The organism is Amycolatopsis sp. (assembly GCF_035546795.1).
Classification (GTDB): domain Bacteria; phylum Actinomycetota; class Actinomycetes; order Mycobacteriales; family Pseudonocardiaceae; genus Amycolatopsis_E.
In genome coordinates this window covers 1-57,154 of sequence record NZ_DASZWC010000020.1, presented here as the reverse complement: position 1 = coordinate 57,154, position 57,154 = coordinate 1, and the positions used below count along the sequence as shown (strand labels likewise).

Here is a 57,154-nt window from a genome sequence, read left to right as displayed (position 1 = left end):
CGGCCCCGGTTGTTCGCGGCGAGAATGCTCTGCGCTGCGGTGAAGGACATCGACTCTCCTCGTACTCCCATTCGCGGTGCGGGGACCTCAACGGTCACGGCGGGCGACCAATCGCGCGAGCGCGGTGAGCTCGGTTTCGGCCTGGGGCCGGGGAACCGCGGCGCGCAACCGGGACAGGGCGTGCTCCAGCAGGTTGTCGGCCTGTGCCTGGGCCCACTCGCGGCCGCCGGCGCCAGCCACGAGCTCGGCCGCGCGCACCAGCTCGGGCCCGGTCAGGTCCTCGGGTTTGCGGTACAGCTCGGCCAGCTGCCTGCCCTCCCTGGTGCGCGAGCCCAGCGCCGCAACCACGGGCAGGGACTTCTTGCGGCTGCGCAGATCCGAGTACACCGGCTTCCCGGTGACCGCGGGCTCGCCCCAGATGCCGAGCAGGTCGTCGACGAACTGGAACGCCAGGCCGATCTCCTCACCGAAGGCACGCAGCTGCCGGACCTGTTCCCCGCCGCCGCCGCCCGCCACGGCACCCATCGCGCAGGACGCGCCGAGCAGCGCCCCGGTCTTGCCGGCCGCCATCGCGCGGCACTCCGCGACACTCACCTCTTCCCGTTCCTCGAAGGCGAGATCGGCGCACTGGCCTTCGATGAGGTCGGCCACCGCGGCCATCAGGATCCGCAGCTGCCCGGGCTGTTCGGCCAGCAGTTCCGCGGCCAGCGCGAGAATCGCGTCCCCGGCGAGGATCGCGGTGCCGACCCCGAACACCTTCCACACCGTGGCCCGGTGCCGCCTCGTCACGTCGCCGTCCACCACGTCGTCGTGCAGCAGCGAGAAGTTGTGCACCAGCTCCACGGCGACCGCGGCGGGCAGCGCGGGCTCCGGTGCGGAGCCCACGGCCTGTGCCGACAGCAGCGTCAGCGCCGGGCGCATCACCTTCCCGCTGCCACCGTCATCGGTCCAGCCGAAGTGGTGGTAGGTGGGCGGGCGCATCGACGCGGACAGCCGCCCGGCGGTCGCGCGCAGTTCGGGTTCGACCAGATTCCGGGCCCAGGCCAGGATTTCCGGCGCCGTCCGCGCCTTCGTCACGACATCCACGCTTCACCGTCCCAGTTCCACGTTCTCCAGGATGCCCAGCGCATCCGGGACCAGTACCGCCACCGAGTAGTAGGAACTGACCAGATAGGACAGCATCGCCTTTTCGCCGATCCCCATGAACCGCGCGTTGAGGCTCGGCTCGATCTCGTCGGGGATCCCGCTCTGGCGCAGTCCGATCACGCCCTGGCGCTGCTCGCCGACGCGCATCGCGAGTATCGACGTGCTGTTGCCGGCCGAGACCGGGATCTTGTCGCACGGCAGCACCGGCACGCCGCGCCAGCCGAGCACCTGTTTCCCTTCCACCTCAACGGTTCGCTGCTCGATCCCGCGGCTGGTGCACTCCCGGCCGAACGCCGCTATCGCGCGCGGATGGGCCAGGAAGAACGCCGTGCTCTTGCGCCGGCACAGCAGTTCGTCCATGTCGTCCGGGGTCGGTGGCCCGCCCCTGGTCTGGATGCGCTGCTTGAGATCGGCGTTGTGCAGCAGCCCGAACTCCGGATTGGTCAGCAGGTCCGCTTCCTGGCGCTCACGGAGCGCCTCCACGGTCAGCCGGAGCTGCTGCTCCAGCTGGCTCATCGGGTCGTTGTACAGATCCGCGACCCGGGTGTGCACCCGCAGCACCGTCTGGGCCACCCCGAGTTCGTACTCGCGCGGGGCGAGCTCGTAGTCCACGAACGTCGTCGGCAGGTCCGGCTCGCCGCCGTGTCCGGAGGCCAGCTCGATGTTCGCCTCGCCGTGCTTGTTCTGTGCCGGCACCGAACCCCGCCGCAGCTTCGCCACGTGCGCCCGCAGAGCGTCCGAAGTGGACAGAAGCTGGGCGAGGTCCGCCCGGCGCAGCACCAGCACCGTGACCGGGGTGAGCGCCCGGACCGTGCAGGACCAGTCCTGCGGGGAGTCGGCCAGCACCTGCTGACCGAAGTAGTCCCCGTCGGCGAGGATGCCGAGCGAGGTGACCTCCCCGTAATCCCCCCGGCCCTGTTTGGCGGCTTTCCCGTGTGCCAGCAGGAAAATCTCCTCGGCCGGACTGCCCTCCTCGGCGAGTGCCTCGCCGGGGGAGTACTCGCGCTGGGTGAGCCGCCCGGCGAGCGCGCCCAGGACCGCCTCGTCCGCGAACCCCCGCAGCAGTGGCAGCTCGGCCAGGCTTTCCGGAACCACCCGGAGCTCGCCACCGTCGCGGTAGAACGCCGCGCGCCCCGCGCCGGTGGCGTGGTTGAGCCTGCGGTTCACGCGGTAGCTGCCCGCGGTGGTGTCCACCCAGGGCAGCTGCCGCAGCAGCCAGCGTGGGCTGAGCCCGCGCATCTGTGGAACCGATTTGGCGGTGGTGGCCAGGTTCCGCGCCGCCGCGGTGCTCAGGCTAAGCCTGGTCCGGGTCTCCAGTGTCACGGTCACGATGTGCCCAACCCCGTTTCTTACCGGCCGACTTCGACGTTCTCCAGTACTGCCAGTGCATCCGGCACCAGGACGGCCGCGGAGTAGTACACGGAGACGAGGTAGGAGATGATGGCCTTGTCGTTGATCCCCATGAACCGCACCGAAAGGCCCGGCTCGAACTCGTCCGGGATACCGGTCTGGTGCAGGCCGATCACGCCCTGGTTCTGTTCCCCCGTGCGCATCAGGATGATCGAGCTGGTGCTCGTGTCGCTCACACCGATCTTGCTGCAGGGCAGGATCGGCACCCCGCGCCACGACGGCACCTGGTGGCCGAGGTACTCGATCCCGGCCGGGTACACGCCGCGCGCGTTGCATTCCCGGCCGAAGGCGGCGATCGTGCGCGGGTGCGCGAGGAACACGTCCGGGTCCTTCCACACCGTGGACAGCAGCTCGTCCAGGTCGTCCGGGGTGGGCGGGCCGGAGCGGGTGTGGATGCGCTGGGAGTGGTCCGCGTTGTGCAGCAGGCCGAAATCCTTGTTGTTGACCAGTTCGGACTCCTGGCGTTCCCGCAGCGCCTCCACGGTGAGCCGCAGCTGCTGCTCGACCTGGTTCATCGGCTGGTTGTACAGATCGGCGACGCGGGAGTGCACCCGCAGCACGGTCTGCGCGACGCTCAGCTCGTACTCGCGCGGGGAGAGCTCGTAGTCGACGAAGGTGCTCGGCAGGTCCGGCTCACCGTCGTGCCCGGAGGACATGCCGATCTCCGCCTCGCCGTGTTCGTTCCGCGGCGCGAGCAGCCCTTCCTGGAACTTGCGGACCTGCTCCCGCAGGGCCTCGGACTGGCCGTACACCTCGTCGAAACCGTTCTGCTGCAGGACGAGCACGGTGCACGGGGTCAGCGCCTTGACCGTGTACTCCCAGAGGTCCTCCGGGTCGGCCAGCGTCTTGTCGCCGAAGTGGTCCCCGTTGGCGAGCACCCCGAGCGTGGTCTGCCGCCCGTACTGACCGGGCCCGATCTTGGCCACCTTGCCGTTGGCGATGAGGAAGGCCTGGTCGGATTCGTGGCCGAACTCCACGAGCACGTCCCCGGCCTCGTAGCTGCGCTGTTCGAACCGGCCGGCGAGCGCGGTGAGCACCTCGGTGTCGTCGAATCCGCGCAGCAGCGGCAGCTCGGTCAGTTCGGCCGGGATCACGCGGACGTCGTCCCCGGTGCTGACGAACGTGACCCTGCCGTCGCCGACGGTGTAGGACAGCCGCCGGTTGACCCGGTACGCGCCACCGGAGGCCTGCACCCAGGGCAGCGCGCGGATCAGCCAGCGGGACGTGATCGCCTGCATCTGTGGCACGGACTTGGTCGTGGTGGCCAGGTTCCGCGCCGCCGCGGTGCTCAGGCTCAGCTGTGAGGCACCATCGGCCACACCCGACTCAGCGGATTCGGTCACAGTCACGGCAAATACCACCAATCCTTGCATAAAGGGATTCCGCAAATTCGTGAAGGCCCGATTTCCTGGGGCGAATTCGACGTTAGCACCGGCTATCCGGGCAGTACAGTCACTCGACCGTGGCTCCGGAAATTGTCGTCCGCCGTGCGGCCGACATTCGAGTGATGCGCACCGCGGCCGGGAAACGGTCGGTAGAGCGCTTTCCGGCAAGTCACCCGGCTCGCCCAGTGCGCACTGCCCGACGGGGTGACATCCGGGACCTGCCGGGCACGCAGGCCGCCCGGACTGCTCCGAACGGCTCCATCCATTCCCGGACTGTGGGAAATACTGTGGCCCGATGTGGCTAATGGGTCGTCTTTTCGTTGTCCGCCATGGCTTTTCGGAAATATCGGCTTTTGGTGGTGACTCCCGGTGAACGGGACGGCCCCGGATGGCCCAAACCCGCTACCGTTCCGGGACGCCGGGCAGGTAATCGTGTTCGCCAATTCGTGCCGGTATTGCTCCGCGTCGGTGAAGGGGGCCGAATTCCGCACCTGCCGTGGCATGAAAGCGCTTACCCGATCTTGTGACGTCATCACCGCCGCGATTAGCTTTCTTGGCACTCGCCGGAATTGCCCGCGCCCTCTCGGAAGGACCTCGATGAGCGTGTACCTGGTCGGCCTGTTCTGGGTGATCGGCGCGGTGGTGGCCGGGGCGATCATCGCCTACCTGGTGCGTAAGTACGGGCTCGACGAGGGCCGGATGGACAACAACGACGCCGCCGGACAGGCGTTCACCATCGTCGGTGGCCTGCACGCGGTGGTGGTCGCGTTCGTGCTGATCTCCCTGTTCGACGCGGCCGACACCGCCCGCGACAACGCGTACGAGGAGGCGCAGGCGGTGGTCGCGGTGGCCTGGGACGCCTCGTCGCTGCCCGAGCCGGCGAAGACGCAGGTGCCCGCGCTGGCGAAGGAGTACACCGAAACCGTGGTACGGCAGGAATGGCCGCGGCTGCGCGACGGCGGGCCGATGCCGGGCACCGGCTGGTCGCTGGTGGAGCAGATGCGGCAGTCGCTCGACGCCACCGACCTGCCCGACGACGACTGGCTGGTCAACCGCAAGACCGACGCCGGCGAACAGCTCGTGAACATCTACGAGAAACGCCAGGCCCGGCTGAATTCGGTGCGGGACAACAACATCGGCACCGTGGTCTGGTTCGTGCTGATCGCCGGCAGCGTGATCTTCGTGGCGCTGCCGAACCTGTTCGGCGGGACGAAGCAGATCACCCATGTCATCATCGTGTCCACTCTGGCCGCCACGACCACGCTGCTGCTGTTCGCGATCTTCCAGCTGCAGAACCCGTTCGCCGGCGGGTCGAAACTCGGCACGGACGCGTTCGACCAGGCCATCGCCCGGCTGAGCTGATGCGGGGGACACGGCTGTGCGTGGTGCTGCTGCTCCTGGTGTTGACCACGCTCGCGCCGGACGCCGCCGCGGCCGGGGCGACCTGTGTCGCCCTGCAAGTACGGAGTTTCTCGGTCAGGAGCTCCATTGTGGACAGAACGGAGTACCCGGCGGTCGCCACGACCGGGCTCGGCCGGGTGCCCTACCAGCTCAACGCGCTCGGCTACGCGCGCGGACAGGATCTCGCGTACGGCATGGCGTCGAACGGAGACGTCGTGACCCTCGACCGGCGGGGCAGGGCAACGGATCTCGGGCCCTTGCACGCCTCGGCACGGCACGACTTCTCGTCCGTGACGGCTGGTGCCGTGTCGGGAAATCTCTGGTACGTCAAGTCCGGCGATTCTCTGTACACAGTGGACATCCAGCCCGGCGATGACTTCCTCGGCGTCCGGCGTGTCACCGTGCTGACGTCCCTCGCGCTGCTGGTGGACGATTTCGATTCCGATCCCGCGAGCGGGCTGCTCTACGGCGTCGCGAGCGTGCCGCTCGTGGGCGGGGTGGTGGTCACCATCGACGCGCGCACCGGCGTGGTGCGGCGGTTGCCGTGGCCGCAGCTTCCGTTCAGTACCGCCTACGGCGCCGTGGTCCGGGCTCCGGACGGCACGCTTTACGTGACGGCGAACCAGAATCGCGGCCGGAGCCGGGTTTACCGGGTGACCAGCGGGCAGGTGAGCGAACTCGCGACCGGGCTCCCCGCCTCGAACGCCGACGCGGCAGGCTGCCTGCCGCCCCTTCCGGTCCCCGCGCCCCCGCCGCCTCCCGCGCCACCGGCACCCCCGCCACCGACTATCGCGCCGCCACCCCCGACGACCGTCGCGCCGCCGCCAGCGCCACCGACCGCCACGCCACCACCCCCGACGGCCGTCCCGCCCCCGCCACCGACCGCCACGCCACCACCGCCGACGACCGTCGTGCCGCCCCCGCCGCCCGCACCTGCCGTCGCGCCCGCCCCGACCCCGACTCCGAAACCGACGCCACCACCGAAGCCTTCGCCCACTTCCTCTCCACGAGCGGTCACCACGCCGCCACCACCGGTGAGCCCGGCCACGAAGCGGACCGTGCCATCCACAAAGGCTTCCGCGGCACCGGTCGCCCGGACCGAACAGACGAAGGAGAAACGCCGCTGGGCCGTGACGGCACTGGTGCTGATCCTCGGCGCCGGGATCGTCGCCCGCCGGATCGGCAGGTGACTCACGCCTTTCTGGTTGCGGTAGTCGATCACGAGCGTGTGCGCGCCCACCTGGCTGCCGACGATCTCGAAGCGCGGATCCGGGATCCGCCGGCAGGTGAGGTGAACACCACGTCCTCGGCGAAATGGCCGGGCAGCGCTCCGAGGTCGTGCGCGTTCCACGCCCGCACCCAGTCGCCGACGAATTCCCGTGCCTCCAACTGATCCCTACCTTGGGCTTCCATTCAGTCGCGCAGGCCGACGCAGTCGAGGTCCCAGAACGCCGCCGCGTACACCAGTGTGCCGGTCATCCACGGCTCCCAGCAGGACAGTCGCCGGACCTGGAACGCGGGCGGTGGAATACGCAGCGAAGGCGACCGGAAACCGAGCGTGTCGGCCCGCTCGAACCCGCGTTTTCCGTAGTACACCGGCGATCCCTCGAGGAAGACCAGTGGCGCGGCGGTGCCTTCGGCCTCCGCCAGCGCACGTTCGATGAGCCGGGTGCCGATGCCGGTGCGCTGGTGCGCGGGCGACACGGCCAGCGGCGAAAGCACGTACACGTCGACAAGGCGTCGCGGCGCGTCGAGCAGGCTGTGACTCAACAGGACATGCCCGGTCACGCCCTGTTCTCCCTCCGCCACCAGGGAAATCGGCGCGAGCGCCCGTTCGGTCGCGCGTACTGTGCCGGTCGTTACCAATCCGACCACAGCCACGGCCGCATGGCTTGCGCGGCAACGGTTACCTGCCGCCCCGGGGTTCGGCCTACTTTTGGTCGGATTAGTAACCTGTCGACCAGCACGGGAATCCGCTCGTCGGCGAACGCACTGGCGTGCACCTCGCGGACTTTGCCGTGGTCGAGGCCGGTCTCGTGTCTGATCAGCATGCCGCTGAAAATAGAAGCCCACCCCGTGCGCGCGCGAGCCGTTTACCCATCAGGCACACTGAAGGCATGATCTTGCATCCGATCGGCTACGTCCGGTCCCCGAGGTCTGAGCCGGTCGACGACGACTGGGATTCGGTCACGTCGCTGATCGAACTCGACGGCGCGCTCTTCGGGCCAGACGCACTGTGGGGGCTCGAAGAGTTCTCGCACGTCGAGATCGTGTACGTGTTCGACCGGGTCAGCGCGGACAAGATGCAGCGCGGCGCGCGGCATCCCCGCAACAACCCGGACTGGCCGCAGGTGGGCATCTTCGCTCAGCGCGCCAAGAACCGGCCGAACCGGCTCGGCGTCACCTGCTGCAGGCTGCTCTCGGTGAACGGGCTGACGATCAAGGTCCGCGGCCTCGACGCGATCGACAGCAGCCCGGTGCTCGACATCAAGCCCTACCTGGCCGAGTTCGGCCCGCGCGAGCAGGTCACCCAGCCGGTCTGGTCCCGCGAGCTGATGGCGGGCTACTGGGAAAAGCCGCTGCCCGCGCAAGCCTGACGCGCGAAACCCGGGCCCCGCGAAGCGGAGCCCGGGTCCCGGAGAACTCAGCTGGTGCCGAGCGCGAAGACCGTGGTGGTCCGGTAGGTCTGGCCGGGCCGCAGCACGGTGCTGGGGAAGCTGGGCTGGTTGGGGGAGTCCGGGAAGTGCTGGGTCTCCAGCGCGAACCCGTAGCTCTGCCGGTAGGCGTGCCCGCTGGTGCCGTACAGCGTGCCGTCCAGGAAGTTGCCGGAGTAGAACTGGATTCCCGGCTGGTCGGTGAGGATCGTCAGCGTCCGCCCGCTCGCCGGGTCGCTGGCCTTGGCCGCCAGTGCCAGTGACTTCCCGTTGCCGCCGTTGAGCACCCAGTTGTGGTCGTAGCCCTGGCCGATCGCCAGCTGCGGGTCGTTGTCGGCGATCCGCGCGCCGATCGCGGTCGGTTTGCGGAAGTCGAACGGCGTGCCCGCCACCGGCGCCTGCTGCCCGGTCGGGATCTGCGTTGCGTCGGTCGGGGAGTACCGGTCGGCGTTGAGCTGCAGCTTCTGGTCGTAGATGTCGCCGGAGGCCTCACCCGCGAGGTTCCAGTAGGTGTGGTTGGTCAGGTTCACCACGGTCGGCTTGTCGGTGGTGGCCTCATACCCCAGGACGAGCCGGTTCTGCTCATCGAGGGTGTAGGTGACGGTGGCCTTCAGCGTGCCGGGGTAGCCCTGGTCGCCGTCCGGGCTGGTGACGCTCAGCCGCAGCCCCGCGGTGCCCTTGCCCGGCACCTCGGTGACGGTCCAGACCTTCTTGTCGAAGCCCTGCAGCCCGCCGTGCAGGCTGTTGCCGTTGTTGTTGACCGGAACGTCGTAGGTCTTACCGTCCAAAGTGAACTGACCCTTGGCGATCCGGTTGGCGTAGCGGCCGATCAGCGCGCCGAAGTACACGCCGCCGCCCGCTTCGGGGCTGTTCTTGGCGACGTAGTCGGCCAGTGTCGGGAAGCCGAGGACGACGTTGGCACTGTGCCCGTGGGCGTCCGGCACCTCCAGGGTCTGGATGATCCCGCCGTAGGAGAGGATCCGCACCTTCATGCCGTGCGAGTTGGTCAGGGTGTAGCGATAGACGGCCGTGCCGTCGGCCTGGCCGAAGTATTCCTTGCTGATCGTCGGGGAATGCCCGGCCGCCTGTGGCGCGGCGGCCGACACCCCGCTCAACCCCAGAGCCGCGATGCTCATTGCGCTCACCGCGAGCGCGATTCTTCCGCGCATGACAAATACACCCTCCCTTTGTTGGGTCAGGCGAACAGCGGCGCTATTCGCCGGTGGTGTTCAAGCGGTATTCGGCGTGCACGAGTTCGAGCAGTTCGGCGACCGACGTCTCCTTCGAGGACTTGTCGAAGGTGATTTCCCCGTGCTGCAACAGGTTCACCCGGTCGCAGACGTCGACCACCTGGCTGTAGTTGTGGGCGATGAGGATGATCGCGATGTCCCCGCGTGCCTTGAGCTGGGCCAGCAGCCGCAGGATCAGGCCGCCCTCCTTCGCGCCCATCGCGGCCAGCGGTTCGTCGAGCAGGAGCAGTTTCGTGTCCTGCGAGTACACCGAGCGGGCTACGGCGATCGCCTGCCGCTGCCCGCCCGAGAGCTGCCCTACTTCCGCGGTCACCGTCGGGATGTTGATCCCGATGGCGTCCAGCGCCTCCCGCGCCCGGCGCTTCATTTCCTTGCGCCGCAAGAAAGGCAGTGGCTTGTGCACCAGTTCCTTGTTCAGGTGCAGGTTCAGGTACACCGGCAGGTCGTTGACCATCGCGAGGTCCTGGAACACCGTCTCGATGCCCAGCGACCGCGCGTGCGTCACCGATTTCAGCTGCACCGGCCGGCCTTCGAACGACAGGGTGCCGCCGTCGGGCTGGTGGAACCCGGTCAGGATCTTGATCAGCGTGGACTTCCCGGCGCCGTTGTCGCCGATCAGCCCGAGGATCTCCCCGCGCCGCACCGAAAGGTTGATGTCGTCGAGCGCGTGCACCGGCCCGAACCGCTTGCTGACGTGCTCGGCCCGCATCACCTCGGGCACCCCGTTGGTCTCACTCATGACAACCTCCGGGAACCCAGTTTCTTGCGTAGTGAAGCCAAATAGACGTTGAGCAGGGCGGCGACCAGGATGGCGATGCCCAGCAGTACGTAGAACCCGTTGGCGCTGATGCCGGTCAGGTTGAACCCGTCGTAGACCAGGCCCAGCAACAGCGCACCGAGGAACGCGCCGATCACGGTGCCCGAGCCGCCCAGCAACGCGGTGCCACCGATGACGGCGGCGGCCACCGCGTAGAACATCGTGTTGAACCCGCCGTTGGTCGGGTCGTAGGAGCCGACCCTGGTGCCCTGCAGGATGCCGGCGAACCCGGCGAGCCCGCCGGTGATCGAGAAGCAGATCACCTTGATCCGGTTGGTGCGGATGCCCGACTCCGCCGCGCCCAGCGGGTTGCCGCCGGTGGCCTGGGTGGCGATGCCGAACCGGGTGGTGGACAGCAGCACCTGCATCACCGCGACGATCAGCAGCGCCCAGAGGAACTCCGACCAGCCCCACTGCCCGAACACCGAGGCCACCCAGTTGTCCGCCGGCGCGCTCACCGGCGAACCCCCGGAGATGATCAGCGACAGGCCCCACAGCAGGAAGGCCATCCCCAGCGTGGTGATGAACGCCGACAGCCCGAAGATCGTGTGGATCAGCCCGTTCACCATCCCGATCGCCGCGCTCACCGCGACCGAGGCCACCAGTGCCAGGAACAACGGGAACCCGTTGTTGTAGAACAACATCAGCACGAACGGTGACAGGGTGAACACGAACCCGGCGGACAGGTCGATCTGCCCGCAGATCAGCACCATCACCTCACCGGCGCCGACGATCGCCCACGGGGCCACGTACTGCGCGATGGTGTGGTAGTTCTGCGAGGTGACGAACCCGGGCCCGCTGGTGGCCACGAAGTAGATCGCGGCCGCGATCGTGACCAGCAGGATGCTCAGTTCCTTGATCCGGATCAGTCCCAGCAGGAACCCGCGGCGCGGCGGCGGCCCGCCCTCGGTGCCGCCGGTGCGGCCGGTCTGTTTGCCGGTGAGCGCGTCTGTCATGTCTTACGGCACCTCGTGTCAGCGGGTCAGGGTGGTCGCCGCGGGCAGGGGAATGGAACTGGGCATCGGCACCAGATCGGTCTTCGGCCCGCCCTCGAACTTGCTGTTGGCCGAGACGTACGGGCCTACGTTCTCCTTGGTGACGAAGGTGAGGCCGGTGTCGGTGACCGGCGGCGAGAGGAGCGTGCCCGAGAGCCGGAACAGGTACATGTACAGCACCGGCAGGAAACCCTGCAGATACGCGGACTGGTCGATGGTGAAGTCCAGCGCACCGGACTGCACGCCCTTGAGCGTGTCGGACAGCGTGTCGTACCCACCGGCGTGGATCTTGCCCTGCAGACCGCGGGTGGACAGCAGCTGCGCGATCGAAGCGGTGCTGCCGGCGTCCACGGCGTACAGGCCCTTGGCGTCGGTGTGCCCGTCGTAGGCGGCGGTGATCGCGTTCAGTTCGTTGGCCTGCTCGGCGCCGGTGTTGACGGACTGTACGGTCACTCCGGGCGCGGCCTGTTTGAGCGCGTCGGTGATGCCGTCGAGCCGTGGCTGCACGTTGTTGCCGCCCGGCTGGGAGATGCCGACCAGGATCAGCCCGGACGTGACGTCCTTGGCGATCCGTTGTCCCATCAGGAAACCGGACTGGTACAGGTCCTGGCCGACGTAGGTCAGCGGGTAGTTCCCCGGCGCGGTGGCGTTGTAGGCGATCACCGGGATACCCTTGGCCAGCGCGGCCTTCGTCGGCTCGACGAAGGCGTTGTTGTCGGTCAGCGCGATGGCGATGCCGTCGACGCCTCCGTTTACCGCGGTGGAGAAGGCGTTGGCCATCTCCGAGACGTTGCCTTCGGTGGAGCCGGTCCACTGCGGGTCGGGCAGGCCGAGCAGCTTGGCCGCGTCGGTCATCCCGGACTTCGTGGGCACGAAGAAGGAGTTCGTGGTGACGTGGTTGATGAAGGTGAACCGGTAGCCCGGGGTGCTCGGGAACGCGCCAACGCCGCCGGAACTCTGGTTGCCCTGCACGCCGTTGCATGCGGCGAGCAACGCGCTGGCGGCGACCGCCCCGCCACCTGCTCCCATGAATTTCAGTGCGGCCCTTCGAGAGGTCGCGGCCTTGTCGTCGCTCATGTAAACCACCCATCCACTTCGGCGGGGAACTCGGGCACGGGGTCAAGCGTGCCTGAATCATTGGATGATTCGTCGATACAGTCAAGGCTCGGCTCGCGGTGAACCAGCGGGCCGGGTAACGATTGGGACAAGACGGCCTGATTTGACTTTATCTTTGAATGATTCAATGATTACTCCGTGAGTATGACCAGGGAGGGGCCGCTCGGCAGGCACCGCACGATCCACGGCCGCGTGGTCGAGTGGATCGGCCGCCGGATCGTGTCCGGTGAGCTCCCCGACGGCAGCAGGCTGCCCAATGAGGCCGAGCTGGCCGCGCAGCTCAACGTGAGCCGCGGTGGCGTGCGCGAAGCGGTGAAAGCCTTGGCCGCCAAGGGTTTGGTGGAGCCGCGGCCGCGGCTGGGCACCCGGGTGCTGCCGCGTGAGCAATGGAACCTGATGGACCGCGAGGTCATCAACTGGCACGGTCAGCTGGCCAAGGCCGACTTCCTGAAGGACCTGCTGGAGCTGCGCCTGATGGTGGAGCCCGGCGCCGCGCAGCTGGCAGCCGAGCGCGCCACGGACGAACAGCTGGCCACGCTGGAGGACGCGTACGCGCGGATGGAACAGCACGCGCCGAACCTGCCCGAACAGGAGGAGGCGTTCGTGGACGCCGACCTCGCCTTCCATCTGACCCTGTTGCGGGCCAGCGGGAACCAGCTCATCGAGCAGCTCGGCCGGTTGCTGGAAACGAGTCTGTACCACGGTTTGGAGGCCAGTTCGCACGCGCCGGGCGGGGTTGCCGCCACGTTGCCGCTGCACCAGGCCGTGCTCGTCGCCGCGCGAGGCCGTCGTCCGGTCGCGGCCGGGCGGGCCATGAAGCGCCTTATCGACACCACCGCGGAAGCGGTCCGGCAGATGGTCAGCTGAATGTCCACTGTGGATCAGGTGACCGAACCCGTTGCGGCGCATGGTGAAGGTCCGGTTTTCCATCCCGGTTGGCCTGGCTTGCGCTGGGTCGACATGCTCGCCGGGGACGTGCTGGAGCTCGCGGATTCCGGGCAGGTGCGGCGGAAGCACGTCGGCAAGGTCGCGGCGGCGCTGCGGCCCACCGCCGACGGGGGAGCGGTGCTGGCGCTGGAGCGCGGGTTCGCCCTCGCCGACGCGTCGCTGGAGGACGTCCGCCCGCTCGGCGAGCTGTGGTCCGACCCGGCGATCCGGATGAACGACGGCGGCTGCGACCCCGACGGCCGGTTCTACTGCGGCACGATGTCGTACGCGGAGAGGCCGGGCGCGGGCGCCCTCTACCGGCTCGACCCGGGCGGAGAGGTGACGACAGTGCTGTCGGACGTCACCATCTCCAACGGCCTGGCGTGGAGCCCGGCCGGGGAAAGCGCTTACTACATCGACACCCCGACCCACCGTGTCGACGTGTTCGACTACTCCACGGAGGCAGGCCTGCACAACCGGCGCCCGCTGCTCACCATCCCCGAGCAGGACGGCTCGCCCGACGGCATGACGGTCGACGCCGAGGGCAGGCTGTGGGTCGCGCTCTGGGGTGGCTCCGCCGTGCGCTGCTACCGCCCGGACGGTGTACTGGAGGAGCACGTGGAGTTGCCCGTCAGTCAGGTCACGGCCTGTACGTTCGGTGGCAGGCAGTTGGACGAGCTGTACATCACCACGTCACGCCAGGGTGTATCCGAAGGCGAGCAGCCCGAGGCCGGCGCCCTGTTCCGGTACCGGCCGGGCGTGCGGGGCCGCGCCGCCGCGGTCTACGGGGTTCAGTAACCTCCTACGTAGTTTCCCGGTCCCCGGAGCGGGGACCCGGCTGCGATTCTCTCCGCGAAACAGCTGTTCCGGTTTTCAGCAGGGAGAATCGTGAAGTTCGCTCCGCCTCTGGGCGCCTCGCTGGTGCGGGCCGCCACCTGGGGTCTTGTCGGTGGCCGTGGCCGTGTCACGCCGCTCGTCCCCGCCGCCGGTCCGTCCCGGTCGTGCCTGGTCCTTGCCGACGACGGTACAGAGCTGTATGCCGAGATTTCCGGGGATCCGGCCGCGCCGGTCACCTACGTGCTCTGCCACGGCTACGCGCTCACCAGCGCCTGCTGGTGTTATCAGCGCGCCGCGCTGGCCGCGAACGCCCGGGTCGTCACCTGGGATCAGCGCGGGCACGGCCGCTCCCGGCGCGGGCCTGCCGCGCACGCCACCATCGACCAGCTCGGCCGCGATCTGCTCGCCGTTCTCGAGCAGACGCGCACGGCCGGCCCGGTGGTGCTGGTGGGGCATTCCATGGGCGGTATGGGAATCATGGCGCTCGCAGGCCGGCGGCCGGACCTGTTCGGCGATCCGGTCACCGCCGTCGCGCTGCTCGGCACCAGCGCCGGTCCGGTCGCCAGTGATCCGTGGCTGGCGCTGGCGCACCGGCTCGGCCCGCCGGCGCTGGCCGGGTTGCGCAGGATCCCGGGCGTGCTCCGCGCGGCGCCGGTCCGGGAACTGGCGCATTCGCTCATTTCCCGGTATGCGTTCTCCGCGCAGGCACGTCCTGGGCTCGCCGATTTCGTGGTGGAAATGATCGAATCCGTCCCGCTGGAGGTGCTCGCCGATTTCCTGCCGAGTTTTCGTGAACACGACAAAAGGGCCGCGCTGGGTGCGCTCGGAAACGTCGGCTGCCTCGTGATGGCGGGTGCGGACGATACCGTGACTCCTTGGCGTGAAAGCGAAACAATCGCCGAAACGGTACCGTCCGCGCGGCTGGTGGTGCTGCCGTCCGCCGGTCATGCGTTTCCACTGGAACACCCGGGGAAAGTCAATGCCCAACTACGTGCGCTCGGTGGTGATTTCGCGCGATTGCGTTCGGCCTGAGCCGCCGCCCGGGAGCGCCCATTCCGGCCTACACTTTTGCCGTGCCCGAACCATTCGGCCAGGGTGGCAGGCTGCCGGCCGAGTTGACCAGTTTCGTCGGCCGCCGCCGCGAACTGGCCGAGACCAAACGCCTGCTCGGCGTGTCCCGGCTGGTCACCCTCACCGGAATGGGCGGGGTCGGCAAAACGCGGCTGGCGCTGCGCGCGGCTTCCGGGCTGCGGCGCGCCTTCCCCGACGGGGTGTGGTTCGTGCGGCTGGCCGAGCTGACGGACCCGGAGTTGCTGCCGCACACCATCGCCACCGAACTGGGCTTGCCGGACGGGCTGAGCGGGCACGTCGCGGAGCTCGCGGAGTACCTGGCGGACAAGCGGTTGCTGCTGCTGCTCGACAACTGCGAGCACGTCGTGGCCGCCACCGCGACGCTGGCGGCGAAACTTCTCTCGGCCACCCACGGGGTGCGGATCCTGGCCACCGGCAGGCAGCTCCTGCGCGCGGACGGCGAGCAGGTGCTGACGGTGCCGCCGCTTTCGGTGCCCGGTGGTGAGCGGCGTGCGCACAGCGAGTCGGTGGCGCTGTTCTCCGACCGGGCCGCCGCGGTGCTGCCCGGTTTCAGCCTGGACGACGAGAACCGGGAGACGGTGGCGCGGATCTGCCGTGGGCTGGACGGGATCCCGCTGGCCATCGAGCTGGCCGCGGCGCGGCTGCGGGTGTTGTCCCCGGAGCAGATCCTGCAGCGGCTCGACGATCGTTTTCACTTGCTCACCAACGGAAACCGCACCGCCGCGCCGAGGCAGCAGACCCTGCGGGCCACGTTCGACTGGAGCTTCGAGCTGTGCACCCCGGCCGAGCGGACGGTGTGGGCGGAGGTTTCGGTGCTGGCGGGCGGGTTCGGCCTGGACGCGGCGGAGGCGGTGTGCGCGGGCGGCGGGATAACCGTCACCGACGTGCTGGATCTGGTCGCCGGCATGGTGGACAAGTCGATTCTGCTGCGCCGCAACGGACCCTACGGCCGGATGGCGGGTTACCGGATGCTGGAGACCGTTCGCGAGTACGGGCAGCTGAAGCTCGCCGAATCGGGACGGGAGCACGAAGTCCGCGCGCGCCACGTCGCGTACTGGGTCGCGCTGGCGCGGCGGTTCCGCGCCGAATCCTTCGGCCCGCACCAGCTCGAGTGGGTCGAACGGCTCCGTCGCGAGCACGCGAGCGTCCGTGAGGCGCTGGAGTACTGCGTCACCGTCCCCGCGCACGTCGTTGACGCGACAGAGATCGCCGCCTCGTTGTGGAACTTCTGGTACGCGGGCGGTTTCGTGCTGGAGGGCAGGCATTGGCTGACTTCCGCGCTGGCGCTGGACACGGCGCGCACCCCGGCCCGTGGCAGGGCGCTGGCGGCGGGCGCGTTCATGGCGTTGCAGACCGGGGAACCGGAAGCGGCGGGCGACATGCTCTGTGAATTGCGCACGCTGGCCGAGGAGTTCGACGACGACCAGTTGCGGGCCGGCTGCGCACAGGATTCGGGGATGGCGTCGTTCTTCGCCGGGGATCTGGTGACGGGACGGGTGTTGCTGGAGGAAGCGCTCGGGGGTTTCCGCGCGGCCGGTGACCTGCAACAGGTGGTGAACACGCTGGTACTGCTCGCGGCCGTGACGTTCCTGCAGGAGGACGACGCGGGACTGGCCATGGCCGAGGACGCGCTCGGGCTGTGCGAGACACATCGGGCGGGCTGGTCGAAAACGTACGCACTGTGGGCGGTCGCGATCCACGAGTGGCGGCGCGGCGCGCATCGCCGGGCCGCCGTCCTGTTGCAGGACGCGATCGCGAGCCGCCCCGCCGACCGGAGTCAGCTGGCGTTCACGATCGGCGCGCTGGCGTGGTGCGCCGGATCGGCCGGGAAACATCAGCGTGCGGCCGGACTGCTCGGCGCGGCGCACGCGGTCTGGCGGGTCAGCGGACCGCGGGTCGCCGAAACCAGTCCGTACCAGGCGTTCGACGAGCTGTGCGCGGCGCAGGCCAGGCAGGCGCTGGGTACCCGCGCGTTCGCCAGGGCATTCGACGCGACCGCCGGGATCACCGCGGAAGAGGCGATTTCCGTTGCGCTGGCGCAGAAACCGGGCAAACCGCGGCCCGCGGCCGGTGGGCAGCACGGCCGTCCCGGCGGGCTGACCCGGCGTGAACGGGAGATCGCGGAGCTGGTCGCCGACGGCCTGAGCAACCGGGCGATCGCGGCCAGGCTGGTCATCGCCCAGCGCACCGCGGAGACCCATGTGGAGAACATCCTGGCGAAGCTGGGATTCACGTCGCGGGCGCAGATAGCCGCTTGGCTGGCGGAGCACCGCGCCGCCGGGGTGTGAGCGTTCCGGTCGGTGAAAATTACGCTCTGGCAAGTGAAGTACGTACCGGGATCGGTAGCTCTCCCGTCCCGCGACGGCTACGGGCGGCGCACCCTTGTCGCATACCCGAAGTCAGCCGGCCGGCTACCGTCCTCCCCCTCGGGAGCCGTCCGGTCGAGCGCGGCGGGCGTGCGCCCAGCCTGCCCGTGACGGCGTGCCCGCCGCGCTCATTCCACCCCGTGACACGAAGTTCACATCCGGGCGCCGCGGAATTCACAGGAAACTGTCAGAAAAGAGCGGGATGATGGCGTAGCAAGATCGGGTGAAAAATCGGGGGAGGCCTGCGTGCGCTTGAAGCCGCTCGCATACGGCGTGCTGGGCCTGGCCTCACTTCTGGTACTCGGAATCACCGGCTACGCGTGGAGCCAGGTGAGCCGGCTGCAGGGTCTGGCCAGCGCCGACGTCATCGAGCCCGCGGCACAGTTGCCCAGCACGGCCGGCTCCACCTATGTCCCGGAACAGAACATCCTCCTCGTCGGCCTCGACTCCCGGACCGACGCGCAGGGCAATCCGTTGCCACAGAACGTGCTCGACCAGTTGCACGCCGGTGACTCCAGTGACGGCGGCGACACCACCGACACGATGATCGTGCTGCACATCCCCGAGGGCGGCGGCGAGGCCACGGCCATCTCCATCCCGCGTGACTCCTACGTTCAGCTCGCCGGCGGCTACGGAAAGCACAAGATCAACGCGGCGTACTCCTACGGCCGCCAGGAGGCGTACAACAAACTCAGCGCGCAGGGCGTCACCGGCGCGGCACTGGAAAAGCAGGCCGCACAGGCCGGGGCGCGCACGGCGATCCAGACCGTCGAACAGTTCACCGGCCTGACCATCAACCACTACGCGGCGGTCAACCTGGTCGGGTTCTACTCGTTGAGCCTCGCCGTCGGCGGGGTGCCGGTCTGCCTCAAGAACCCGGTGCACGACAGCTATTCCGGCGCCGACTTCCCGGCGGGCGAGCAGACCGTTTCCGGCACGCAGGCGCTGGAGTTCGTCCGGCAGCGGCACGGCCTGCCCAACGGGGACCTCGACCGCATCGCCCGGCAGCAGGCGTTCCTCGCCAGCGCGGCGAAGGTCGTGCTCGGCGCGGGCACACTGGCGAACCCGGTGAAACTGGAGAAGCTGATCGAGGCCGTGCAGCAGTCGGTGACGCTGGACCAGGGCTGGGACGTGCTCGGGTTCGCGCAGCAGATGCGCGGGCTCAGCTCCGACGGGCTGACGTTCGCCACGATCCCGGTCCAGTCGCTGAGCCTGCCGACCCCGTACGACGGGGACGCGGTGAAGGTCGACCCGGGGCAGGTCCGCACGTTCATCCAGGGCCTGCTCGGCGAAGCCCCGGCGAGCACGAGTTCGGCGGCGCCGTCGGTCGCGGCCGCGGCGGCGACGAGCGGTGCGCCGCCGGCCACGTCGGCCTCGATCGTGCCCAGTGCCGCGAGCACGGACCTCAGCGGCTGCGTCAACTGACGGCGGATATTCACCAACCTACTTTTGCCGGGTTTCGGTACCGGGCTCCCGCGAGTGACACTCGGACCGTGGTCGCGCGACCTGGTCCCTGCACTCGAACGAAGTGAGCGATCGAATGAAGCGAACGAACCTGGTGAAGTCCATCGGGGTGGCCGGACTGGCCGCCGGTGCCGCGATGGCGGTCTGCTTGACGCCCTCTGCCGCCGCGGCGCCGCTGGCGTCCCAGCCGGTACTGAACGCGATGCAGCGAGACTTCGGGCTCACCGCCCAGCAGGTGCGGACCCGGCTGGCGCAGGAGAGCGCCGCGACCTCGGTGGCACCCGCCGCCCAATCCGCGGCCGGTGCCGGTTTCGGTGGCGCCTGGTACGACGCCGCGACGGGCAAGCTGGTCGTCGCGGTCACCGACGCCGCGCGCACCGCGGCCGTGCAGGCCACCGGCGCCGACGTCGTCAACGTGGCGCACACGCAGGCCGCGCTCGACGCGGCGAAGTCGGCCATCGACAACTACGCCGGGCAGGCCGCGCCCGAGGACGTCACCGGCTGGTATGTCGACGAGAAGGCCAACTCCGTCGTCGTCACCGTCAAGCAGGGTGCCGCGGACGCGAACGTGCAGAAGTTCCTCGACTTCGCCAAGGCGGCGGGCCCGGTGCGGGTCGACTCGGTCACCACCGCGCCGCGCCTCTACGCCGGGAACATCATCGGCGGTGACGCCTACTACATCAACGACGCCGCCCGCTGTTCGGTCGGATTCTCGGTCAGCGGCGGGTTCGTCTCGGCCGGGCACTGCGGCAGCGCCGGCGACACGGTCACCGGTGCGGACGACTCGGCGATGGGCACGTTCCAGGCGTCTTCCTTCCCGGGCAACGACTATTCCTACGTCAAGACCAACTCCAGCTGGACCCCGACGTCCACTGTGGACGGTTACGGCAACGGTGACGTGACGGTCACCGGCTCCACCGCGGCGGGCGTCGGCGCGTCGGTCTGCCGCTCCGGGTCCACCTCGGGCTGGCACTGCGGCACCATCGAGGCGACCAACCAGACCGTCAACTACTCGGAGGGCACCGTCTCCGGGCTGACCCAGACGAACGCCTGCGCGGAGCCGGGCGACTCGGGCGGCTCGTGGGTCAGCGGCAGCCAGGCACAGGGCGTCACCTCGGGTGGCTCCGGTGACTGCACCAGCGGCGGGGAGACCTTCTTCCAGCCGGTCAACGAGATCCTCTCGGCCTACGGCCTGTCGCTGGTCACCGGCTGACCGGACGCACGCTGAACAGGGCACTCCGGCGCGGGAGTGCCCTGTTTCATGCTTTTCACGCTGTCGCGGGCACCCACACGCGCTCGAGCGCGGCCGCGCGGGCGCGGCGGCGGAGGCCGGCGAAGCTGTGTTTCGCGGGCACGAGCAGCGCGGTCAGCCAGGTGCGCCGGTACTCCTCCAGCGCGAGTGCCACCGGGCGATGCAGGACGCAATGCACCAGCCCCGGTGTGCCGAGACGGTGCCTCCCGGGCTTGCTCGCTGACATCGTTCCTCCGTGTGGGCGACTTTCCGCCGCGCACGCTACGCAATGGGGGACGCGATACGAAGCAACGGGCCCGGCGTGTCACCCGTATTACCGATCCGACCAAAAGCAGGCGGATACGGTCCGCAGCCGACATGCTGGTAGCAACCCGTTTCCGCCGTGACTGTGGTCGGGTTGGTAACGAACGGCACAGTGGTTCGATCACGACCAGCGAAGACCCCGTTCCGTGTCCGGCAGTCACGGGCACCTGATTGAATGCGGGCATGCTGCGCGTGGGGCTCACCGGAGGTATCGGGGCGGGTAAGTCGACGGTCGCCAGGCGGCTGGCCGAGCACGGGGCCGTGGTGGTCGATTCGGACCGGCTGGCCCGCGAGGTCGTGGAGCCGGGCACCGAGGGCCTGGCCGCGCTGGTCGAGGCGTTCGGCGGGGAAATCCTCGCCGAGGACGGTTCGCTGGACCGGCCCGCGCTCGCCGCGAAGGCCTTCCGCGACGAGGAGTCCCGGCAGTTGCTCAACAGCATCACCCACCCGCGGATCGGCGCGCGCACGGCCGAACTCGTCGCGCAGGTGCCCGCCGACGGGATCCTCGTGCACGACGTCCCGCTGCTGGTCGAGGCCGGCTACACGGCCAACTACCACGTGGTCGTCGTGGTGCACGCGCCCGAGGAAACGCGGGTGAAGCGGCTGATCGAACTGCGCGGAATGACCGAACAGGACGCCCGCGCCCGCATCGCCACCCAGGCCACCGAGGAACAGCGCCGCGCCGCCGCCGACATCTGGCTCGACAACGGCGGTACCGAGGACATCGTGCTGGCCGAAGTGGACCGTCTGTGGGCCGACCGGCTGGTGCCCTTCGAGGCCAACATCCGGTTGCGCCGCCCGCGTCCGCCGGCAGGCCCGGTGATCTCGCCGTACGACGAAACCTGGCCGGCGCAGGCCGAACGCGCGCTCGCCCGGATCCGCCAGGTGGTGGAAGAGCGCGCCGAGCGGGCCGACCACATCGGCTCCACCGCCGTCGTGGGGTTGCCGGCCAAGGACATTCTCGACCTGCAGGTGACAGTGTCCACTTTGGAGGATGCGGACGCGTTCGCCGGGGAACTGTCCGACGCCGGGTTCGTCCGCGCTTCGGGCGATTGGTGGGATTTCCCGCAGGACGGCGGGGAAAACTGGCCCAAACGCTTCCACTACGGCGCCGACCCGGGCCGCCCGGTGAACCTGCACGTGCGCTCGCGGGAGACCCCGGCCTGGCGGCTCGCACTGTTGTTCCGGGACTGGCTGCGGCAGAACCCCGCGGAGCTGGCGGCCTACGCGGAGGTCAAGCGCGCACTGGCGAAGGAGCTCGACGGAGACCCCACCATCGACGCGTACGCGACCAGGAAACAAGCCTGGGTCGACGCCGCGTTCGCACGTGCGGAAGCCTGGGCCGCCGCGACTTCCTGGACCCCGTAGGCGCGTTGGCCGGAAGCGGTCGCCGGGTTCCCGCCGGGCGTGGTGAGGTGGCATGCTCGCGGGCATGTCGTCCCGGCGTGGTTGGGTGTTGCTCGGTGTCGCGGTGGTGGCCGTGTTCTTCGTGGTGGCGGGCGTGGGAAACCTGTTCACCCGGACCGTTTCGGGGCGAGCGTGCCGTGGTGACGCCGTGATCACCGTGCGAGGGGTACCCCCGGTGGGCTTGGACGGCGTGCGCCGGCTCGAGGGGGTGCTCACGATCACGGTCCCGACTTCGGATCCCCAGGAAATCCGGGTCACCGTCGTGGACACCGCCGCGGCGCAGCGGGTGCTCGCCACCCTGCCCCCGGCGCTCGCGAACAGCGCCAAGGTCGAGGCCTTCCCCTGTTGAAACCCAGCTACAGGCGGCAGAGGATCTCGCCGTGCAGGACAGTGAACCAGCCGTCCCGGGCCGAGGCCCATTCCCGCCAGCCGGCCGAGATCCGCTCCAGGTCCGCGCGTGTCGCGTAGCCGTACGAAACCGCCTGTCCGGCGATCGCCGAGTCCAGGATGCGGTCGGCCCACATCCCGCCCCACCATTCGCGCTCGGCGGGCGTCGCGTAGCACCACACCGAGGCGTTCGGGACGACCTCGCTGAACCCCGCCTGCCGGGCCCACGACAACAGGCGCCGCCCGGCGTCCGGTTCGCCGCCGTTGTGCCGGGCGATACGCCGGTACAACGCGAGCCACTCGTCGAGCGCGGGAACCTCGGGGTACCAGGTCATCGCCGCGTAGTCGGCGTCGCGGGCGGCGACCACACCGTCTGGTTTGCCCACCCGCCGCATCTCGCGCAGCGCCTGCACCGGGTCGTGCACATGCTGCAGCACCTGGTGCGCGTGGACCACGTCGAAGCGGTCGGCGGGGAACTCCAGCGCGTGCACATCGGCCGTCTCGAACCGGATGTTCCGGATGTTCCGCTCGTTCGCGGTGCGATCGGCCAGCGCCAGTGCCGATGCCTCCGGCTCGACCGCCGTCACCTCGCCGGGCGCCACCAGCTCCGCCAGGTCCGCGGTGATCGTGCCCGGGCCGCACCCCACGTCCAGCAGCGACTGGCCCGTTTTCAGCTGCGGCACCAGGTATGCGGCGGAGTTCTCCGCGGTCCGGACACTGTGCGAGCGAAGCACCGCCTCGTGGTGCCCGTGCGTGTAGATCGGCATGTCCCGACGTTAGAGCAAACCCCGGACGGCCGGTGTCAGTGCCGCCGCCAGGACAGCTCGATGTCCATTGTGGACAGCCAGTCGTGCACCTTGTGCCCGTGCGCGGCCAGTCCGTCCACGGTGCGGTAGGTGATTTCCAGCGCCCGGCGGGCGTCGGCGGGGCTGAGCAGCCCGGCCGACTGTGCGGCCAGCAGCTCGTCGGTGTCGAGCACCTCCACCCCGCGGCCCTCCCGGACCACGAGGTCGAGGTAGAGATCGGTGGAGCGCCAGCGGTCGCCGTCCACCTCGACGTCCACCACGTCGAGGTAGAAGTCCTGGTCGCGCTCGTTGCCCGGGGTGAACCAGAAGTCGCTCAGCCGCAGGCCGAGCCCGGGCAGCAGCCAGGATTCGAGGTAGTGGAAGTTCGGCCTGCCGGGGGTGGGACGCGCGAGGTAGAGGCCGAACGGTTCGACCCGGTACTCTTCGACCTCGCGGACGACACCCTTGGGATCGACGTTCGTCCGGTTCGCCACGTCGAAAATCTCGATTTTCGGCGGGTGGATCCTCTCCGCGTGATCTGCCATACACGCCATCTTCGCGGGTTTACAGGACCAATACGAGTGTCACGGCGATATGGTGATCAGGTGCTGGAGGAAGCGGTCGTCGGTGAGCAGGTCGCCCGCCTTGCCACGGGGCTCAGCGGGCAGATCGACGAACTGACCGCTGATCTCGTCGCCCTCTACGCGCGCGAGCTGCCGCACCTGGTGCACGACGACGAGAGCGTCGTGAGCCTGCTTTCGGCCAGCCTGTACCAGAACATCGACACCGCGCTGCGGATTTTCCAGCACGGCATCGATCCGGCGCGTGTCGAGGCGCCCGCGGCCGCGATGGAGTACGCGCGGCGGCTGGCGCAGCGCGGCACCCCGGTCATCGACCTCATCCGTGCCTACTACCTCGGCCAGACCGCGATCCTCAACCACGCGCTGCACGAGGCCACCCTGCAGGCCTACGACCGCGAACTGCTCGGCGCGATGATGAGCCGCGCGCTGACCGTCACGTTCGAATTCATCGACCGGGTCACCCAGCAGGTCGTGTCCGCCTACCAGGAGGAGCGCGACCGCTGGCTGCTGAACCGCAGCGCGGTGCGCGCCGCGAGGGTGCGCGCGCTGCTGTCCGGCGGTAGCACCGAGGTCGACGCCTCCGAACAGGCGCTGGGCCACCGGCTGCGCGGCAGCCAGCTCGCCGCGATCGTGTGGTTCTCCGCCGAACCCGAGCAGGGCAACACGCTGGGCGCACTGGAAACGGTGGCGACGGAGATCGGCGAGACCCTGCCCACCACGGGTCCGCCGCTCGTCGTGCCCTACGACGCGCTGTGCGCCTGGGTCTGGTTCCCGCTGGAGCGGCCCGTGCTGCCGGAAGAGGACCACCTGCGCAAGGTGCTCGGCCACACCGACCCCAAGGTCCGGCTGGTCGTGGGTGATCCGGGGGAGGGCATCGAAGGGTTCCGCCGCAGCCACCGGCAGGCCGTGCGGGTACACGGGCTGGCCACGGCGGCGGGGGAGGACTGCGACCGCGTGCTGACCTTCCGCGACGTGGGCGCGCTGTCGCTGATGACCTCCGACATGGCCGCCGCCCGCAGCTGGGTCGTGGACACGCTCGGCGCCCTGGCCGCCGACGACGAGCAGCACCAGCGCATGCGCGAGACGCTGCGGGTGTTCCTGGAGACCGGCGGCAGCTACACAGCAGCCGCCGCGCGCCTGGTGATGCACAAGAATTCGGTGCAGTATCGGGTGCGTAGGGCGGAGGAGGCGTTGGGGCGGCCGGTGGGTGAGCATCGGTTGGATGTGGAGTTGGCGTTGAAGTTGTGTCGGCGTTTGGGTTCGGCGGTGTTGGTGGGGGAGTGACCGCATCAGCCGGGGTCGCGCTGCGCCGCGATTAGTCGCGGCGCATTAACCCGTTCGGTGGATCCGGGGTTTCCCGATTTTCGCGCTGTGCTGGATTTAGGGGGCCAGAGACCCCGGTCAGGAGCGTTTTTCGGTCTTTCGCACCAGTCGGTCGAGTGATCATTGGGCCATTGGCACGAAGCGTTCGCGATTATTCCGGTTTAGGCTTCCGGGCATGGGGAACGTCATCCACGCCGAGCCGACCGAAGTGGTCGCGGTCGTCCGCCTGCGTCGCGGTGTGGCGGGCGAGTGCAAACGGGTCTCGCACCTCGTGCCGATCCCGGACAGCGGCCCCATCCCCGAGTACCTGACCGCGTTCTGCGGCGAACTCATCATCCCCGGTGACGCCGAGGTGCTGGACCGGATCTGCGGGATGCCCTGCGAGGCCTGCCTCACCCGCTCGGCGCGTCGCGCGCACCGCCGGCTGCACTGAACTCCCGCGAACCGAGCAGCGCCGCATCAAAAATTGTCGGTGGGTACTCGTACCCTGGAGTCGTGGCTTTCGCAACCGAACACCCCGTGCTCGCCCAGTCCGAGTTCCGCCCGGTCTCCGACATCCCTCGCAGCGGCGGCCGGTTCGAGGTCGTCAGCGAGTACAAACCCGCCGGTGACCAGCCCGCGGCCATCGACGAGCTGGAGCGCCGGATCAACGCCGGCGAGAAGGACGTCGTACTGCTGGGCGCCACCGGCACCGGTAAATCGGCCACCACGGCCTGGCTGATCGAGCGGGTCCAGCGGCCGACGCTGGTGATGGCGCCGAACAAGACCCTGGCCGCCCAGCTGGCCAACGAGCTGCGCGAACTGTTCCCGCACAACGCGGTCGAGTACTTCGTCAGCTATTACGATTATTACCAGCCCGAGGCGTACATCGCGCAGACCGACACCTACATCGAGAAGGACTCGTCGATCAACGACGACGTCGAGCGGCTGCGGCACTCCGCCACGATGAACCTGCTCTCCCGCCGTGACGTGATCGTGGTGGCGTCGGTGTCCTGCATCTACGGCCTGGGCACCCCGCAGTCCTACCTCGACAGGTCGACGAAGCTCGAGATCGGCGGCCAGGTCGACCGGGACGTGTTCCTGCGCGCGCTGGTCGACGTGCAGTACACGCGCAACGACATCGCCTTCGCCCGCGGCACCTTCCGCGTCCGGGGGGACACGGTGGAGATCATCCCGGCGTACGAGGAGCTGGCGATCCGGGTCGAGTTCTTCGGCGACGAGATCGACAAGCTGTACTACCTGCACCCGCTGACCGGCGACATCGTCCGCGAGGTCGACGAAGTGCGGATCTTCCCGGCCACCCACTACGTCGCCGGGCCGGAGCGGATGGAGAAGGCGATCCGCGGCATCGAGGCCGAGCTCGAGGAGCGGCTCGCGGACCTGGAGAAGCAGGGCAAGCTGCTGGAGGCGCAGCGGCTGCGCATGCGCACCGCCTACGACATCGAGATGATGCGCCAGGTCGGCTTCTGCTCCGGCATCGAGAACTACTCACGCCACATCGACGGCCGCCCGGCCGGCTCCGCGCCCGCCACCCTGATCGATTACTTCCCGGACGACTTCCTGCTGGTGATCGACGAGTCGCACCAGACGGTGCCGCAGATCGGCGGGATGTACGAGGGCGACATGTCCCGCAAGCGGAACCTGGTCGAATACGGGTTCCGGCTGCCGAGCGCGACGGACAACCGGCCGCTGACCTGGGAGGAGTTCTCGGAGCGGATCGGGCAGACGGTGTACCTCTCGGCCACGCCCGGCCCGTACGAGATGGGGCAGGCCGGCGGCGAGTTCGTCGAACAGGTCATCCGGCCGACGGGCCTGGTCGACCCGCAGGTGGTCGTGAAGCCGACGGAGGGCCAGATCGACGACCTGGTGCACGAGATCCGCGAGCGGGCCGACAAGGACGAGCGGGTGCTGGTCACCACGCTGACCAAGAAGATGGCCGAGGACCTCACGGACTACCTGCTGGAGCTGGGGATCCGGGTCCGCTACCTGCACTCCGAAGTGGACACGCTGCGGCGGGTGGAGCTGCTGCGGCAGCTGCGTTCCGGCGATTTCGACGTGCTGGTCGGCATCAACCTGCTGCGCGAGGGCCTGGACCTGCCCGAGGTTTCGCTGGTCGCGATCCTCGACGCGGACAAGGAGGGCTTCCTGCGCAGCGGTACCTCGCTGATCCAGACGATCGGGCGTGCGGCGCGGAACGTCTCCGGTGAGGTCCACATGTACGCGGACAAGATCACCGACTCGATGCAGTACGCCATCGACGAGACCAACCGCAGGCGCGCCAAGCAGGTCGCCTACAACGAGGAGCGCGGGCTCGACCCGCAGCCGCTGCGCAAGAAGATCGCCGACATCCTCGACCGGGTCTACACCGAGGCCGAGGACTCCGAACGGGAGGTCGAGGTCGGCGGTTCGGGCCGCAACTCCTCGCGCGGCAAGAAGCCCGAGCAGGGCGGCGGTGGCCGTAGTTCCGGGGTGCTGGTGGACCGCAACGTCTCCACCATGCCGCGGGCCGAGCTGGCGGACCTCATCCAGTCCATGACGGACCAGATGATGCAGGCCGCGCGTGATCTGCAGTTCGAGCTGGCGGCCCGGCTGCGGGACGAGATCGCGGACCTGAAGAAGGAACTGCGCGGAATGGACGCGGCCGGCGTGAAGTAGCGGCCCACGCACTGGGCGAGTCACGCGGCCGAGGTGCCGTCCCTGGGCGGGGTCTCGCGCGCGAGGTCGATGTCCGGGCCCCGGTAGCGCTCCTCGGGGATGCGCGCGAGCGTGGACTCCCGCACCCGCGGTCCGAGGCCGTACAGCTGCTGGAAGCTCATGATCAGCGGCCGCCAGGCATCCGGGTCCACGTGGTTTTCCTTGCCCGCCAAGCGGATCTCCTCGTGCACGAACACGCGCTGCACCCGGGTCTCGATGGCCAGGATGCTGCTCGACGGGCCGGAGCCCACCCCGGCCGCCCGCACCGTCGCCCCCACCGGGAGCGTCTGTTCGAGCACCACTTCCATCGCCACCGGGCATTCCGCGACCCGCGGTGCCGCGACGGTTTCCGAGTCCACCGGGGTCAGTCCCGCGCGGTCGAACTTGTCCGCGACGTGGAAGTACCCGCGTTCCCGCTTTCGCGGCGGCACGGGATCGGTGCCGGTGGTGAGGGCGAGCCGGTCCACTTCGGGCGCGAGTGCGTCCGACGGCAGGTTCAGCACGGCTTCGCCGGTGCGCAACAGGTTCCGCGTCGTCTGCGAGGAACGCCCGATGCCGAGCACCGCCCGCCAGCCGAGCCAGAACACCGACGAGATCGGCGCCAGGTTCGCGGTGCCGTCCTCGTTCCGGGTCGACACCAGGACCACCGGCGTGCCGAAGTACAGGATTCCGGGCTCGATAGCGGTGTGCGTAAGGGTTTCCCTGGTCATGCACCCCACCTTGCCCAGCGCGCGGGCCCGGTGCTGGCGGGAATCAGCCGGTGTTCTCCATGAGCCCGAAGATGTTGCCCTCGGTGTCCTTGCAGTAGGCGAGCCAGCCGATGCGCGGGATCGACGTCTTCGGCACCACCACCGCGCCGCCGGCCTGCTGCACCCGGCGGGTCAGCCTGTCGAGGTCGCTGACTTCGACGGTGATCGGGAAGGCGTTCACCGGCGCGTCGTCCACCGGCGGTGGCCCTTGCCGGGGCACCAGTCCGCCGTCGATCCCGGGGCCGTCCCCGGTGCTGATCAGCCAGTACGGATTCTCGCCCCACCGTTCGAAGGACCAGTCGAAAACGGTGGTGTAGAAGGTGATCGCGCGCTCGGGTTCGGTCGCGTGGATCTCGAAGTGGACCGGGCGAGGCATCGGCGCCTCCTGGGGCGCGGGGGGACGAAGATCTGCCGAATCCTACGCCGTCCGGCCCGGTTCAGCGGCGTTCGAGCACCCGCCGCACGTATTCGGAGATCGACGCGAGCGTTTCCGGTGAGCTCCACATCTGTTCCACCGGACCGTCGCCGGCCGCGCGCTGTTCGCCGATGCGCTCGTCGAACGGCCGGTGCAGCTGGGCCTTCGTGTGTGCGAACGCTTCCTCCGGTGCCGCCGCGAGCTCCAGCGCCAGTTCGGTGCCCCGGGACACCACGGCGTCCGGCGCGGCCAGCTCGTGCACGAGGCCCTTCGAAAGCGCGTCCGGGGCCGCGTACGTGCGAGCCGAGAGCGTCAGCTCCGAGAGCAGCGGATTCCCGTAGGCGCAGCGCAGCACCTCGATCGCCACGAGCGGGAACGGCACCCCGACCGCCAGCTCGGTCAGCCCGAACCGGCCGGCGCCCGACGCCATCACCCGCCTGTCGCACGCCGCCGCCAGCACCGCGCCGCCCGCGATCGCGTGCCCGCTGACCGCGGCCACCGTCGGGCCCGGAAACCCGAACACCGCAAGGAAAGCGTCCGACAGCGCGGGCAGGAACCTACGGACGTACGCCGCCCCGCCGTCGCGGATCCGCCGCAGGTCCACCCCGGCCGAGAACACCCCGTCCCGCCCCGTCAGCACCAGCGCGCGCTGCCCGGCGAGCGCGGCTTCGTCCACCTTGGCCGTCAGCTCGCGGCACAGTTCGGTGTCCAGCGCGTTGGCCTTGCCGTGCTCCAGGTGCAGCACGGCGACGGGCCCCGTCTTCTCGATCCGGATCGAAGTCACGCCCGGATTCTATTTCAGCTGGTGATGTCCTTGGTCGAAAACCGGCGAGCGGCGAGCAGCGTGAGCACGGTGGCGTAGGCGACCGAGGAGAGCACCCCCGCGGCCATGTTCGTCCAGTCGATGTCGTTGGCGATGAGGTCCATCCACGCGTAGGCGTAGTGCGTCGGCAGGTAGTCACGCAGCCCGCCGAGCGCGGTGATCTGGTCGAGGATCTGCGACAGGATCGCGGCCAGCACGGTCCCGCCGACGGCGCCCAGCGGGGCGTCGGTGGACACGCTCAGCAGCAGCGCCAGCCCGGCCACCCACGCCAGCTGCAGCACGATGTACACGATGGACAGCGCGATCACGATCAGGCTGCGGCCGAACGGGATCGCGTCGCCGGTCGGGCTGATCGCGTCCCCGGCGCCGTACCAGATGAGGCCCACCACCAGCGAGATCAGCGGCAGCAGCACCAGCGCGAGTATCGACAGCAGCCCGGAGGCAATGGCCTTCTGCCGCAGCACCCGGTGCCGGGGCACCGGGATCGCGAGCAGGTATTTCAGGCTCGACCACGACGCTTCGCTGGCGATGGTGTCACCGAAGAACAGCGCGACGATCGTGGGCAGCAGGAACCCGCCGGCCACGAACAGCGCGAGCACCACGAAGTTCGGCGCGCTCGCGGTGGCCAGGTCGACGAATCCGCCGGAGCGCCGGTTCGGGCTGGACTGCCCGATCTCGAACGCCACCACCAGGATGAACGGCAGCAGCACGACGAACCCGAGCACCAGCTGGGTGCGCCGGCGCCGCAGCTGACGGCGCAGCTCCACGCTCAGCCGCAGCGTCCGGCCCGCGCGGTAGCCCGCGACGGCGCCGTCCGTCCCCACCTCGGCGTGCTCGCGTCCGGCCACTTCGGTCAGTTCGTCCAGCGCCGCCGGGTCGGTGTGCACCCCGGCGTCGACGGCCCTGTGGTCCGCTTCGCTCATCCGTCCTCACCCACCAAGCGCAGGAACGCGTCTTCCAGCCGGCGCCGGGGCCCGGCCTGCTCCACGGCCACCCCCGCGCGCACCAGCGCCGCGACGGCCTCGGCGCGGGGCATCCCGTCGAGGTCGGCGTGCACCAGATCGCCTTCGACGTCCACAGTGGACACTCCGTCGAACGAGCGCAGCGCGTCGGCGGCCGCCTCGGCGTCGTCCACCCGGAACGTCGCCTCGCCACCGGCCGCGGCGATGTCGGCCACCAGGCCCGACGCCACCAGCGCGCCCCGGTGCATCACCACGACGTGCGAACAGGTCTGCTCGACCTCGGCCAGCAAATGGCTCGACACCACCACTGTCCGGCCGGTCGCGGCGTAACGCTGCAGCACCTCGCGCATCTGGTGGATCTGGGGCGGGTCGAGCCCGTTGGTGGGTTCGTCGAGCACGAGCAGCTCCGGCAGGCCGAGCATCGCCTGCGCGATCGCCAGCCGCTGCCGCATCCCCTGGCTGTACGTGCGCACCTTGCGGTGTACCGCGTCGCCGAGCCCGGCGATCTCCAGCGCCTCGGTGAAATGCGCCTTCCCGGCCGGCCGTCCGGTGGCGTCCCAGTACAGCCGCAGGTTCGACTCGCCGGACAGATGCGGCAGGAAGCCGGAACCCTCCACAAAGGACCCGATCCGGGAAAGCACCGGCGCCCCGGCGGAAACCCGGTGCCCGAACACCTTGATCTCGCCCTCGGTCGGCGTGATCAGGCCCATCAGCATCCGCAGTGTGGTCGTTTTGCCCGCGCCGTTCGGGCCGAGCAGGCCGAGCACCTGTCCCGGTTCGACGCGGAAGGACAGGTTGCGCACCGCGGTCAGCCCGCCGGGGTAGGACTTGGTGAGCCCTTCGATCACGAGCGGGACCGTGGCCAGGTCCGGATCGGCGCGATGCGCGCGGCGCCTCCGCAGCGCGGCGACGACGGCGACCAGCAGCGCCGCCACCAGGATCCCGGCGATGCCGAGGAGGTTGCCGATAGGCCAGCCCGCCCCGACCGCGGTCCCGGGGACGACCGGCACGGCCAGGTCGCTCGCGAGCGAAATCTCGTACGCCGCAGGGGAAACCGGCGTTGCGAAGGACTGGTCGGTGGTGGTCACGACGAGCTGCAGCGCATGCCCGGACTCGATCGGCCGCACCACGCCGGGCAGTGTCACCGACACCTCGGCCGTGCCGCCGGTCAGCGCGACCCGGATCGGCGAGACGTTGTTCGCGGGCAGGGTGCGGGTGCCGTCCGGGTTGAGGTCGTACAGCTTGACGAACAGCACCGCCTCCGGCGCTGTGCCCGAAACTCGCAGCCGCACGGTGGACGAGCCCGCGACGAGCAGCTGCGAGTCCACCGGCCGCGAGGTGAAGCTCGCCGACTGGCCCGGCGGGTCGATCCCGAACAGCCCCGTCACCCGCGAAGACCCGGCCAGCCCGTTCAGCCCGGGGATTCCGCTGACCGCGGCCGGCACCCCGCCGGGCGGGTTGACGACCGTCTGCTCCTTGCCGGTGAGCGCGAATATGTCGCGCTGGGTCTGGCCGCCTTCGACGCCGGGATAGGCCGGGGCGTTCTGGATCCGCACCGACGGCGAGCCCGAAGCGCGCAGCGAACCCTGGACGTCGTAGGAGAAACCGGTGACCGGGTTGCGGCCTTCGCCGGTGAGCTGGAACCACAGCCAGTCGGCGATCTTCGCCCGCAGGCTCGGCCCCGGCTGCCCGCCGTCGTGGCCGCCCGCATACCAGATCTGCTGCACCTTGCCGCCCGCCGCGGTGATCTGGCGGGCGTTCGCATCGGACTGGTCGAGCCCGAACAGCGTGTCGTTCTCGCCCTGCACGAGCAGGGTCGGCACGGTGATCTTGTTCGTCACGGAGGCGGGGGAGACCCGCTCCAGCAGCGCGACCGTCTGTGGGCTCGCCTTCCCCGTGGTGGCGAGTTCGGTATAGGCCTGGCAGATCTCGGCGGTGAACCGGCCGCACACGCTGCCGGTGGACGGCGGCTGCTGCGCCACCGCGCCCGCGGTGGACGACGAGCCGCCCTGGCCGGTGCCGCCGGAGCCGCTGTCGTCGCTCTGCTGCCCCGGTTCGGGGGCATCCGTGCTCAGCCCGCCCGAGGACGTGCCGGACCCGGCGGAGAACAGGATCCCCGCCCAGGACCGTTTGAACACCCCGTCCGGGCTGAACGCGCCGGCGGCCGGGGTCGCCGCGGTGACCGGTGTCGTGCTCGCGGCGTTCGGGACGAGGCCCTGCGCGAGGTCGTTGTAGGTGATCGCGGGTGAGATCGCGTCGACTCGTTTGTCTTGTCCCGCAAGCAGAAGCGCCAGCGCGCCGCCGTAGGACGCGCCCGCGACCGCGACGCGCGGGTCGTCCGGCCCGTCCTTCGAGACCTGCGGCAGCGTGGCGAGATAGTCGACGAGATGCGACGCGTCGGCCACTTCGTGATCGGGATCGTTGAGCCCGATCTGGCCGGTGCTGTGCCCGAACCCGCGCGCGGACCAGGCCAGCACGACGAACCCGCGCCGCGCCAGCTCCTGCGCCTGGCTGGAGACGCTGTCCTTGGTGCCGCCGAACCCGTGGGGCAGCAGGACGGCCGGGGCCGGGGTGGCCGCGGGGAAGTACACGGTCGTGTCCAGCTGGACCTGCTCGGCGGAGCCGGGCGCGGCGGGCACGGAGAGTGTCTGGTCGCGGTGCGCGACCGGGGTGGCGTCGTCGCCGGAGCGGGCCCAGACGACGGCCGCCGCGGCCAGGATGACCACGACGAGCCCCGCGGTCAGCCAGCGGCTTCGGCGGGTGTGCGGAAACGGGATTCGGGGCACCCCATGACCGTAGGTGAAGTTTCCTGAGAACCGATCGTCGTCCCCCTGCTCACCGGTGATAAGGGTAACCTAAGCTGGCGCTTCGTCCGTTTATCCGCGATGATGAATGACGACGTGGAGGGGAGTATTCCTTCGCGGCGGTGTCGTCAGCACGGTGATCCTGCGGGATCCCCGGCACCGTCGGCCGGTGCGAACCGGCGGAAGAGACCTCCGGCTAGCTGCTGTGCGCGCTAACCGGAGGTATTGCGTAAATGAACGTCCCCGTGTGGCTGTGGGTCGCGACGATCGCCGGCCTGCTCGTCCTCATCGCGATCGATCTCGTGATCGTCGATCGCAAGCCGCATGAGGTGACCACGAAGGAAGCGGCCAAATGGGTCGCGTTCTACGTGTCCTGTGCCGTGCTCTTCGGCGCGGGAGTGTGGTTCTTCGCCGGGCACGAGCCCGGTGTCGAGTTCTTCACCGGCTACATCACCGAGTACTCGCTCTCGGTGGACAACCTGTTCATCTTCATGGTCATCATGGCCTCGTTCAAGGTGCCGCTGATCCACCAGCACCGGGTGCTGCTGATCGGGATACTGCTGGCGCTGGCGATGCGCAGCGTGTTCATCGCGGTGGGCGCGGCGCTGATCGCGCAGTTCGTCTGGGTGTTCTTCGTCTTCGGCGCGGTGCTGGTGTGGACCGCGATCAACATGTTGCGCGGCAACGACGAAGACGAGGAGTACCACGAGAACGCGGTGACCCGCTGGATGCGCAAGATCTACCCGGTCTCCGACGCCTACGACGGGCACAAGATGTTCGTCAAGCGCGAGGGCCGCCGCCATATGACCCCGATGTTCCTGGTGATCGTGGCGATCGGCAGCGCCGACCTGCTCTTCGCGGTCGACTCGATCCCGGCGATCTTCGGCATCACCCAGGAGGCCTTCCTGGTGTTCGCCGCCAACGCGTTCGCCCTGATGGGCCTGCGGCAGCTGTTCTTCCTGCTGGGCGGCCTGGTGAACAAGCTGGTGTACCTGTCCTACGGGCTGGCGGTGATCCTCGGCTTCATCGGCGCGAAGCTGGTGCTGCACGCGCTGCACGAGTACCACGTGGCGCCGGACTGGCTGGACATCAACAACTGGATCTCGCTCGGCGTCATCGTCGTGGTGCTGACCGTGACCACGCTGGCGAGCCTGGCGAAATCGAAGCGGGACACGGCGGCGGCCCGTTCCTGACCGAGTGAACGCACGAGTAGGTTCAACTTTCATGCGTCCCTCGGACATCGAATTCCTCGCCGTTCCCGGCAGGCCGGCCCTGCACGGGGACCTGCTGCTGGCCGCGGTGTCGAGCCCGCACCCGGGCGAAAACACCTACCACGGCGCGCTCTGGCGCGTCGGGTCCACCGGTCAGGACCGGTGGACCCACCACGACTACGACAGCTCGCCGGTCATCTCGCCCGACGGCGCCCAGGTCGCCTTCCTGCGCGCGGAGGGTCCGAAAGCGCGGCCACAGTTGCACGTCATGCCCACCGGCGGTGGTGAGGCACGCGCGCTCACCGACCTGCCGCTCGGCGCCGGAGTGCCGGTGTGGGCCCCCGATTCGCGGCGGATCGCTTTCACCGCACGGATTCCCGAGCCCGGCCGGTACGGCGCACCGGGGCCGGACGGGGAGCCGGTGGAGCCGGTGGCGGAGGCGCCGCGGCGGATCACCAGGTTCGACTACCGCCTCGACGCCATCGGATTCCTCGGCGACCGCCGTGAGCGGCTTTTCGTGGTGGACAGCGCGGATCCCGTGGACGAGCCGGTCCCGCTGACCGACGGCGAGGTCGACGTCTCGGCCCCGGCCTGGACCCCGGACGGCGAGACGCTGCTGTTCGTGGCGCCGCGGGACTGGGGTGCCTCGGGGACGAAGGAGTTCGACATCTACTCGGTGCCGGCCGCCGGTGGCGCGCCGGTGCTGGCCGTGCGCTCGGCCGGCAGCGTCGACAACCTTTCGGTCTCCGACGGCACGATCTGGTTCATCGGCAGCGAGTTCGAATGGCCGCGCAGTGAAGCGTGCAACCCCGGCCTGTGGTCGGCGCCGCTGGACGGCGGCTCGCCGCCGGCCCGGCTGACCGACGACGAGACCGTGTACTGCCTGGCCGGCGCCGGGGAGCCCGCGCCGTTCGGCGACGGCATCCTCGTCGCGGTGCTGAACCGCGGCGCGGTCGAGCTGCGGACGGTGCCGCGTGACGCGAAGTCCGCTTCGCTGGAGGAGCTTCCGCTGGTGGCGGGGCAGCGCGCGGCGGTTCGATCCTTCACTGTGGACGGTGACAGGGTCGCGGCGGTGATCGCGGACCAGCGCGGCAGCGGCGAGGTCGTCCTGCTCTCCGGTCGCACCGAGCAGGTACTGACCGACTGGTCGAAGCCGTTGCGGGACAAGGGAATCCGCGAGGCCGAAGAGCTGACGGCCACCGCGCCGGACGGGTACCCGGTGCACGGCTGGCTCGTCCGCCCGGAGGGCGAAGGCCCGCATCCGGTGCTGCTCGTGGTGCACGGCGGGCCGTTCGCGGCCTACGACTGGGGCCTGTTCGACGAGGCGCAGGTGTACGCGGCGGCGGGATACGCCGTGGTGCTGCCGAACCCGCGCGGCTCGGCGGGCTACGGGCAGAGCCACGGCAAGGCGATCTCGCGCGCGCTGGGCACGGTCGACGTCGACGATGTGCTGGCGCTGCTGGATTCCGCGCTCGAACAGCCCGGGCTCGATTCCTCGCGGGTCGGCGTGATGGGCGGGTCCTACGGCGGGTTCATGACCACCTGGCTGGCCGCGCACCACGGTGAACGGTTCCGCGCCGCGTGGAGCGAGCGCGCGGTCAACGCGTGGGATTCGATGCAGGGCAGCTCCGACATCGGCTGGTCCTTCGTGGACGCGTATGTCGGCGGTGACCTGGAGGAGCAGCTCAGGCGGAGCCCGCTGACGTACGCGGACAAGATCCGGATTCCGTTCCTGGTCATGCATTCCGAGCAGGATTGGCGCTGCCCGCTGGAGCAGGGGCAGCGGCTGTACGTCGCGCTCAAGCGCAACGGGGTGGAGGCGGAGATGCTGCTGTTCCCCGGCGAGGGCCACGAGCTGAGCCGCTCGGGCAGGCCACGGCACCGGATCCAGCGCTTCGAGGCCGTGCTCGACTGGTGGCAACGCCACCTGTAGCCGAATTTCCCTTGCCCCGCCGTGCCATCATCGCGGTATGGGCTGGCAGGTACGGAGGGCCGGGGAGGCCGACGCGGCCCGGGTCGCGGAGATCGACATCGACGGCTGGGAGGCGGCGTATCGCGGCCTCATCCCGGACGCGTTCCTGGATGAGCTGCGGTACGACGTGTACACCGACCGCTGGGCCCGGATCCTGCGCGAGCGAACCGATCCGGGCGCGATGTTCCTTGCCCTGGACGACAAAGGCGAGATCCGCGCCTGCTCGCTCGTGCACACCCTGCGCGACGTGGCGGACGGAAATCCGTCGCGGCCGACCGGTGAACTGCTCGCGATCTACGCCGATCCCGGCCGGCTGGGCACCGGCGCCGGTTTCGCCGTGTCTCAGGCCGGGATGGAACACCTTGCGGCACAAGGGTTCCGACACGCGGTACCGTGGGTGCTGATGCCAACGATCGCGCCCGCCGCTTTTACGACGCGCGGCTGGTCCGGCGACGAGGGTGACGAAGCCGGTCGGCATCGGCGGCGCCGGGGAGATCCGTTGTTCGCGCCCGCTTCAGTTCAGCAGGACGTAGTTCAGTTCCTCGCAGACCCGCCCGAGCGGGATGTCCAGCCCCGGGTGGTCCAGCGGCAGCAGTACGTCCGGCTCGGCGGGCAGTGCCGTGCCGGCGGGGGGATCCCACAGGCACAGCGCGGGATCTCCACCGTCCATAGAGGACCGGTACCAAAGCCCGTCCAGGTCGCCGAAGGCCGAGCGGATGGCGCGCGCCCATGCCTGCGTGATCTTCTTGGGACCGCTGGAGATCTCCTGCGACGCCCCGACCCTCGTCGGCCACAGCCCGGACAGGTCCAGCAGCCGTAGCGTGCGCGTCGGGCGGACCACGACCAGCCGCGGGCCGCGGGTCTGCCGGTCCACAATGGACGAAGTCTGGAACACCTCGGCCACGCTGGTGCGCACCGAGAGCCCGAAGTACACCACGCCATTGCCGCTGTCGGTCGCCGGCGCTCCCCCTTTGCCGGGGCGCTGCGGGTCGAACCGGCCGTGCGGGAGCGGGCCGGTGTAGCGGAAGGAATCCCAGCGCTGAGGATGATTCCCGTGCGCGGTGAAGATCCGGACCAGCCTGGTGGCGGGGTGCACCGCGACGATGTCCTCAGGGTGCAGCTCGTCGACCAGGACAGCGCGCGCCGGCGGCAGGGGGAGCCGTGCCATTTGCTGCGGTTACCGTCCTTCGTGCGCGTTCAGAACGCCGTGCCCAGTGTGCTCGCGAGGCGGGCCGCGGGCTCAGGATCGCCGCCCGCCAGCAACCACTCGCGCGGGGTGGCGGACTTGCCGTTGATCTCCAGATCGTCCTGCGGGGTGGTCATGAAGGCGGCCACCACGAGCGCGGGTTGATCCCCGGGTACGGCCGCGAGCACCGCGTCGAGCCCGGGCAGCACGTCGTTCCCGGCGAACTGCCAGGCCGGCAGGCGCCAGCCGTATTGGTCCTTCCAGCCCGCGAGCCGCCGCGCGGCCAGGCGGTGCCGGATGCGGCTCGGGTCCACGCCGAGCGTCTGCGCGGCTTCGGCGACGGTGAGCGAGGAGTCGGCCAGCACGGCGTGCGCGGCGACAGTGCGGGCCCGGTAGTCCGGCTCGCCCTCCTGCCGGGGTGAGAGATCGAGGCCCGCGTCGGCGAGCGCGGAGCGCTGTTCGGCGGAGAAGTATTGCGCCGGATCGGGGTTCTGCGGGGAAAGGCGGCGCGCCGCGTCCTCGACGAGAGTGAGGAATTCGGCGGCGTCGACCCGGAGCCCCGCTTTGGCGAGCACGTTCTCCAGCGCAAGCGTCATACGCCCAGAATAGCGCAGGTGTGCGGGTTCGTGCGCTTTTCCCGCGTACTCATCACATTCAAACACTGAGAGCACGTATTCAAACACTGCCTGTAGGCGGATGTGGCTCAGTGTGGCAAGGTGTCCGCGCTCTGTCCAGAGTCTCCGGCGGGCCACATGTGCTTGACACGTGGCTTGCGTCACTCTAGCTTCGCCAAGTAATCGATTTCTCGCGACCGGCGCGGGGGTGCGGAATGGACAGCGACGTCGCTCCGCTGGTCGCGATGCACGGCGTCAGCAAGTCCTTCGGCGGCGTGCGCGCCCTGCACGACGTGGCGTTTTCGGTGCGCGCGGGTGAGGTGCATGCGCTGCTCGGAGAGAACGGCGCCGGCAAGTCGACGCTGATGAAGGTGCTGTCCGGAGAAGTCGGTGCCGACAACGGGGAGATCGCCATCGACGGCGACCCGGTGCGGTTCGCCGGTCCCGCCGACGCGCAGCGGGCCGGCATCGCGATGATCCACCAGGAACTGGACCTGGTACCGGCCCTTTCGGTCGCGGAGAACGTCTTCCTCGGCCGTGAGCCGAAAACCCGGTTCGGCACCCTCGACCGGCGGCGCATGGTCCGCGAGACGGCGGCCCTGCTGGGGCGGGCCGGGGTCTCGTTCGACCCGCGCCGCCAGGTCGGGGAGTTGCGCACCGGCGAGCAGCAGCTCGTGGTGATCGTCAAGGCACTCGCGCTCGACGCCCGGATCCTGATCATGGACGAGCCCACGTCCGCGCTGTCCGCGCCCGAGGTGGAGCGCCTGTTCGGGGTGATCGCCGAGCTGCGCCGGGCCGGTGCCGGGATCGTCTACATCTCGCACCGGATGGCGGAGATCGGCCGGATCGCGGACCGGGCGACGGTGCTGCGCAACGGCGAAGTGGTGGCCGGGTTCGCCGCACGGGAGCTGACCGCCGCGCAGGCGTCGGAAGCGATGGTCGGCCGTCCGGTGCACCTCATGTTCCGCACCACGGGCGGATCCGCGGCGACGCGGGGGGAGGAGTTGCTGCGGGTCGAAGACCTGGCGGTGCGGCCACGGCGGCCCCGGCCGGGCAGGAGGGACCCGGCCGGGGTCAGCCTCGCCGTGGCCGAAGGAGAGATCGTCGGGCTGGCCGGACTGCTCGGTTCGGGGCGGACCGAACTGCTGGAGACGCTGTACGGGATCGGTGGCAAGGGGGCGTGGTCCGGCCGCGTTCTGTTGCACGGCAAGAGCATCCGGCCGCGCGGGCCGAGGCGGGCGCTGCGGGCCGGCATCGCCTTCGTGCCCGAGGACCGCCGGGTGGCCGGGCTCGCGCTGGAACACTCCGTACTGGCGAACACCGTTCTGTCCATTGTGGACAGGATCGCACGGCTCGGCTGGGTGCCGCGCCGAGCCGAACGCCGGGCGGCACGGGCTTCCACGGATCGACTGGGGGTGAAGCTCGCGTCGTTGCGGGCGCCGGTGGGCGCGTTGTCCGGCGGCAACCAGCAAAAGGTGGTGCTGGGCCGCAACCTGCTCACCGAACCGGCGCTGCTGTTGCTCGACGAACCCACCCGCGGCGTGGATGTCGGCGCGAAGGCCGAGATCTACCGGCTGCTCGGCGAAGCAGCTGCCGGTGGGCTGGGTGTGCTGCTCGCGTCGTCGGAACCGGCGGAGCTGATGGGCGTGTGCGATCGCGTTGTGGTGCTGCACAACGGGCGCAGCGTGCGCGAGCTGGACACCGCGGCCGTCTCCGAGGCCGATCTGCTCGCGGCCGCGATGGGAGAGGCCGTGCTGGAGGAGCCGCTCGGCGCGCCCGAGCAAGTCGCGGGAGGAACCGGATGACCGCCGAACTCGCCGAAACCCTGCCCCGGCGCCGGGATCTGCTCTCGACGCTGTTCAAGTTCCAGAGCCTGTTCGGGCTCGTGCTGGTGTTCATCGCCGCGGTGCTGTACTCGCCGAGCAAGAACGGGGAGCTGCTGTTCCTCGATTCCGGCAACCTGTTCAATGTCGTTCGGTCCATTTCGGAAATCGGCATCCTCGCCGTCGGGATGACGCTGGTGATCCTCATCGGCGGGATCGACCTGTCGGTGGGGTCGGTGCTCGGGCTGGCCAGCGTCGGTTCCGCGGTACTGCTGGTGAACAACGACCTGGGGCTGGTCCCGGCGGTGCTCGCCGTGCTCGCCATCGGGCTCGGATTCGGGCTGCTGCAAGGAGTCACCATCGCCCGGTTCGGGATCCAGGCGTTCATCGTCACCCTCGCCGGGATGCAGATCGCCCGCGGCCTGGCGAGGATCTGGTCCGGCGGGCAGGGCATCACGATCACCTACGGCGACGCGCCCGGCCAGGCGCCGACGGCGTTCTCGCTGCTGGGGGAGCGGACTTTCGACGGTCTGGTCCCGATTCCGGCGCTCATCTTCGTCGTGGTCGCCGCGCTGGCGGTGGTGCTGTTGCGGGTCAGCTCGTTCTCCCGGCACGTGTATGCCATCGGGGGCAACGAAAAGGCCGCGCGGTTGTCCGGAGTGCCGGTGACGAGGGTGAAGATCATCGTGTTCGGGTTGTGCGGGGTGCTCGCGGCGCTCGCCGGGATCGTGCACGCCGGCCAGCTCGACTTCGGTGGCCCCAACGACGGTGCGATGTACGAGCTGGACGCGATCGCCGCCGTGGTCATCGGCGGGACCGACCTCACCGGCGGGCGCGGTTCGGTGGTGGGCACCGTCGCCGGTGCGCTGCTGGTCGGCGTGCTGCGCAACATCCTCGCGCTCGACAACGTCGACACCAACGTCCAGCTGTTGATCATCGGCTTGGTCATCGTGCTCGCCGCCGGGCTGCAGCGGTTGCGCCCGGCATCGGTTTCCTGACAACGAAAAGGGGTTCGCGGGAGATGACAAGGAAGTCTTTCCTGGTGCTCGGCGCCTGCCTCGTGCTGGCCGCCTGCGGCACCACGCACGAGAACACGGGCGCGAGCAGTGGCGGTCAGCAGGCACCGGCGAAATGCGGCGCCGACGGGAAGTACACCATCGGCATGAGCCAGGCCAACGTCGCGGAGCCCTACCGGCAGCGGATGGACGACGACATCCGCGCGGCCGCCGCGGCGGTCCCGCAGTTCACGGTGAACTTCGCCGACGCGGCCCAGGACAACTCCAAACAGGTCGAGCAGGTGGACAACTTCCTCACCCAGCGGATCGACCTGCTGATCATCAGCCCGAACGAGGCCACCCCGCTCACCGCGCCGGTGAAACGGGCCTTCGACAAGGGAATCCCAGTGCTGGTGCTGGACCGCAAGGTCGACGGCGACGCCTACACCGAGTTCATCGGCGCGGACAATGTCGACATCGGCCGCCAGGCGGGGCAGTACTTCGCGAACGTGCTGCTGCCTGGCGGCGGGAAGATCGCCGAGATCCGCGGGCTGGCCGGTTCCACCCCGGCCAAGGAGCGCGGGGACGGCTTCGAGCAGGGCATCCAGGGGCACAACATCCAGATCGTCGCGACCCAGGACGGGGATTGGCTGCGCGACAAGGGACAGCAGCAGGCCGACGCGATCCTCAAGGCGAACCCGGACATCCAGGCGATCTACTCGCAGAACGACCCGATGGCCGAAGGCGCGCGGATCGCGGCGACGAACGCCGGGCGCGCGGATCTGCCGATCACCGGGATCGACGGGCTGCCGATCGAGTCGGGCGGGATCAAGGCGGTGCAGGCGGGGAGGCTGTCCGCGACGTTCGTGTACCCGACCGGTGGCAAGGAAGCGATCGACGCGGCGAGGCAGATTCTCGTCGACTGCAAGCAGGTGCCCAAAACACAGACGTTGTCCACGCAACTGGTCACGAAGGACAACGCGGTACAGGTCTACGCGAAGCTCAACGGAGGGGGATAAACGACGCAGCCTCCCCGGTATCGCTGACCGGCGGAGATCCCCGCCTGTCCCGCTGAACCCGGCGCGGCCTACCCGCGCCGGGTGCTTCCCCGCTCGATGAGGCGTGCGCCGAGCGTCGTCGCCGCGGGCGGCAGGTCCGGGTCGGCTATCCGCGCCAGCAACAGTTTCGCCGCTTCGGAGCCGATCTCGTACGCCGGCTGCGCGACGACGGAGAGCGGCGGGTCGATCAGCGTTGCCCACGGGACGTCGTCGAACGCCACCACGCCGACATCGCGCCCGGGCTGGAGCCCGGCCGCGCGCAGCGCTTCCAGCGTGCCGATCGCCATCGCGCTGTTGGCCACCAGCAACGCGTCCGGCGATTCGGCGAGCAGTTCCCGCGTCGCCTGGCTGCCGCCGGAAGCCCGGTACTCGGCGCGGCTTTCCAGGCGCAGCGCGCGCCCGGCCGCTGCCAATGCCTCGCGGTAACCGGCCAGCCGGTCGTCGGCGGTGCGCACGCCGGCCGGGCCGGTCACACAGCCGATGCGTTCGTACCCCGCGGCGATCAGGTGCTCGGTCGCCTCGCGCGCGGCCAGCCTGGTGTCGACGAGCACCTGGTCGCTGATGGACTCCGCGAGCGGCCGGTCCACCGCGACCACGGGCGTGCCGCGCCGGCGCAGCCGCTCGATACTGGAGGACACGTCGGTCGGCGACAGGATGACCCCGGCGACCCGTTCCTGCAGCGCCACGTCGATGTAGCGGCGTTCCTTGTCCGCGTTCTCGTCGGAGTTGCACAGCACCACCGAGTAACCGGCCGTCTGCGCCACGTCCTCGACCCCACGGGCGATCGAGGTGAAGAACGGGTTCTCCACGTCGGAGATGATCAGCGCGAGCACGGCCGTCTCCTGCCGGCGCAGGTTCCGGGCCAGTCCGTTCGGGTGGTAGCCCAGCTCCTCGGCCGCCTCGCGCACCTTGGACACCAGCGCGGGGTCCACTGTGGACTTCCCGTTCAGCGCTCTGGACACGGTCGCCGTGGAGACGCCGGCCTTCCTGGCCACGTCACTGATGGTCGCCACGGCGACTCCTTCCCTCGGCGTATTGACACCACACGCCCGGCCAGAATAGCGTCCCGAGTAATCGATTACCCGGATGAGGGAGGCACCGTGGCCCGCATCGGCGTCATCAGTATTTCCGATGGCCGTGACCATGTGCACGCGCGCAACGCCGGGTTCATCCAGTCCAAACAGGACGCGTTGGTCCGGTCACTCACCGCTGCCGGGCACGAGGTGGTGACCGGTGCCGCGCTGGTCGCCACCAACACCCTCGCCACGTCCGTGGCCCGCGCGGTCGCCGCGGCGGGCGTGGACGTCACGATCTTCTACTACGCGGTGTGGAGCTTCCCGCATTTCACGATGCTGGCCGCCGACGCCACGTCGAGCCCGCTGATCCTCGTCGCCAGCACCGATCCCACGGAGCCCGGCCTCGTCGGCATGCTTGCCGCGGGCGGCGCGCTGGACCAGGTCGGCCGCACGCACACCAGGCTGTGGGGCGCGCCGGACGACACCGCGCTCGCCGAGAGCGTCGGCGTCGAGGCGCGCGCGGCCGCCGCGGTCGCGTCGCTGCGCGGGTCCACCTTCGGCCGTTTCGGCGGACGCCCGATGGGCATGAACACCGCCGTCGCCAACACCGACCAGTGGATGCGCCAGTTCGGGATCGACGTCGAGGAGATCGACCAGTACGAACTCGTGCTGCGTGCGGAAAAGGCCGACCCGGGCGAAGCGGCGAAGGCGCGAGGCTGGATCGAGGCGCACGCCGCGGGGGTGCACTACGACGGCAAGAAGCTGACCCCCGAACTGCTGGAGCGGCAGATCCGCTCGTATCTGGCGATCCGCGACATCATCGCCGAACGCGACCTCGACTTCTCCGGCATCAAGGGCCAGCCGGAGCTGACCGAGCATTTCGCCACGATGGACGTGACCGAAGCGTTCCTCAACGATCCCTACGACTGGAACGGCCCGAAGGACGTGCACGTCACCGCCACGGAGGCGGACATGGACGGCGCGCTCACCATGCAGCTGTGCCACAAGATCACCGGCACGCCGGTGCTGTTCGCCGACGTCCGGCACTACCACGCCGACCGCGACATCTGGGACCTGTGCAACTCCGGCCAGCACGCCACCTGGTTCGCCGCGCGCAGCGACGATCCGGCGGAGAACCTGGCCAAGGTCAACTTCTACCCGGAGGTGTTCTTCTTCCCCGCCGGCGGCGCCTCCGTCCAGCACATCGCCGCGCCGGGCCGGATGACGCTGGCCCGGCTGACCAGGCAGGCGGGCGAGTACCGGCTGCAGCTGATGCTCGGCGAGTTCGAGAGCTACGACGACGAGACCAACGAGGCCCTGATCCGCCAGTCCACCCCGGAATGGCCGCACGCGTTCGCCCGGCTCGACGCGCCCGGCGAGGTGTTCCTGCGCAACTTCGGCGCGAACCACATCCACGCCGTGCCCGGCGATGTCCGCGCGGAACTACGCTCGGCCGCGAAACTGCTGGACGTGCGACTGGACGAGTGGACACGTGGTTGAGAGCCTGCTGCTCGGGATCGACATCGGAACCTCGAGTTCCAAAGGGGTGCTGGTCACCCCGCGCGGCGAGATCCTGGCCCGCGCTTCGCGGGCGCACGAGACGTCGTACCCGCACCCCGGCTGGGTCGAGCACGACGCGGAAACCGTGTGGTGGCAGGACTTCCTGGCGCTGAGCCGGGAACTGGTCACCGCCGCGGACGGGCGCCCGCTCGCCGGCCTCGCCGTCAGCGGTATCGGCCCGGTGCTGTTGCCCGCGGACTCCGACGGGCGCCCGCTCCGGCCGGCGATCCTGTACGGGGTCGACACCAGGGCCGGCCGCGAAATCGCCGAACTGACCGAAGAACTCGGCGCGGACGCGATTCTCGCCCGCGCCGGAACAGCGCTGTCCGCACAGGCTGTCGGCCCGAAATGGCGGTGGCTGGCCCGGCACGAGCCTGATGTTTTCGAGCGCACCCGGTTGTTCCTCATGGCCAGCTCGTACCTCGTGCACCGGCTCACCGGCGAATACGTGCTGGACCACCATTCCGCGAGCCAGTGCGACCCGATGTACGACCTGCGCGCCGGAGACTGGGCGCGCGACTGGGCGTCGCTGACAGCGCCCGGCATCGAGCTGCCGCGGCTGGTCTGGCCGACCGAGGTGGCGGGCACGGTCACCGCGGCCGCGGCGGCGGAAACCGGTCTGCCGCAAGGGCTCCCGGTCACCGGCGGCACGGTGGACGCCTGGGCCGAGGCGGCCAGCGTCGGTGTCTCCGACCCCGGCGACACGATGGTCATGTACGGCACCACCATGTTCCTGATCCAGGTGCTGGCCGACCCGCGGCCGCATCCCGCGCTGTGGACGACACAGGGCGCCTTCCCCGGCACGCGCTCGCTCGCCGCCGGGATGGCCACCTCGGGCGCGATCACCGACTGGCTGCGCAAACTCGGCACCGGTGACTTCGGCGACCTCGTCCGGCGCGCGGCGGAAGTGCCGGCCGGCAGCCGGGGTTTGCTGCTGCTGCCGTACTTCGCGGGCGAGCGCACGCCGCTGTTCGACCCGGACGCGCGCGGGATCATCGCCGGGCTCACCACCGGCCACGGCCTCGGCGAGCTGTACCGGGCAGCCCTGGAGGGCATCGCGTACGGGGTTCGCCACAACCTGGAGGTGATGGCGGAGTCCGGCGGCAAGGCGCGCCGGCTGGTCGCCGTCGGCGGCGGCACCCAGGGCGGGCTGTGGACACAGATCGTCACCGATGTGACCGGTGCCGAACAGCAGGTGCCGGCCGAGACGATCGGCGCCGCACTGGGCGACGCGGTACTCGCGGCGGTGGCGACCGGGGCCGAACCCGATGTGCGGCAATGGAATCCGGTGGAGACCGTGGTGCGCCCGGAACCGGCCCGCACGGCGGTCTACGACGAGTACTACACCCGTTACCGGCGGTTGTATCCGTCCACAGTGGACATAGCGCATTTCCTCGCCGCCGAGCAGAAGGCTGCCGACGAGCGCCGGACATGATGAAATGCCCGTGACCGGAAGTGGAGGTGGTCACGGGATGCTGGCCTTCGGCATCGGCGAGCCCACGGGCCAGAGCTGGACCCAGATCTGGGAACTGCTGCTGGCGCTGGTGCTGTGCTCGGCGATCGGGATCGAGCGCGAGCTCAAGCAGAAGAGCGCCGGACTGCGCACGCACACCCTCGTCGGCGTCGGGGCCGCGTTGTTCCTGCTGGTCAGCAAATACGGGTTCACCGACGTGCTCGCCGAAGGGCGGATCGTGCTGGACCCGTCCCGGGTCGCGGCGCAGATCGTGTCCGGTATCGGGTTCATCGGCGGTGGCCTGATCTTCGTGCGCCGCGATGTCGTCCGCGGGCTGACCACGGCCGCTGTGGTGTGGATGAGCGTGGCCGTCGGCTGCGCGTGCGCCGCCGGGCTGCCGCTGCTGGCCGTCGTGGTGACAGCCGCGCACTTCCTCATCGTCTACGGCTACCCGCCGTTGATCCGGCTCGCCACCCGAAGCCGTCCCGCGACCACGGCGGTCCGCGTGACCTACCGCGACGGGGAAGGCGTGCTGCGCACTGTCCTGGAGCTGGTCACGCGCTCCGGCTATGCGGTGCAGCACGCGGTGACCGAACGTCAGGAGCTCGACCGCGAAGAGGAGGACGAGCACGGCAGGGTACTGACGCACGCCAGGGGGCTGATCGACCTTCGGATCCGGCTGCTGGGCCCGCGCTCGGTCAACAACCTGCTCACCACGCTGGCCGAACAGCCGGGTGTGGTGGAGGTGGAGACCGGGGACATCGACGACACCAGCGAGTAGCGGCGAACGGCGCAGTAGGGTCGGGCCGTGATCGACAGCCTCGCCTGGATCCTGATCCGCGACCGCAGACTGTTGTCCGTCCGTACCCAGGGCAAGGCGAAGTTCTACCTGCCAGGCGGCAAACGCGAGCCGGGCGAGAGCGACGTGACGGCGCTGTGCCGGGAGATCCGCGAGGAACTGGGCACCGAACTCGACCCGATGACGTTCTCGTTGTTCGCGGTGCTCGACGAGGAGGCCGACGGGTTCACCGACGGCCGCCGCGTGCACATGACCTGCTACACCGCCACGCACACCGGGCCGCTCCACCCGCGAAACGAGATCGCCGAGGCCCGCTGGCTCGGCGCGGCCGACGCGGGACTGTGCCCGCCCGCGGGCGAACGGGTTCTCGGTCTGCTCAAAACCGCCGGCCACATCGACTGAGAGTGGTGTGACACCCCCCAAGCGAGTGAAACAGGGCACAACGGTTCCGCCGGGGTAACGATTCGCGCTCGGCTTTCGAGTACAAGTTGACGCGCTCGGCGGAAGCGCGGTGAGTCGAGAGAAGCCCTCATGGGTGTTGTCCCCGTTCTGCCGGCCCCCGGAAAACGGCGGCGCCGGACCGGTTCCGGTCCGGCCGCGCTGATGGCCGGGCTCGCGGTGGTCGTGGCCGTCGGGCTGATCACCGTGCTCGTCGCCGGCCAGCACTCGGGCGCGCCTTCCTCGTCGAACATGCTGGGCGGCACCGAGGTCGCGGTCGCCCCGGCGCCCGCGCGGATCGTCGCGCACACCGTGCAGTACCAGCTCGACGGCGGGCCGGACGCGCTGAACATCACCTACGTCGCGGACGGCGCGGCCATCGCGCAGGTGGCCGAGGCCGCCACGCCGTGGTCGGCGGTCGTGCAGCGGCACGGCACGGCGGGCGAGAGCCAGTACTACAGCCTTTCCGCGCAGAACTCCGGGAAAGGCCCGCTGACCTGCCGGATCGTCGTGGACGGCGCCACGGTCAGCGAAGGCGCGGCAGCGGACCCGCACGGCATGGTGCGCTGCTCGAAGTCGGTCGATTAGCGCCACCGCGGTGGCGAACCTCCGCCGGTGACCGTCGTCTTGGTGCATCCCCAGTTCTGGCACGAACGCGAAGTCAGCAGCGGGTACCGACAAAACCGGCTGGCATGATCGAGGCGTGACAGGTTCGATCGTGCTCGGCCCCGTCCTCGCGATCGTGCTGACCGCGCTGGTGGCGCTCGGCGCGGTTGTCGTGTGGCGAGGCGAGATCGGCCAAGGGCGCGCAGTGGTGATAGCCGCGGTGCGCGCGGTCGTTCAGCTGGCCGCCGTTTCGTTCGTGATCACCGCTGTACTCCGCTCCGGCTGGCTCACCGGTCTCTTCGTGCTGCTGATGTTCGCCGTCGCGGCGGTCACGTCGGCCCGTCGTGTCGGAGTGCCGCGGCAGCTCGCCTGGATCGCGACCGCGATCGGCGCCGGCGTCGCGCCGGTGCTCGCGCTCGTGCTCGGATCCGGTGTGCTGCCACCGAAACCGATCGCGGTCGTGCCCGTCGCCGGCATCGTGATCGGCGGCGCGATGTCGGCGACTTCGCAGGCCGCGCGTCGCGCGCTCGACGAGCTGAAGACGCGCCACGGTGAGTACGAAGCCGCGCTGGCACTGGGTTTTCTGCGCCGGGCCGCGGCGCTGGAGATCTGCCGCCCGTCCGCGGGCCAGGCGCTGATCCCGGCGCTGGACCAGACCCGCACGGTCGGCTTGGTCACCCTGCCCGGTGCGTATGTCGGTGTGCTGCTCGGCGGCGCGAGCCCGGTCCAGGCCGGGGTGACGCAGGTGCTGGTGCTGATCGGGCTGCTCGCCGCCGAGTCGATCGCGGTTCTGCTGGTCGTCCAGTTCGTCGCGGCAGGGCTGATCGTGAGGGACTAGGTTGGCGGTATGACTGTTGCCGATCTGATGATCGACGGTTTCGGCCGGATCCGGCAGATAGTGCACGGGGCGGTCAAGAGCCTGACCGCGGACCAGCTGGCGGAGCGGCTGGACGACGGGACGAACTCGATCGCCTGGCTGGTCTGGCATCTGACCCGGGTGCAGGACGATCACCTCGCCGATCTGGAGGACGCCCCGCAGGTGTGGACGGAGCAGGGCTGGCACGAGCGCTTCGGCCTGCCGCTCGACGAGGCCGACACCGGCTACGGGCACAGCCCGGAGCAGGTGGCGTCGGTCCGCGCCTCCGCGAGCCTGCTGACCGGCTACCACGACGCCGTGCACGACCAGACCGTCGCCTGGCTGGGAAACCTGAAGGAATCGGAGCTGGACCGCATCGTCGACGAGGCGTGGGACCCGCCGGTGACGCTCGGCGTGCGACTGGTCAGCGTGCTCTCCGACGATCTGCAGCACGCCGGTCAGGCGGCGTTTCTGCGAGGGATCCTCAAACGCCGGTGACTTTCGCCCGGCGCGGTGGTCGGATCGGCTATGACCATCGGTGACTACGCGCCGGTGCGCGGGCTCGAGATGTACTACGAGGTGCACGGCACCGGCCGCCCGGTCGTGCTGCTGCACGGCGGCGTGCTGACCATCGGCCTCAGCTTCGGCGATCTGCTGCCGGAGCTGGCGCGCGACCGGCAGGTGATCGCCGTCGAGCTGCAGGGGCACGGCCGCACCGCGGACATCGACCGCGAGATGACGCTGCCGGAGCTGGCCGCGGACGTGGTCGCGTTGCTGGAGCACCTGGGCCTGGAGCGGGCGGACCTGTTCGGGTTCGGCTTGGGCGGGCTCGTCGCGCTGGAGCTGGCCACGGCCGCCCTGGAGCGGGTGGACAGGCTGATCCTCGCCTCGACGCACTACCGCACGGACGGCTACCACGAGGAGATCCTCGACCCGGCGCAGTTCGCGACCTCCACCCGGATGCCGACCGAGGCGGACGTCCGCGAGATGCGGGAGACCTACGAACGGCTGGCGCCCGAGCCCGGGCATTTCGAGCAGATGACCGCGAAGCTGTCCCGCACCGTGCCGGATATCCCCGGCTGGTCCGCCGAGCAGCTGCGCGCGATCCCGGCGGAGACGCTGCTTTTGTTCGGCGACAACGATTTCGTCCGCCTGGAGCACGCCGTGGAGATGGCCGGGCTCATCCCGCATTCCCGTCTGGGCGTGCTGCCCGGTACCACGCACAACGAGCTGACGCGCCGCACCGAACTGGTGCTGCCGATGGTCCGGTCCTTCCTCGGCTGAGTTTCGTTGGGCCGTTCAGGTGCACCGCCCGCGCCCGACGGGATTGAAAGCGCCTTCACCGTCCGTGAGTTCCGCAGGCCGGGCGCGTGCGAAGCCCGGCGCCGGACACTGCGGCCGGCTGCCGCCACCCCGCCGTCCACCTGTGTGCGGGCGGGGTCCGGCGGCGGACCGTCTACTTTGCGTGGTCCGCCGGTTCATCCGGACAGGGAGCCGGGACCGCCTGGATGGGCCTCGTCGCGGCCGGTGTGTGGCTGGGAATCTCGTGGGGCGAACGCACTTCGGCGCAAGGGGAGCACCACGGTCATGCAGGCCTTCACACTGCCGGATTTCTATCTGCCCTATCCGGCGAGGATCAACCCGCAGCTGGAACGCGCCCGCGCGCACAGTGCCGCGTGGGCGGAGCGGATGGGCATGCTGGATGCGCCGAAACCGGGCGGGGGAGTGGTCTGGGACGCGGCCGCACTGTCCAAAATGGACTATGCGCTGATGTGCGCCTACACCCACCCCGACTGCGACGGCCCCGCGCTCGACCTGATCACCGACTGGTACGTCTGGGTGTTCTTCTTCGACGACCATTTTCTCGAGCAGTTCAAGTACTCCCGTGATCTCGGCGGCGCGAAGGCGTACCTGGACCGGCTCGGGCTGTTCATGACCATGGACGAGGAAATCCCGCCGGAGCCGGAAAATCCGGCCGAGGCCGGGCTCAAGGACCTGTGGGAGCGCACGGTTCCGGCGATGTCGCGGGGCTGGCGGCGGCGGTTCATCGCCAGCACGCACAACCTCATGGTCGAGTCGATGTGGGAGCTGGACAACATCGACCGCGGCCGGATAGCCAACCCCATCGAGTACGTCCAGATGCGCCGGAAGGTCGGCGGCGCGCCGTGGTCGGCCAACCTCGTCGAGTACGCGGTCGGCGCGGAGATTCCGGATCAGCTGGCGGAAACGCGCCCGATCCAGGTGCTCACCGACACCTTCTCGGACGCCGTGCACCTGCGCAACGATCTGTTCTCCTACCAGCGTGAAGTGCAGGAGGAGGGGGAGAACTCCAACGCCGTCCTCGTTTTCGAGCGTTTCCTGGACTGTCCGACGCAGCAGGCGGCCGAGCTCGTCAACGATCTGCTCACGTCCCGGCTGCAGCAGTTCGAGAACACCGCGCTGATCGAAGTTCCGGCCCTGCTGGCCGAAAGCGCCGTGCCGCCGCACGAGCAGTTCGGCGTCGGCGCGTATGTCAAAGGTCTGCAGGACTGGCAAGCGGGCGGGCACGAATGGCACGCGCGGTCCAGCCGGTACATGAACGAGGGAGCGGCCGGCACTGGTGTCCTCGGTGGACCCAACGGGCTCGGCACCTCGGCCGGCCGGTTGTCGTTTTCTCCCGGCCTGCGAACGAAAGCCCGTCAGCATGCGCACCGTCCCTTCCAGCCGGTCGGCCCGCTTCCGGTGCCCGAGCTGTACATGCCGTTCCCGGTCCGCACCAGCCGGCTCCTCGATGCGGCGCGGGAGTACTCGGTCGGCTGGGCTCGGGAGATGGGTTTCTTCGACTCCCTGCCCGGCGTCGAGGCGGGCGGGGTCTGGGACGAACGCCGGTTCGTCGGGATCGATCTGGCGCACTGCGCTTCGATGATCCACGCCGACGCCGGCCGGGAACAGCTGTACCTGTCCACGGACTGGCTTTCCTGGGGCACCTACGGGGACGACTATTACCCGCTGGCGTTCGGCGGCAGCCGGAATCTCGCCGCCGCGAAACAGCTCACCGACCGGCTGCCCGCGTTCATGCCGCTGGACGCGGGCGAGACGCCGCCCCCGACGAACCCGGTCGAACGGGGTCTGGCCGATCTGTGGCGCCGGACGGCCGGCCCGATGGCGGAACCGGCGCGGGCGCAGCTCCGTGCCGCGGTCGAGGACATGACGCAGAGCTGGTTGTGGGAGCTGCTGAACCAGGCGCAGCACCGGATCCCCGACCCGATCGACTACGCGGAGATGCGCCGCAAGACGTTCGGCTCCGACCTGACCATGAGTCTCGGCCGGCTCGAGGTCTCCGCTGTCGTGCCGCCGGAGGTCTTCCAGACCCGTGTGCTGCGAGAGCTGGACACTTCGGCGCAGGACTACGCCGCCTTCGCCAACGACCTCTACTCGTACCAGAAGGAGATCGAATACGAGGGAGAGGTGCACAACCTGGTACTGGTGGTGGAGAACTTCCTCGACGTCGGCCGGGAAACCGCCGCCGGCCTCGTCGCCGACCTGATGCATGCCCGGCTGGAGCAGTTCGAGCACGTGCTGGCCAACGACCTCCCCAAACTCTGCGACGACCTCTCCCTGGACGCCGCCGCCCGCGAGGGCCTGCGCCGGCACGCCGCGGAACTCGAGGACTGGATGTCGGGAATCCTTGAATGGCACCGCCGGTGCGTCCGCTACACCGAACCGGAGCTGCGCCGGAACCGTTTCCCCGGCCTGTCCTCGGTGCCGCTGTCGGTGAGCAGGGTGGCGGTGTGAGGGAGATGGTGCGACGAGATGACAGGCCGTGCGTGAAACCCTTACGCGGCAGGGCTTTCAGCGTTGATGCGCCGGGACCCATCGTTCGGTGCAGCAGGGTTCGACCTGCCCCGGATCGATCTCGGCCCACGCGACGGACTCACGCTCGTGCCGTGAGAAACCCTTGTATTCAGCGAAACGCCGGCCCTTGTCGAGCCGCTCACAGTGGGGATCGTTGTGATAAGCCCGCCGGCCGCGAGTCCGGTAGCCACGCGCGAGGACTCCGGCCGGGCGCGGCTTGCGCAGGGCACACCAGCGCGCGGTCATCAGATGCACGCACCGTCGTCCTCATCGGCGGCTCGCGGTGCCTCCCCGGCGACGGGAAGCATCGCTTGCTCGCCTTCGAGCAGGTCCACCGCGACGACCGGTGCGGGCGGTAGCTCCGCCGCCTCCTTGACCCCGAGCACCGCCAGCTTGTCGGCGCGCTCGTTTTCCGGATGCCCGGCGTGTCCCTTGACCCAATGCCAGTCGACCTCGTGCCGGCTCAGCGCCGCGTCAAGCCTGCGCCACAGGTCGGCGTTCTTCACCGGCTCCTTCGCCGCGGTCCGCCAGCCGTTGCGTTTCCAGCGCGGCATCCACGACAGCACGCCGTTGCGGACATACGTGCTGTCGGTGTACAGCTGCACCGTCGACGGCCGGGTCAGCGTCTCCAGCGCCTGGATCGCCGCCATCAACTCCATGCGGTTGTTGGTCGTGGGTCCCGGATCGCCGCCGTGCAGCTCGCGTTCGTGCCCGCCGTAGCGCAGCACCGCGCCCCAGCCGCCCGGGCCGGGATTGCCGCTGCACGCGCCATCGGTGTAGATCTCGACGAGAGTCTCCCCCATCTTCGGAAGATAGCAACGCCGGACGTAACGACCGCCGCCCCGGTCACGACTTCACCGGACGAGTGATCAACAACCGGGAAAGGCAGTCGTGACCTACCCGCCGCCCTCTCCCTGGCCGCCGCCGCCACCTCCGCCGCGCCGTTGGCTTCCGATCCTGGTGATCCGGATCGCGCCGGCACTGTTGAGTGCCGTCGTCGCTTTCACCGTCGCCGCGACGCACCATCACCGGGTTTCCGAACCGACGCTCGCGCTGACGGTGAGCCCGGTGGCGCCGCCCGCCAACCCGCCGGCACCGTCGACGAAGAAGGGGGCGCCCCGCATCGTCGAGACCAAGGTCGGGGAGAAGGCCCGGTTCACCAGCCCGGACACCACCGCGGGCCCGGACGTCGAGTTCGCGGTCACCAAGATCACCGTCGACGGCCGGTGCACCGAGCAGTTCTCCGAAAAGGCCGGGAACGGGCACTACGTGTTCGTCGAGATCTCCGCCGAGACCGCGCCGACGATGAGCAGTGTCTTCGCGACCGGCCTGATGAACCCGCTGGACTTCGCCGTGGTCGGCCCCGACGGGATCACCACGACGGGCCACGCGCTCGCCACCGACCGGACCTTCGGCTGTCTCTCGCACACCAGACAGTTCCCGGTCGTGGCCCTGGCCCCGGGACGGAAGTACACCGGCACCATCGTTCTCGACTCGCCGGTCATCCACGGCCACGTCGTGCTGGTCCCCACCGGCGGCATCATCGAGGCCGACGGCTGGGCCTGGCAGCTCGGGGAAGCCGCCTAGGACAAGGCTTCCCGGCCCTGCTCACCAACCCCGCGCACGCCACTCCGCGACCTTCGGCCGCTCGGCTCCCAGCGTCGAGTCATCCCCATGCCCGGGGTAGAACCACGTGTCATCCGGCAGCACGTCGAACACCCGGTGTTCCACGTCGTCGATCAGCGACGCGAAGCGTTCCGGGTCCTGCTGCGTGTTGCCGACGCCGCCCGGGAAGAGCGAGTCGCCGGTGAACAGGTGCGCCGGGCCGGACGGGTCCCGGTACAACAGCGCGATCGATCCCGGGGTGTGGCCGCGCAGGTGGATGACCTCCAGCACGCAGTCGCCGACGGTCAGCGTGTCCCCGTGCTCCACAAGGAAGTCCGGCGGCACCGGCAGCGGCTCGGCGTCCAGCGGGTGCGCGGCGGTGTTCGCGCCGTTCGCGCCCGCCACGGCGCCCAGCGCCTGCCAGTGGTCCGGGTGCTGGTGCGTCGTCACGACGGTGCGCAGCGCGGGCCGGTCCGGGCCGTGCCCGATGAGGTCCGAGATGCGCTCCGGGTCGGCGGCCGCGTCGATCAGCAGGCCCTCGTTCTGCGCGCGGCACACCAGCAGATAGGTGTTGTTGTCCATCGGCCCGACGGACAGCTTGGTGATGGTCAGCGCGCCGAGCGTGCGCCGCGCGGCATCGCCGCCCGGTTCGACGTGCCCGGTGTATTCCTCCACGACGTTCACCTGGCACACGGTAGCCGCCCGGCCACGAACTGCTCCACCCGTTCAGGTTTGTCTCAGATTCGTAACGTAACCTCAGGCCCGCTTGGCGAAATCGATCTTCAGGAAGACTGTGTCCGGTTCTGCGAAATCCACGTCCCGAAAGATCAGCTGGGACGCCATCCGCGTGATCTCCGTGGTTTCCGTGCTGCTGGGACACATCACCCACCAGGGCCCGCTCGCGCACACCGAACTCGACAACTACCCGTTCAAGGTCACCGGCCAGTTCGGCGCGGCCGCGCTGATGGTGATCTCCGGGTTCTTCGTCTGCCAGACGGTGCGGCGCGGCCACTCGGGGCGCTGGCTGTGGAAGAAGATCTCCCGGCTGCTGCCGCCTTACCTGATCGCGGTGGTGATCACGTACCTGGTGATGCGCTTCGCCAGCGCGGCGTTCAACCACCAGAGTTTCGACAGTGGCTGGTTCGACACGCTCTTCGGCCCGACCTCCGACGGCGTGGCGTGGGCCTCGTCCTGGTACGTCCCGGTCGGGCAGGACCTGCTGATCAACCTGTTCATGGTGCAGGGCTGGGACCAGTCATTCATCTGGCTCGACGGCTCCTACTGGACGCTTCCGGTGCAGCTCATGGTGTTCGCCGCGGCGGCGGCGCTGTGGGCCGGCACCCCGTGGTTCCGCTCCGACCGCAGTATCCGGTTGCTGGTGTGGGGCCTGATCCTCGTCCCGCTGTTCGTACGGTTCTGGGTGATCGGGGTGACCAATCCCTCGCCCTGGGCCTACGGCGTGGTGTTCGGCTTCGGGATGCACCGGATGCACGTGTTCGCCGCGGGGATCGCGATCTGGCTGTGGAGCCGCGGCAGGCTGTCGGCCCGCCATCTGACCTTCATGCTGATCGCCGCCGTGTGGGCGCAGGATCTGCACCTCTACCCGGACGGTGTGCCGCTGCCCACCGACCCCGCGCGGATGCCCTCCGACATCGGCTTCGCCGTGATGCTCGTCGCGATCTGCGCCGCCGCGAAAGGCCCGGACTGGACGTTCCTGCGCCCCTTCGCGCGCCCGATCACCTGGCTCGCCGGCATCTCGTACGGGGTTTACCTGCTGCACCAGGAACTCGGCTACGTACTCGCCCGGGTGTTGCAGGACAACGGGCTGAACGGCTGGGCGAGGCTGCCCGTGCTGCTGGCGGCGGCTATTCTCGGTGGCTGGCTGCTCACCGTGCTCGTCGAACGGCCGGCCCACCGGTGGCTCACCCAGCCCCGGCGCCCCGCCCCGAAGCCACGGACCCCACCGGACGATCTTGTCCCGGACGGCTCGCGGACCAGCGGGAACGGTCCGGCTCCCGTTTCTGTCGGTGGGTCGTCCTAGCATGGATGCGGCCGGTCTCCCGGCCCGAGACTTTCCAGCGAAGGGACCCTGGCGTGGCTGATCGCCTCGTTGTTCGCGGCGCCCGCGAGCACAATCTCCGTGGCGTCGATCTCGACCTGCCCCGGGACAGCATGATCGTGTTCACCGGTCTGTCCGGTTCCGGGAAGTCGAGCCTGGCCTTCGACACGATCTTCGCCGAGGGGCAGCGCCGCTACGTCGAATCGCTGTCCGCGTACGCCCGGCAGTTCCTCGGCCAGATGGACAAGCCCGACGTCGACTTCATCGAGGGTCTGTCCCCGGCCATCTCGATCGACCAGAAGTCGGCGTCGCGCAACCCCCGTTCGACGGTGGGGACGATCACCGAGGTCTACGACTACCTGCGGCTGCTCTTCGCCCGCATCGGCGTCCCCCACTGCCCGCAGTGCGGTGAGCCGATCACCCGCCAGACGCCCCAGCAGATCGTCGACCGGGTGCTGGAGCTGCCCGAGGGCACCCGGTTCCAGGTCCTGGCCCCGGTGGTCCGAGGCCGCAAGGGGGAGTACGAGTCCCTGCTCGCCGACCTCGGCCGGCAGGGCTACACCCGGGCCCGGGTCGACGGCGAGGTGCTCGAGCTGACCGGGGTGGAGGCGGCCCGGCCCCGGCTGGCCCGCTACGAGCAGCACACGATCGAGGTCGTGGTGGACCGGCTGGTCCGCCGGCCGGGCATCGAGCGCCGGCTGACCGACTCGCGGGAGACGGCGCT

At 69.7% G+C, this 57,154-nt stretch carries 53 protein-coding genes and 3 pseudogenes (1 of these 56 cut by a window edge); 32 read left to right on the top strand and 24 right to left on the bottom strand.

What is annotated here, in order from left to right; all coding sequences use genetic code 11:
- The 4 genes in view from ispH to VHD82_RS13800 are tightly spaced (at most 37 nt apart) and all read right to left on the bottom strand, a layout consistent with a single transcriptional unit that may run on beyond the window.
- A protein-coding gene (gene ispH, locus VHD82_RS13815) for a 4-hydroxy-3-methylbut-2-enyl diphosphate reductase (RefSeq protein WP_325702298.1) crosses the window boundary here: on the bottom strand, positions 1-50 show its start. It extends 1,219 nt beyond the left edge of the window; only the first 50 of its 1,269 coding nucleotides appear in the window; its start codon is at positions 48-50; its stop codon lies beyond the left edge, outside the window.
- 37 nt (positions 51-87) lie between these two features.
- On the bottom strand, positions 88-1,077 hold the full coding sequence (locus tag VHD82_RS13810) for a polyprenyl synthetase family protein (RefSeq protein WP_325702295.1): 990 nt from the start codon (positions 1,075-1,077) through the stop codon (positions 88-90).
- Between the two features lie 12 nt (positions 1,078-1,089).
- Positions 1,090-2,478, bottom strand: coding sequence for a family 2B encapsulin nanocompartment shell protein (locus VHD82_RS13805; RefSeq protein WP_414637511.1), 1,389 nt, complete (start codon positions 2,476-2,478; stop codon positions 1,090-1,092).
- A gap of 17 nt (positions 2,479-2,495) precedes the next feature.
- Entirely contained in the window at positions 2,496-3,905 is a 1,410-nt protein-coding gene (locus VHD82_RS13800) for a family 2B encapsulin nanocompartment shell protein (RefSeq protein ID WP_325702289.1), read from the bottom strand.
- A gap of 633 nt (positions 3,906-4,538) precedes the next feature.
- Between VHD82_RS13800 and VHD82_RS13795 the strand changes: the two genes are divergently transcribed.
- Both VHD82_RS13795 and VHD82_RS13790 read left to right on the top strand, forming a co-directional pair.
- Entirely contained in the window at positions 4,539-5,303 is a 765-nt protein-coding gene (locus tag VHD82_RS13795; RefSeq protein WP_325702286.1) for a hypothetical protein, read from the top strand.
- Positions 5,303-6,532, top strand: coding sequence for a DUF6923 family protein (locus VHD82_RS13790; protein WP_325702284.1), 1,230 nt, complete (start codon positions 5,303-5,305; stop codon positions 6,530-6,532). Before VHD82_RS13795 ends, VHD82_RS13790 begins: the two co-directional genes overlap by 1 nt.
- Positions 6,533-6,560: 28 nt before the next feature.
- Here VHD82_RS13790 and VHD82_RS13785 read toward each other — a convergent pair whose 3' ends face one another.
- Together VHD82_RS13785 and VHD82_RS13780 are read right to left on the bottom strand one after the other, a co-directional pair.
- Positions 6,561-6,731, bottom strand: a complete 171-nt coding sequence (locus VHD82_RS13785) for a nuclear transport factor 2 family protein (protein ID WP_325702281.1) — start codon at positions 6,729-6,731, stop codon at positions 6,561-6,563.
- 24 nt (positions 6,732-6,755) lie between these two features.
- Complete coding sequence (locus VHD82_RS13780; RefSeq protein WP_325702278.1) at positions 6,756-7,223, bottom strand: N-acetyltransferase; 468 nt, start codon at positions 7,221-7,223, stop codon at positions 6,756-6,758.
- Positions 7,224-7,459: 236 nt separating this feature from the next.
- Between VHD82_RS13780 and VHD82_RS13775 the strand changes: the two genes are divergently transcribed.
- Positions 7,460-7,939 carry an SAM-dependent methyltransferase gene (locus VHD82_RS13775; RefSeq protein WP_325702275.1) on the top strand — a complete coding sequence of 160 codons (480 nt, stop codon included), beginning with the start codon at positions 7,460-7,462 and terminating at the stop codon, positions 7,937-7,939.
- 47 nt (positions 7,940-7,986) lie between these two features.
- Here VHD82_RS13775 and VHD82_RS13770 read toward each other — a convergent pair whose 3' ends face one another.
- The 4 genes from VHD82_RS13770 to VHD82_RS13755 all read right to left on the bottom strand — a co-directional run bounded on the left by VHD82_RS13770 (position 7,987) and on the right by VHD82_RS13755 (position 12,135).
- Positions 7,987-9,132, bottom strand: coding sequence for an aldose epimerase family protein (locus VHD82_RS13770; protein ID WP_325702272.1), 1,146 nt, complete (start codon positions 9,130-9,132; stop codon positions 7,987-7,989).
- 76 nt (positions 9,133-9,208) lie between these two features.
- A complete protein-coding gene (locus VHD82_RS13765) occupies positions 9,209-9,985 on the bottom strand; it encodes an ATP-binding cassette domain-containing protein (protein ID WP_325702269.1) in 777 nt (258 codons plus the stop codon).
- A complete protein-coding gene (locus tag VHD82_RS13760; protein ID WP_325702267.1) occupies positions 9,982-11,019 on the bottom strand; it encodes an ABC transporter permease in 1,038 nt (345 codons plus the stop codon). The genes VHD82_RS13765 and VHD82_RS13760 overlap by 4 nt, the downstream gene beginning before the upstream one ends.
- Positions 11,020-11,037: 18 nt before the next feature.
- The gene (locus VHD82_RS13755) at positions 11,038-12,135 is read right to left on the bottom strand and encodes a sugar ABC transporter substrate-binding protein (RefSeq protein WP_325702264.1); all 1,098 of its coding nucleotides are present in this window, start codon (positions 12,133-12,135) and stop codon (positions 11,038-11,040) included.
- A gap of 183 nt (positions 12,136-12,318) precedes the next feature.
- Here VHD82_RS13755 and VHD82_RS13750 point away from each other — a divergent pair, with 183 nt between their 5' ends.
- The 6 genes from VHD82_RS13750 to VHD82_RS13725 all read left to right on the top strand — a co-directional run bounded on the left by VHD82_RS13750 (position 12,319) and on the right by VHD82_RS13725 (position 20,073).
- Positions 12,319-13,041 (top strand): FadR/GntR family transcriptional regulator, encoded by a 723-nt coding sequence (locus VHD82_RS13750; RefSeq protein WP_325702609.1) that lies wholly within the window; start codon positions 12,319-12,321, stop codon positions 13,039-13,041.
- Complete coding sequence (locus VHD82_RS13745; protein ID WP_325702261.1) at positions 13,042-13,899, top strand: SMP-30/gluconolactonase/LRE family protein; 858 nt, start codon at positions 13,042-13,044, stop codon at positions 13,897-13,899.
- 90 nt (positions 13,900-13,989) lie between these two features.
- On the top strand, positions 13,990-14,970 hold the full coding sequence (locus VHD82_RS13740; RefSeq protein WP_325702258.1) for an alpha/beta hydrolase: 981 nt from the start codon (positions 13,990-13,992) through the stop codon (positions 14,968-14,970).
- A 41-nt stretch (positions 14,971-15,011) separates the two neighbouring features.
- Positions 15,012-17,318 (top strand): ATP-binding protein, encoded by a 2,307-nt coding sequence (locus tag VHD82_RS13735; protein WP_325702255.1) that lies wholly within the window; start codon positions 15,012-15,014, stop codon positions 17,316-17,318.
- A 324-nt stretch (positions 17,319-17,642) separates the two neighbouring features.
- Positions 17,643-18,821: an LCP family protein gene (locus tag VHD82_RS13730; RefSeq protein ID WP_325702252.1), complete on the top strand. Its 1,179-nt coding sequence runs from the start codon at positions 17,643-17,645 to the stop codon at positions 18,819-18,821.
- A gap of 115 nt (positions 18,822-18,936) precedes the next feature.
- Positions 18,937-20,073, top strand: coding sequence for a S1 family peptidase (locus tag VHD82_RS13725; protein ID WP_325702249.1), 1,137 nt, complete (start codon positions 18,937-18,939; stop codon positions 20,071-20,073).
- A 55-nt stretch (positions 20,074-20,128) separates the two neighbouring features.
- On the opposite strand, the gene VHD82_RS13720 is transcribed toward VHD82_RS13725, so the two are convergent.
- Entirely contained in the window at positions 20,129-20,338 is a 210-nt protein-coding gene (locus tag VHD82_RS13720) for a hypothetical protein (RefSeq protein ID WP_325702246.1), read from the bottom strand.
- 260 nt (positions 20,339-20,598) lie between these two features.
- Between VHD82_RS13720 and coaE the strand changes: the two genes are divergently transcribed.
- Together coaE and VHD82_RS13710 are read left to right on the top strand one after the other, a co-directional pair.
- Complete coding sequence (gene coaE / locus VHD82_RS13715) at positions 20,599-21,783, top strand: dephospho-CoA kinase (RefSeq protein WP_325702243.1); 1,185 nt, start codon at positions 20,599-20,601, stop codon at positions 21,781-21,783.
- Between the two features lie 52 nt (positions 21,784-21,835).
- Positions 21,836-22,171 carry a hypothetical protein gene (locus VHD82_RS13710; protein ID WP_325702240.1) on the top strand — a complete coding sequence of 112 codons (336 nt, stop codon included), beginning with the start codon at positions 21,836-21,838 and terminating at the stop codon, positions 22,169-22,171.
- Positions 22,172-22,178: 7 nt separating this feature from the next.
- On the opposite strand, the gene VHD82_RS13705 is transcribed toward VHD82_RS13710, so the two are convergent.
- Positions 22,179-22,976: a methyltransferase domain-containing protein gene (locus VHD82_RS13705; protein ID WP_325702237.1), complete on the bottom strand. Its 798-nt coding sequence runs from the start codon at positions 22,974-22,976 to the stop codon at positions 22,179-22,181.
- A 35-nt stretch (positions 22,977-23,011) separates the two neighbouring features.
- Positions 23,012-23,539: a DUF402 domain-containing protein gene (locus VHD82_RS13700; RefSeq protein WP_325702234.1), complete on the bottom strand. Its 528-nt coding sequence runs from the start codon at positions 23,537-23,539 to the stop codon at positions 23,012-23,014.
- 60 nt (positions 23,540-23,599) lie between these two features.
- Here VHD82_RS13700 and VHD82_RS13695 point away from each other — a divergent pair, with 60 nt between their 5' ends.
- From VHD82_RS13695 to uvrB, 3 genes are all read left to right on the top strand, one after another.
- Positions 23,600-24,859, top strand: a complete 1,260-nt coding sequence (locus tag VHD82_RS13695) for a PucR family transcriptional regulator (RefSeq protein WP_325702231.1) — start codon at positions 23,600-23,602, stop codon at positions 24,857-24,859.
- Between the two features lie 214 nt (positions 24,860-25,073).
- The gene (locus VHD82_RS13690; RefSeq protein WP_325702227.1) at positions 25,074-25,331 is read left to right on the top strand and encodes a hypothetical protein; all 258 of its coding nucleotides are present in this window, start codon (positions 25,074-25,076) and stop codon (positions 25,329-25,331) included.
- Positions 25,332-25,393: 62 nt separating this feature from the next.
- Positions 25,394-27,553: an excinuclease ABC subunit UvrB gene (uvrB, locus tag VHD82_RS13685; protein ID WP_325702224.1), complete on the top strand. Its 2,160-nt coding sequence runs from the start codon at positions 25,394-25,396 to the stop codon at positions 27,551-27,553.
- A 20-nt stretch (positions 27,554-27,573) separates the two neighbouring features.
- Here uvrB and VHD82_RS13680 read toward each other — a convergent pair whose 3' ends face one another.
- From VHD82_RS13680 to VHD82_RS13660, 5 genes are all read right to left on the bottom strand, one after another.
- Positions 27,574-28,302 (bottom strand): flavin reductase family protein, encoded by a 729-nt coding sequence (locus VHD82_RS13680; RefSeq protein WP_325702221.1) that lies wholly within the window; start codon positions 28,300-28,302, stop codon positions 27,574-27,576.
- Positions 28,303-28,345: 43 nt separating this feature from the next.
- On the bottom strand, positions 28,346-28,717 hold the full coding sequence (locus tag VHD82_RS13675; protein WP_325702218.1) for a VOC family protein: 372 nt from the start codon (positions 28,715-28,717) through the stop codon (positions 28,346-28,348).
- Positions 28,718-28,778: 61 nt separating this feature from the next.
- Complete coding sequence (locus tag VHD82_RS13670) at positions 28,779-29,540, bottom strand: enoyl-CoA hydratase/isomerase family protein (protein WP_325702215.1); 762 nt, start codon at positions 29,538-29,540, stop codon at positions 28,779-28,781.
- A gap of 14 nt (positions 29,541-29,554) precedes the next feature.
- Positions 29,555-30,502: an ABC transporter permease gene (locus VHD82_RS13665; protein WP_325702212.1), complete on the bottom strand. Its 948-nt coding sequence runs from the start codon at positions 30,500-30,502 to the stop codon at positions 29,555-29,557.
- Entirely contained in the window at positions 30,499-33,327 is a 2,829-nt protein-coding gene (locus VHD82_RS13660; RefSeq protein WP_325702209.1) for an alpha/beta fold hydrolase, read from the bottom strand. The genes VHD82_RS13665 and VHD82_RS13660 overlap by 4 nt, the downstream gene beginning before the upstream one ends.
- A 251-nt stretch (positions 33,328-33,578) precedes the next feature.
- On the opposite strand from VHD82_RS13660, the gene VHD82_RS13655 reads away from it, so the two are divergent.
- The 3 genes and pseudogenes from VHD82_RS13655 to VHD82_RS36800 all read left to right on the top strand — a co-directional run.
- Complete coding sequence (locus tag VHD82_RS13655; protein ID WP_325702206.1) at positions 33,579-34,538, top strand: TerC family protein; 960 nt, start codon at positions 33,579-33,581, stop codon at positions 34,536-34,538.
- 31 nt (positions 34,539-34,569) lie between these two features.
- The gene (locus VHD82_RS13650; RefSeq protein ID WP_325702203.1) at positions 34,570-36,489 is read left to right on the top strand and encodes a S9 family peptidase; all 1,920 of its coding nucleotides are present in this window, start codon (positions 34,570-34,572) and stop codon (positions 36,487-36,489) included.
- Positions 36,490-36,526: 37 nt separating this feature from the next.
- Positions 36,527-36,913 (top strand): annotated as a pseudogene (locus VHD82_RS36800) (GNAT family N-acetyltransferase); the annotation flags it as partial.
- A 129-nt stretch (positions 36,914-37,042) separates the two neighbouring features.
- Here the strand turns inward: VHD82_RS36800 and VHD82_RS13645 are convergent.
- Positions 37,043-37,696, bottom strand: coding sequence for an RES family NAD+ phosphorylase (locus tag VHD82_RS13645; RefSeq protein ID WP_325702201.1), 654 nt, complete (start codon positions 37,694-37,696; stop codon positions 37,043-37,045).
- A 29-nt stretch (positions 37,697-37,725) separates the two neighbouring features.
- Positions 37,726-38,310, bottom strand: coding sequence for a DNA-binding protein (locus VHD82_RS13640; RefSeq protein ID WP_325702198.1), 585 nt, complete (start codon positions 38,308-38,310; stop codon positions 37,726-37,728).
- Between the two features lie 233 nt (positions 38,311-38,543).
- On the opposite strand from VHD82_RS13640, the gene VHD82_RS13635 reads away from it, so the two are divergent.
- From VHD82_RS13635 to VHD82_RS13625, 3 genes are read left to right on the top strand one after another with little or no spacing between them, the layout of a single operon-like run.
- Positions 38,544-40,133, top strand: a complete 1,590-nt coding sequence (locus VHD82_RS13635) for a sugar ABC transporter ATP-binding protein (RefSeq protein ID WP_325702195.1) — start codon at positions 38,544-38,546, stop codon at positions 40,131-40,133.
- Positions 40,130-41,149 carry an ABC transporter permease gene (locus tag VHD82_RS13630; RefSeq protein ID WP_325702192.1) on the top strand — a complete coding sequence of 340 codons (1,020 nt, stop codon included), beginning with the start codon at positions 40,130-40,132 and terminating at the stop codon, positions 41,147-41,149. Before VHD82_RS13635 ends, VHD82_RS13630 begins: the two co-directional genes overlap by 4 nt.
- Positions 41,150-41,172: 23 nt before the next feature.
- Positions 41,173-42,165, top strand: coding sequence for a substrate-binding domain-containing protein (locus VHD82_RS13625; protein WP_325702189.1), 993 nt, complete (start codon positions 41,173-41,175; stop codon positions 42,163-42,165).
- Between the two features lie 68 nt (positions 42,166-42,233).
- On the opposite strand, the gene VHD82_RS13620 is transcribed toward VHD82_RS13625, so the two are convergent.
- The gene (locus VHD82_RS13620; RefSeq protein ID WP_325702186.1) at positions 42,234-43,217 is read right to left on the bottom strand and encodes a LacI family DNA-binding transcriptional regulator; all 984 of its coding nucleotides are present in this window, start codon (positions 43,215-43,217) and stop codon (positions 42,234-42,236) included.
- Positions 43,218-43,304: 87 nt separating this feature from the next.
- Between VHD82_RS13620 and VHD82_RS13615 the strand changes: the two genes are divergently transcribed.
- From VHD82_RS13615 to VHD82_RS13575, 9 genes are all read left to right on the top strand, one after another.
- Positions 43,305-44,720 carry an L-fucose/L-arabinose isomerase family protein gene (locus VHD82_RS13615; RefSeq protein WP_325702183.1) on the top strand — a complete coding sequence of 472 codons (1,416 nt, stop codon included), beginning with the start codon at positions 43,305-43,307 and terminating at the stop codon, positions 44,718-44,720.
- Positions 44,713-46,215: an FGGY-family carbohydrate kinase gene (locus tag VHD82_RS13610; RefSeq protein WP_325702180.1), complete on the top strand. Its 1,503-nt coding sequence runs from the start codon at positions 44,713-44,715 to the stop codon at positions 46,213-46,215. Before VHD82_RS13615 ends, VHD82_RS13610 begins: the two co-directional genes overlap by 8 nt.
- A 37-nt stretch (positions 46,216-46,252) precedes the next feature.
- Positions 46,253-47,014: an MgtC/SapB family protein gene (locus VHD82_RS13605; RefSeq protein ID WP_325702605.1), complete on the top strand. Its 762-nt coding sequence runs from the start codon at positions 46,253-46,255 to the stop codon at positions 47,012-47,014.
- A gap of 27 nt (positions 47,015-47,041) precedes the next feature.
- Positions 47,042-47,434, top strand: a complete 393-nt coding sequence (locus VHD82_RS13600; protein ID WP_325702177.1) for an NUDIX domain-containing protein — start codon at positions 47,042-47,044, stop codon at positions 47,432-47,434.
- A gap of 129 nt (positions 47,435-47,563) precedes the next feature.
- On the top strand, positions 47,564-48,058 hold the full coding sequence (locus VHD82_RS13595; protein ID WP_325702174.1) for an MmpS family transport accessory protein: 495 nt from the start codon (positions 47,564-47,566) through the stop codon (positions 48,056-48,058).
- Positions 48,059-48,173: 115 nt separating this feature from the next.
- Positions 48,174-48,914 (top strand): ABC transporter permease, encoded by a 741-nt coding sequence (locus VHD82_RS13590; protein WP_325702171.1) that lies wholly within the window; start codon positions 48,174-48,176, stop codon positions 48,912-48,914.
- Between the two features lie 9 nt (positions 48,915-48,923).
- Positions 48,924-49,430, top strand: coding sequence for a mycothiol transferase (locus VHD82_RS13585; protein WP_325702168.1), 507 nt, complete (start codon positions 48,924-48,926; stop codon positions 49,428-49,430).
- A 30-nt stretch (positions 49,431-49,460) separates the two neighbouring features.
- Positions 49,461-50,216: an alpha/beta hydrolase gene (locus tag VHD82_RS13580; RefSeq protein ID WP_325702165.1), complete on the top strand. Its 756-nt coding sequence runs from the start codon at positions 49,461-49,463 to the stop codon at positions 50,214-50,216.
- Between the two features lie 303 nt (positions 50,217-50,519).
- Positions 50,520-52,706 carry a terpene synthase family protein gene (locus VHD82_RS13575; protein WP_325702163.1) on the top strand — a complete coding sequence of 729 codons (2,187 nt, stop codon included), beginning with the start codon at positions 50,520-50,522 and terminating at the stop codon, positions 52,704-52,706.
- Between the two features lie 57 nt (positions 52,707-52,763).
- Here the strand turns inward: VHD82_RS13575 and VHD82_RS13570 are convergent, their stop codons facing one another.
- Both VHD82_RS13570 and rnhA read right to left on the bottom strand, forming a co-directional pair.
- On the bottom strand, positions 52,764-53,021 hold the full coding sequence (locus VHD82_RS13570; RefSeq protein ID WP_325702160.1) for a hypothetical protein: 258 nt from the start codon (positions 53,019-53,021) through the stop codon (positions 52,764-52,766).
- 107 nt (positions 53,022-53,128) lie between these two features.
- Positions 53,129-53,569: pseudogene (rnhA, locus tag VHD82_RS13565) on the bottom strand (ribonuclease HI); the annotation flags it as partial.
- Between the two features lie 157 nt (positions 53,570-53,726).
- Here rnhA and VHD82_RS13560 point away from each other — a divergent pair.
- On the top strand, positions 53,727-54,353 hold the full coding sequence (locus tag VHD82_RS13560) for a hypothetical protein (RefSeq protein WP_325702156.1): 627 nt from the start codon (positions 53,727-53,729) through the stop codon (positions 54,351-54,353).
- 21 nt (positions 54,354-54,374) lie between these two features.
- Here VHD82_RS13560 and VHD82_RS13555 read toward each other — a convergent pair whose 3' ends face one another.
- Positions 54,375-55,055, bottom strand: a complete 681-nt coding sequence (locus VHD82_RS13555; RefSeq protein ID WP_325702153.1) for an MBL fold metallo-hydrolase — start codon at positions 55,053-55,055, stop codon at positions 54,375-54,377.
- A gap of 109 nt (positions 55,056-55,164) precedes the next feature.
- Between VHD82_RS13555 and VHD82_RS13550 the strand changes: the two genes are divergently transcribed.
- Entirely contained in the window at positions 55,165-56,412 is a 1,248-nt protein-coding gene (locus VHD82_RS13550) for an acyltransferase (protein WP_325702148.1), read from the top strand.
- A 53-nt stretch (positions 56,413-56,465) separates the two neighbouring features.
- Positions 56,466-57,154, top strand: a pseudogene (locus VHD82_RS13545) (excinuclease ABC subunit A); the annotation flags it as partial.

Coding starts and splice junctions, on each gene's coding strand:
- VHD82_RS13795 (WP_325702286.1), top strand. CDS start 4,539: ATGAGCGTGTACCTGGTCGGCCTGTTCTGGGTGATCGGCGCGGTGGTG.
- VHD82_RS13790 (WP_325702284.1), top strand. CDS start 5,303: ATGCGGGGGACACGGCTGTGCGTGGTGCTGCTGCTCCTGGTGTTGACC.
- VHD82_RS13775 (WP_325702275.1), top strand. CDS start 7,460: ATGATCTTGCATCCGATCGGCTACGTCCGGTCCCCGAGGTCTGAGCCG.
- VHD82_RS13770 (WP_325702272.1), bottom strand. CDS start 9,132: ATGAGCATCGCGGCTCTGGGGTTGAGCGGGGTGTCGGCCGCCGCGCCA.
- VHD82_RS13765 (WP_325702269.1), bottom strand. CDS start 9,985: ATGAGTGAGACCAACGGGGTGCCCGAGGTGATGCGGGCCGAGCACGTC.
- VHD82_RS13760 (WP_325702267.1), bottom strand. CDS start 11,019: ATGACAGACGCGCTCACCGGCAAACAGACCGGCCGCACCGGCGGCACC.
- VHD82_RS13755 (WP_325702264.1), bottom strand. CDS start 12,135: ATGAGCGACGACAAGGCCGCGACCTCTCGAAGGGCCGCACTGAAATTC.
- VHD82_RS13750 (WP_325702609.1), top strand. CDS start 12,319: ATGACCAGGGAGGGGCCGCTCGGCAGGCACCGCACGATCCACGGCCGC.
- VHD82_RS13745 (WP_325702261.1), top strand. CDS start 13,042: ATGTCCACTGTGGATCAGGTGACCGAACCCGTTGCGGCGCATGGTGAA.
- VHD82_RS13725 (WP_325702249.1), top strand. CDS start 18,937: ATGAAGCGAACGAACCTGGTGAAGTCCATCGGGGTGGCCGGACTGGCC.
- VHD82_RS13720 (WP_325702246.1), bottom strand. CDS start 20,338: ATGTCAGCGAGCAAGCCCGGGAGGCACCGTCTCGGCACACCGGGGCTG.
- coaE (WP_325702243.1), top strand. CDS start 20,599: ATGCTGCGCGTGGGGCTCACCGGAGGTATCGGGGCGGGTAAGTCGACG.
- VHD82_RS13710 (WP_325702240.1), top strand. CDS start 21,836: ATGCTCGCGGGCATGTCGTCCCGGCGTGGTTGGGTGTTGCTCGGTGTC.
- VHD82_RS13705 (WP_325702237.1), bottom strand. CDS start 22,976: ATGCCGATCTACACGCACGGGCACCACGAGGCGGTGCTTCGCTCGCAC.
- VHD82_RS13700 (WP_325702234.1), bottom strand. CDS start 23,539: ATGGCAGATCACGCGGAGAGGATCCACCCGCCGAAAATCGAGATTTTC.
- VHD82_RS13690 (WP_325702227.1), top strand. CDS start 25,074: ATGGGGAACGTCATCCACGCCGAGCCGACCGAAGTGGTCGCGGTCGTC.
- VHD82_RS13680 (WP_325702221.1), bottom strand. CDS start 28,302: ATGACCAGGGAAACCCTTACGCACACCGCTATCGAGCCCGGAATCCTG.
- VHD82_RS13675 (WP_325702218.1), bottom strand. CDS start 28,717: ATGCCTCGCCCGGTCCACTTCGAGATCCACGCGACCGAACCCGAGCGC.
- VHD82_RS13665 (WP_325702212.1), bottom strand. CDS start 30,502: ATGAGCGAAGCGGACCACAGGGCCGTCGACGCCGGGGTGCACACCGAC.
- VHD82_RS13655 (WP_325702206.1), top strand. CDS start 33,579: ATGAACGTCCCCGTGTGGCTGTGGGTCGCGACGATCGCCGGCCTGCTC.
- VHD82_RS13650 (WP_325702203.1), top strand. CDS start 34,570: ATGCGTCCCTCGGACATCGAATTCCTCGCCGTTCCCGGCAGGCCGGCC.
- VHD82_RS13645 (WP_325702201.1), bottom strand. CDS start 37,696: ATGGCACGGCTCCCCCTGCCGCCGGCGCGCGCTGTCCTGGTCGACGAG.
- VHD82_RS13640 (WP_325702198.1), bottom strand. CDS start 38,310: ATGACGCTTGCGCTGGAGAACGTGCTCGCCAAAGCGGGGCTCCGGGTC.
- VHD82_RS13635 (WP_325702195.1), top strand. CDS start 38,544: ATGGACAGCGACGTCGCTCCGCTGGTCGCGATGCACGGCGTCAGCAAG.
- VHD82_RS13630 (WP_325702192.1), top strand. CDS start 40,130: ATGACCGCCGAACTCGCCGAAACCCTGCCCCGGCGCCGGGATCTGCTC.
- VHD82_RS13625 (WP_325702189.1), top strand. CDS start 41,173: ATGACAAGGAAGTCTTTCCTGGTGCTCGGCGCCTGCCTCGTGCTGGCC.
- VHD82_RS13605 (WP_325702605.1), top strand. CDS start 46,253: ATGCTGGCCTTCGGCATCGGCGAGCCCACGGGCCAGAGCTGGACCCAG.
- VHD82_RS13595 (WP_325702174.1), top strand. CDS start 47,564: ATGGGTGTTGTCCCCGTTCTGCCGGCCCCCGGAAAACGGCGGCGCCGG.
- VHD82_RS13585 (WP_325702168.1), top strand. CDS start 48,924: ATGACTGTTGCCGATCTGATGATCGACGGTTTCGGCCGGATCCGGCAG.
- VHD82_RS13580 (WP_325702165.1), top strand. CDS start 49,461: ATGACCATCGGTGACTACGCGCCGGTGCGCGGGCTCGAGATGTACTAC.
- VHD82_RS13575 (WP_325702163.1), top strand. CDS start 50,520: ATGCAGGCCTTCACACTGCCGGATTTCTATCTGCCCTATCCGGCGAGG.